53 protein-coding genes, 3 tRNA genes and 1 pseudogene (1 of these 57 cut by a window edge) are annotated in these 57,286 nt (G+C 71.8%); 21 read left to right on the forward strand and 36 right to left on the reverse strand.

Annotated features, from left to right (window positions below; translation table 11 throughout):
* Positions 1–216, reverse strand: a 216-nt coding sequence (locus O145_RS09165) for a DegT/DnrJ/EryC1/StrS family aminotransferase (protein WP_043562389.1), incomplete at its 3' end; no start/stop codon positions are given.
* On the reverse strand, positions 216–824 hold the full coding sequence (locus tag O145_RS09170) for an acyltransferase (protein ID WP_043562390.1): 609 nt from the start codon (positions 822–824) through the stop codon (positions 216–218). The genes O145_RS09170 and O145_RS09165, both read right to left, overlap by 1 nt.
* Positions 825–949: 125 nt before the next feature.
* Between O145_RS09170 and O145_RS09175 the strand changes: the two genes are divergently transcribed.
* The 4 genes from O145_RS09175 (at position 950) to O145_RS09190 (ending at position 4,898) form a co-directional block, all read left to right on the forward strand.
* Positions 950–1,669 carry a glycosyltransferase family 2 protein gene (locus O145_RS09175; RefSeq protein WP_084682501.1) on the forward strand — a complete coding sequence of 240 codons (720 nt, stop codon included), beginning with the start codon at positions 950–952 and terminating at the stop codon, positions 1,667–1,669.
* A 24-nt stretch (positions 1,670–1,693) separates the two neighbouring features.
* A complete protein-coding gene (locus tag O145_RS09180; protein ID WP_043562391.1) occupies positions 1,694–2,083 on the forward strand; it encodes a DUF2304 domain-containing protein in 390 nt (129 codons plus the stop codon).
* A gap of 41 nt (positions 2,084–2,124) precedes the next feature.
* The gene (locus O145_RS09185) at positions 2,125–3,381 is read left to right on the forward strand and encodes an LCP family protein (RefSeq protein ID WP_043562392.1); all 1,257 of its coding nucleotides are present in this window, start codon (positions 2,125–2,127) and stop codon (positions 3,379–3,381) included.
* Between the two features lie 611 nt (positions 3,382–3,992).
* Positions 3,993–4,898, forward strand: a complete 906-nt coding sequence (locus O145_RS09190) for an LCP family protein (RefSeq protein WP_229118475.1) — start codon at positions 3,993–3,995, stop codon at positions 4,896–4,898.
* A gap of 145 nt (positions 4,899–5,043) precedes the next feature.
* On the opposite strand, the gene galE is transcribed toward O145_RS09190, so the two are convergent.
* Positions 5,044–6,033 carry a UDP-glucose 4-epimerase GalE gene (gene galE / locus O145_RS09195; RefSeq protein ID WP_043562393.1) on the reverse strand — a complete coding sequence of 330 codons (990 nt, stop codon included), beginning with the start codon at positions 6,031–6,033 and terminating at the stop codon, positions 5,044–5,046.
* 186 nt (positions 6,034–6,219) lie between these two features.
* Here galE and O145_RS09200 point away from each other — a divergent pair, with 186 nt between their 5' ends.
* Complete coding sequence (locus tag O145_RS09200; protein WP_043562394.1) at positions 6,220–6,771, forward strand: CPBP family intramembrane glutamic endopeptidase; 552 nt, start codon at positions 6,220–6,222, stop codon at positions 6,769–6,771.
* Positions 6,772–6,880: 109 nt separating this feature from the next.
* On the opposite strand, the gene purE is transcribed toward O145_RS09200, so the two are convergent.
* Positions 6,881–7,405, reverse strand: a complete 525-nt coding sequence (purE, locus tag O145_RS09205; RefSeq protein WP_043562395.1) for a 5-(carboxyamino)imidazole ribonucleotide mutase — start codon at positions 7,403–7,405, stop codon at positions 6,881–6,883.
* Positions 7,406–7,555: 150 nt separating this feature from the next.
* On the reverse strand, positions 7,556–8,911 hold the full coding sequence (locus O145_RS09210; RefSeq protein WP_043562396.1) for a 5-(carboxyamino)imidazole ribonucleotide synthase: 1,356 nt from the start codon (positions 8,909–8,911) through the stop codon (positions 7,556–7,558).
* Positions 8,912–9,029: 118 nt separating this feature from the next.
* Between O145_RS09210 and O145_RS09215 the strand changes: the two genes are divergently transcribed.
* The 3 genes from O145_RS09215 (at position 9,030) to O145_RS09225 (ending at position 11,701) form a co-directional block, all read left to right on the forward strand.
* Positions 9,030–10,235, forward strand: coding sequence for a hypothetical protein (locus O145_RS09215; protein ID WP_411265954.1), 1,206 nt, complete (start codon positions 9,030–9,032; stop codon positions 10,233–10,235).
* 58 nt (positions 10,236–10,293) lie between these two features.
* Positions 10,294–10,848 (forward strand): GtrA family protein, encoded by a 555-nt coding sequence (locus tag O145_RS09220; RefSeq protein WP_043562398.1) that lies wholly within the window; start codon positions 10,294–10,296, stop codon positions 10,846–10,848.
* 67 nt (positions 10,849–10,915) lie between these two features.
* The gene (locus tag O145_RS09225; RefSeq protein ID WP_229118483.1) at positions 10,916–11,701 is read left to right on the forward strand and encodes a VTT domain-containing protein; all 786 of its coding nucleotides are present in this window, start codon (positions 10,916–10,918) and stop codon (positions 11,699–11,701) included.
* 55 nt (positions 11,702–11,756) lie between these two features.
* Here the strand turns inward: O145_RS09225 and O145_RS09230 are convergent, their stop codons facing one another.
* From O145_RS09230 to O145_RS09245, 4 genes are all read right to left on the reverse strand, one after another.
* Entirely contained in the window at positions 11,757–12,836 is a 1,080-nt protein-coding gene (locus O145_RS09230; protein ID WP_043562399.1) for a sensor histidine kinase, read from the reverse strand.
* A 108-nt stretch (positions 12,837–12,944) separates the two neighbouring features.
* Positions 12,945–13,613, reverse strand: coding sequence for a response regulator transcription factor (locus tag O145_RS09235; protein WP_043562400.1), 669 nt, complete (start codon positions 13,611–13,613; stop codon positions 12,945–12,947).
* 76 nt (positions 13,614–13,689) lie between these two features.
* A complete protein-coding gene (locus O145_RS09240; protein WP_043562401.1) occupies positions 13,690–14,847 on the reverse strand; it encodes an adenylate/guanylate cyclase domain-containing protein in 1,158 nt (385 codons plus the stop codon).
* A 78-nt stretch (positions 14,848–14,925) separates the two neighbouring features.
* Complete coding sequence (locus O145_RS09245) at positions 14,926–15,942, reverse strand: biotin--[acetyl-CoA-carboxylase] ligase (protein WP_043562402.1); 1,017 nt, start codon at positions 15,940–15,942, stop codon at positions 14,926–14,928.
* Between the two features lie 424 nt (positions 15,943–16,366).
* On the opposite strand from O145_RS09245, the gene O145_RS09250 reads away from it, so the two are divergent.
* Positions 16,367–17,005 (forward strand): Maf family protein, encoded by a 639-nt coding sequence (locus tag O145_RS09250; RefSeq protein ID WP_043562403.1) that lies wholly within the window; start codon positions 16,367–16,369, stop codon positions 17,003–17,005.
* The gene (locus tag O145_RS09255; protein ID WP_229118476.1) at positions 17,002–17,550 is read left to right on the forward strand and encodes an NUDIX domain-containing protein; all 549 of its coding nucleotides are present in this window, start codon (positions 17,002–17,004) and stop codon (positions 17,548–17,550) included. Before O145_RS09250 ends, O145_RS09255 begins: the two co-directional genes overlap by 4 nt.
* A 13-nt stretch (positions 17,551–17,563) precedes the next feature.
* On the opposite strand, the gene O145_RS09260 is transcribed toward O145_RS09255, so the two are convergent.
* The 6 genes from O145_RS09260 to O145_RS09285 all read right to left on the reverse strand — a co-directional run bounded on the left by O145_RS09260 (position 17,564) and on the right by O145_RS09285 (position 19,712).
* Positions 17,564–17,986 (reverse strand): MarR family winged helix-turn-helix transcriptional regulator, encoded by a 423-nt coding sequence (locus tag O145_RS09260; RefSeq protein WP_052374923.1) that lies wholly within the window; start codon positions 17,984–17,986, stop codon positions 17,564–17,566.
* Between the two features lie 259 nt (positions 17,987–18,245).
* Complete coding sequence (locus O145_RS09265; RefSeq protein ID WP_043562404.1) at positions 18,246–19,064, reverse strand: hypothetical protein; 819 nt, start codon at positions 19,062–19,064, stop codon at positions 18,246–18,248.
* Between the two features lie 31 nt (positions 19,065–19,095).
* Positions 19,096–19,266 (reverse strand): 50S ribosomal protein L33, encoded by a 171-nt coding sequence (gene rpmG, locus O145_RS09270; RefSeq protein ID WP_043562405.1) that lies wholly within the window; start codon positions 19,264–19,266, stop codon positions 19,096–19,098.
* Between the two features lie 56 nt (positions 19,267–19,322).
* Positions 19,323–19,396 (reverse strand) — tRNA-Met (locus tag O145_RS09275).
* 40 nt (positions 19,397–19,436) lie between these two features.
* Positions 19,437–19,509: transfer RNA gene (locus tag O145_RS09280), tRNA-Thr, on the reverse strand.
* A 119-nt stretch (positions 19,510–19,628) separates the two neighbouring features.
* A tRNA-Tyr gene (locus O145_RS09285) sits at positions 19,629–19,712 on the reverse strand.
* Between the two features lie 1,016 nt (positions 19,713–20,728).
* Here O145_RS09285 and O145_RS09290 point away from each other — a divergent pair.
* The 3 genes from O145_RS09290 (at position 20,729) to O145_RS09300 (ending at position 24,275) form a co-directional block, all read left to right on the forward strand.
* Positions 20,729–21,775 (forward strand): FecCD family ABC transporter permease, encoded by a 1,047-nt coding sequence (locus O145_RS09290; RefSeq protein WP_052374916.1) that lies wholly within the window; start codon positions 20,729–20,731, stop codon positions 21,773–21,775.
* The gene (locus O145_RS09295; RefSeq protein WP_084682504.1) at positions 21,772–22,677 is read left to right on the forward strand and encodes an ABC transporter ATP-binding protein; all 906 of its coding nucleotides are present in this window, start codon (positions 21,772–21,774) and stop codon (positions 22,675–22,677) included. Before O145_RS09290 ends, O145_RS09295 begins: the two co-directional genes overlap by 4 nt.
* 521 nt (positions 22,678–23,198) lie before the next feature.
* Positions 23,199–24,275, forward strand: coding sequence for an ABC transporter substrate-binding protein (locus O145_RS09300; protein ID WP_043562406.1), 1,077 nt, complete (start codon positions 23,199–23,201; stop codon positions 24,273–24,275).
* Between the two features lie 304 nt (positions 24,276–24,579).
* On the opposite strand, the gene O145_RS09305 is transcribed toward O145_RS09300, so the two are convergent.
* On the reverse strand, positions 24,580–25,722 hold the full coding sequence (locus O145_RS09305; protein ID WP_084682506.1) for a phosphotransferase family protein: 1,143 nt from the start codon (positions 25,720–25,722) through the stop codon (positions 24,580–24,582).
* Positions 25,723–25,963: 241 nt separating this feature from the next.
* Between O145_RS09305 and O145_RS09310 the strand changes: the two genes are divergently transcribed.
* Positions 25,964–26,593 carry an LppU/SCO3897 family protein gene (locus O145_RS09310; protein ID WP_043562407.1) on the forward strand — a complete coding sequence of 210 codons (630 nt, stop codon included), beginning with the start codon at positions 25,964–25,966 and terminating at the stop codon, positions 26,591–26,593.
* A gap of 52 nt (positions 26,594–26,645) precedes the next feature.
* Here the strand turns inward: O145_RS09310 and O145_RS09315 are convergent, their stop codons facing one another.
* From O145_RS09315 to O145_RS09340, 7 genes are all read right to left on the reverse strand, one after another.
* Entirely contained in the window at positions 26,646–27,230 is a 585-nt protein-coding gene (locus O145_RS09315) for a P-loop nucleotide/nucleoside kinase family protein (protein ID WP_229118477.1), read from the reverse strand.
* Entirely contained in the window at positions 27,230–28,105 is an 876-nt protein-coding gene (htpX, locus tag O145_RS09320; protein ID WP_043562408.1) for a zinc metalloprotease HtpX, read from the reverse strand. Before htpX ends, O145_RS09315 begins: the two co-directional genes overlap by 1 nt.
* 331 nt (positions 28,106–28,436) lie before the next feature.
* Positions 28,437–28,757, reverse strand: coding sequence for a HigA family addiction module antitoxin (locus O145_RS09325; RefSeq protein ID WP_229118478.1), 321 nt, complete (start codon positions 28,755–28,757; stop codon positions 28,437–28,439).
* Entirely contained in the window at positions 28,735–29,016 is a 282-nt protein-coding gene (locus tag O145_RS17335; protein ID WP_084682507.1) for a type II toxin-antitoxin system RelE/ParE family toxin, read from the reverse strand. The genes O145_RS09325 and O145_RS17335 overlap by 23 nt, the downstream gene beginning before the upstream one ends.
* A gap of 47 nt (positions 29,017–29,063) precedes the next feature.
* Complete coding sequence (gene ald, locus O145_RS09330) at positions 29,064–30,179, reverse strand: alanine dehydrogenase (protein ID WP_043562410.1); 1,116 nt, start codon at positions 30,177–30,179, stop codon at positions 29,064–29,066.
* Between the two features lie 80 nt (positions 30,180–30,259).
* Entirely contained in the window at positions 30,260–31,747 is a 1,488-nt protein-coding gene (locus O145_RS09335; RefSeq protein ID WP_043562411.1) for an FAD-dependent oxidoreductase, read from the reverse strand.
* Between the two features lie 240 nt (positions 31,748–31,987).
* Complete coding sequence (locus O145_RS09340; protein ID WP_052374918.1) at positions 31,988–33,208, reverse strand: glycoside hydrolase family 32 protein; 1,221 nt, start codon at positions 33,206–33,208, stop codon at positions 31,988–31,990.
* Between the two features lie 168 nt (positions 33,209–33,376).
* Here O145_RS09340 and O145_RS09345 point away from each other — a divergent pair, with 168 nt between their 5' ends.
* From O145_RS09345 to O145_RS09370, 7 genes are all read left to right on the forward strand, one after another.
* Positions 33,377–34,708: an ABC transporter substrate-binding protein gene (locus O145_RS09345; RefSeq protein WP_084682513.1), complete on the forward strand. Its 1,332-nt coding sequence runs from the start codon at positions 33,377–33,379 to the stop codon at positions 34,706–34,708.
* Positions 34,698–35,654, forward strand: coding sequence for a carbohydrate ABC transporter permease (locus O145_RS09350; protein WP_229118479.1), 957 nt, complete (start codon positions 34,698–34,700; stop codon positions 35,652–35,654). The genes O145_RS09345 and O145_RS09350 overlap by 11 nt, the downstream gene beginning before the upstream one ends.
* Positions 35,654–36,493: a carbohydrate ABC transporter permease gene (locus O145_RS09355; protein ID WP_043562412.1), complete on the forward strand. Its 840-nt coding sequence runs from the start codon at positions 35,654–35,656 to the stop codon at positions 36,491–36,493. Before O145_RS09350 ends, O145_RS09355 begins: the two co-directional genes overlap by 1 nt.
* Before the next feature lie 44 nt (positions 36,494–36,537).
* The gene (locus O145_RS09360; RefSeq protein WP_043562413.1) at positions 36,538–37,890 is read left to right on the forward strand and encodes a NosD domain-containing protein; all 1,353 of its coding nucleotides are present in this window, start codon (positions 36,538–36,540) and stop codon (positions 37,888–37,890) included.
* A gap of 151 nt (positions 37,891–38,041) precedes the next feature.
* Entirely contained in the window at positions 38,042–39,091 is a 1,050-nt protein-coding gene (locus tag O145_RS09365; protein ID WP_043562414.1) for a LacI family DNA-binding transcriptional regulator, read from the forward strand.
* A gap of 409 nt (positions 39,092–39,500) precedes the next feature.
* The gene (locus O145_RS19180; RefSeq protein ID WP_229118480.1) at positions 39,501–39,833 is read left to right on the forward strand and encodes a hypothetical protein; all 333 of its coding nucleotides are present in this window, start codon (positions 39,501–39,503) and stop codon (positions 39,831–39,833) included.
* Positions 39,833–40,684, forward strand: a complete 852-nt coding sequence (locus tag O145_RS09370) for a NosD domain-containing protein (RefSeq protein ID WP_229118484.1) — start codon at positions 39,833–39,835, stop codon at positions 40,682–40,684. The genes O145_RS19180 and O145_RS09370 overlap by 1 nt, the downstream gene beginning before the upstream one ends.
* A 424-nt stretch (positions 40,685–41,108) precedes the next feature.
* Here O145_RS09370 and O145_RS09375 read toward each other — a convergent pair whose 3' ends face one another.
* The 13 genes and pseudogenes from O145_RS09375 to O145_RS09435 form a co-directional block, all read right to left on the reverse strand.
* On the reverse strand, positions 41,109–41,768 hold the full coding sequence (locus O145_RS09375; protein WP_043562415.1) for an RloB domain-containing protein: 660 nt from the start codon (positions 41,766–41,768) through the stop codon (positions 41,109–41,111).
* A 9-nt stretch (positions 41,769–41,777) separates the two neighbouring features.
* A complete protein-coding gene (locus O145_RS09380) occupies positions 41,778–43,106 on the reverse strand; it encodes an AAA family ATPase (RefSeq protein ID WP_043562416.1) in 1,329 nt (442 codons plus the stop codon).
* Between the two features lie 77 nt (positions 43,107–43,183).
* Positions 43,184–43,939, reverse strand: a complete 756-nt coding sequence (locus O145_RS09385) for an ABC transporter permease (RefSeq protein WP_043562417.1) — start codon at positions 43,937–43,939, stop codon at positions 43,184–43,186.
* Positions 43,932–44,795: pseudogene (locus O145_RS19185) on the reverse strand (ATP-binding cassette domain-containing protein). Before O145_RS19185 ends, O145_RS09385 begins: the two are co-directional and overlap by 8 nt.
* 115 nt (positions 44,796–44,910) lie before the next feature.
* Positions 44,911–46,017, reverse strand: a complete 1,107-nt coding sequence (locus O145_RS09395) for a polyprenyl synthetase family protein (RefSeq protein ID WP_043562418.1) — start codon at positions 46,015–46,017, stop codon at positions 44,911–44,913.
* Complete coding sequence (nuoN, locus tag O145_RS09400) at positions 46,014–47,603, reverse strand: NADH-quinone oxidoreductase subunit NuoN (RefSeq protein WP_043562419.1); 1,590 nt, start codon at positions 47,601–47,603, stop codon at positions 46,014–46,016. Before nuoN ends, O145_RS09395 begins: the two co-directional genes overlap by 4 nt.
* The gene (locus tag O145_RS09405; RefSeq protein ID WP_043562420.1) at positions 47,600–49,189 is read right to left on the reverse strand and encodes an NADH-quinone oxidoreductase subunit M; all 1,590 of its coding nucleotides are present in this window, start codon (positions 49,187–49,189) and stop codon (positions 47,600–47,602) included. Before O145_RS09405 ends, nuoN begins: the two co-directional genes overlap by 4 nt.
* Positions 49,190–49,203: 14 nt before the next feature.
* Positions 49,204–51,246 (reverse strand): NADH-quinone oxidoreductase subunit L, encoded by a 2,043-nt coding sequence (nuoL, locus tag O145_RS09410; protein WP_043562421.1) that lies wholly within the window; start codon positions 51,244–51,246, stop codon positions 49,204–49,206.
* 13 nt (positions 51,247–51,259) lie between these two features.
* Positions 51,260–51,565: an NADH-quinone oxidoreductase subunit NuoK gene (gene nuoK / locus O145_RS09415; protein WP_043562422.1), complete on the reverse strand. Its 306-nt coding sequence runs from the start codon at positions 51,563–51,565 to the stop codon at positions 51,260–51,262.
* Positions 51,562–52,635, reverse strand: coding sequence for an NADH-quinone oxidoreductase subunit J (locus O145_RS09420; RefSeq protein WP_084682510.1), 1,074 nt, complete (start codon positions 52,633–52,635; stop codon positions 51,562–51,564). The genes nuoK and O145_RS09420 overlap by 4 nt, the downstream gene beginning before the upstream one ends.
* Positions 52,632–53,408: an NADH-quinone oxidoreductase subunit NuoI gene (nuoI, locus tag O145_RS09425; protein WP_043562423.1), complete on the reverse strand. Its 777-nt coding sequence runs from the start codon at positions 53,406–53,408 to the stop codon at positions 52,632–52,634. The genes O145_RS09420 and nuoI overlap by 4 nt, the downstream gene beginning before the upstream one ends.
* Positions 53,401–54,909, reverse strand: a complete 1,509-nt coding sequence (nuoH, locus tag O145_RS09430) for an NADH-quinone oxidoreductase subunit NuoH (protein ID WP_052374926.1) — start codon at positions 54,907–54,909, stop codon at positions 53,401–53,403. The genes nuoI and nuoH overlap by 8 nt, the downstream gene beginning before the upstream one ends.
* Positions 54,910–54,923: 14 nt before the next feature.
* Positions 54,924–57,286, reverse strand: partial view of an NADH-quinone oxidoreductase subunit G gene (locus tag O145_RS09435; protein ID WP_043562424.1) — the 3' portion only. The gene runs 442 nt beyond the window's last position; only the last 2,363 of its 2,805 coding nucleotides appear in the window; its start codon lies beyond the right edge, outside the window; the stop codon is at positions 54,924–54,926.

A 57,286-nucleotide genomic window follows, 5' to 3' on the forward strand; every position in this document is an offset into this window, starting at 1 on the left:
CAGGCCGCTGGCCAGGGTCGCCAGGTGCTGGGCCGAGGTGCCCGAGTTGACGGCCACCGCGTGGGCCCCGTCGACGACCTGCCGGGAGAACTCCTCCTCGAAGGCGGCGACCTGCGGACCCTGGACCACCATGCCCGAGGCCATGACGGCATCGACGGCGGCCCGCTCCTGGGCCCCGATAATCGGCTTGGCAGCCGGAATGAACTCACGTGACATCAGGCACGCACCTCTCGGATCGTGTTTTCGGACTCTTCGTACAGCGCGCCTGTGGCGGCCCACCGCCACCGCCGCGCCCCGCCGTCGTTGCCGACGGCGACCAGCGGCCGGCCCGCACGCCCGACCCAGCCCACGCGACGGGCGGGGACGCCGGCGACCAGCGCGTGCGCCGGCACGTCCCTGGTGACCACGGCGCCGGCGGCCACGGTGGCCCACGCCCCGATGCGCACCGGAGCGACGCACACGGCCCGCGCGCCGATGGAGGCGCCCTCGTCAATGGTCACGCCCACCGGCTCCCAGTCAGAGGCCGCCTTCAGCGTCCCGTCCGGGTTGACGGCGCGGGGGAAGTGGTCGTTGGTCAGCGTCACCGCCGGGCCGATGAAGACGCCGTCGGCCAGCGCCGCCGGCTCGTAGACCAGGGCGTAGTTCTGCACCTTGCAGTGGCGTCCCATCCGCACGCCCTCGCCGATGTAGGCGCCGCGCCCGACGACGCAGCCCTCGCCGAGCACGGCGTGCTCGCGCACCTGAGCCAAATGCCACACCGCCGAGCCGTCGCCGATCACGGCTGCTTCGGATATGTCGGCGGACGGCGCAATACGGGTGGCCACGGCAGCTCCTTACGTAGGTGGTCGTAGGTGGTGTAGTGGTGAGGCGAGTCGGACTCCGCGGGACAGGGACGATGTCCGCATCCTAGCCCGCCCCGAAGGAAGGAGCCGCGTGTAAGAATGCGGCAGTGACGTCTTCCCCGGACTCCCCGCCCCCCGCACAGCCCGAGCATCCCGAGGACCTGGACGATGCCTGCCTCGTTGTCCCCCTGTACAACGAGGCACAGGTCGTCCGCGAGGTCATTGAGGACGCCCGACGAACCTTCCGCCACATCGTCGTCGTCGATGACGGCTCGCGGGACGACTCCGCGGCCAAGGCCGAGGCGGCGGGCGCCGTCGTCGTGCGCCACCCCATCAACCTGGGGCAGGGCGCCGCCCTGCAAACCGGCATCTGCTACGTGCTGGAGCGCACGGACGCGCGCTACCTCATCACCTTCGACGCCGACGGCCAGCACTCGGCCGCCGACGCCGCCGCCATGGTGGCGGCCGCCCGCGAGGAGGACCTGGCGATCGTGCTCGGCTCCCGGTTCCTCGAGGGGCCCTCGCCGGTCGGCCGGCTCAAGCGCCTCGTGCTCGCCACGGCCGCCCTGGTCGCCTCCCGCACCACCGGCATGCATCTAACCGACGCGCACAACGGGCTGCGGCTGCTGCGGCGGGACGCCGCCAAGCACCTCAACCTCAGGCAGAACCGCATGGCTCACGCCAGCGAGATCATCCGCCAGCTCGGGGCCACCGGCCTGCCCTGGCGGGAGTTCCCGGTGCACATCGCCTACACCGCCTACTCCAAGGCGAAGGGGCAGTCGCTGCTCAACTCCGTCAATATCCTCGTCGATCTGATCTTCTCCTGACCCGGCCCGAGCAAGGAGCCCGCCATGACCTCCCAGCTGATCATCAAGTCCGTCCTGCTCGTCTGCGTCGCGGGGATCGGGTGGATGATGCTGCGCTCCCCCGGAGGCGCGCGCCACCAGGCCGGGCGCAGGCTGGTGACGCTGGCCTTCGTGCTCTTCGCCATCGTCGCCATTGTCGTGCCCTCGCTCACGGCCCACCTGGCCCGCTTCGTCGGCGTGGGGCGCGGCGCCGACCTGCTCCTCTACACCCTGGTGATCGCCTTCCTGGCTCAGGTCCTCTCCTCGTTCCGCCGCGACGCCAGGCGCGAGAGACAGATCACACATCTGGCGCGACGCATCGCCCTGGACACGGCGCCCGATCCCAAGCGGGGCGGGGCAGGACGGAAGTCGGCACCACACTCCACACGAGACTAGAATCATAGGAAGGTGCGAGTTCTCGGCGTATTGTAAGTTGTGTGACTACCCCACCCGTCCGCCACGCAGCACGCGAGCTGCGCCACCGGCTGCTGCGCAACGTCTTGCTGAGCCTGCTGGCGGTCATGCTCTTCGTGACCACGGGCGGCTGGGCCATCTATCAGGATCTTCAGTCGCGCCTCAAGATCCAGGACATTGACAAGCTCTTGGGCAACGACCGGCCCGACGGGCCCACGGACCACTCCTTCGAGGGGCGCGCGGTCAACATCCTCGTCATGGGTTCGGACTCGCGAAACGGCCAGGTGGTCAACGACGGCACGGAGGGCATGCGCTCGGACACGGCCATGATCGTGCACCTGTCCGAGGACCGCAGCCGCATGGACGTCGTCTCGATCCCCCGCGACACCCTGGTGACAATACCCGCGTGCACGCTGCCCGACGGCTCTGAGAGCAGTCCCTCCTCCGAGACCATCTTCAACTCGGCCTTCTCCACGGGCGCCGACAACTCAACCGATCCCGAGGACGTCAAGTACGCCGCCGCATGCACCATCAAGACTGTCGAACGGCTCACCAATCTCCGCATCGACGAGTTCATGGTGGTCGACTTCACCGGCTTCGAGAAGATGGTCGACTCCCTGGGCGGCGTGCCGATGTACGTCGATGAGGACGTCGCCGACGACAGGGCCGACCTCTACCTCGACAAGGGCTGCAACACGCTCAACGGCGCCCAGGCCCTGGGCTATGCGCGCGCCCGTTACTCGCTGGGGGACGGCTCCGACATCTCCCGCATCGGGCGGCAGCAGCAGCTGGTCGCCGCGATGATGCGCACTGCCAAGTCGAAGAACCTCCTGACCGATATGACGTCCCTCTACGCCTTCGCGACCTCGGCGCTGGAGACGCTCACCGTCAGCACCGGGCTGGGAGGCGTGGACAAGCTCGCGGGCCTGGCCAACAGTGCCGCCAATATCGGCATGGACAACATCAACTTCATCACCATGCCCGTCGAGCAGGACGCCTACGACGCCAACCGCGTGGTCCCCATCAGGAGCAAGGCGAACGAGGTCTGGGACGCCCTGCGCGCCGATCAGCCGGTCCCCGAGGACGCCGTCTCCCTGTCCGCAGACGGGACCTCCCCCAGCAAGGAGGCGGCTCCCACCGCGAGCGACTCCGCCGAGGCGAGCGATCCGTCCAGCGACACCGAGGTCAAGCCCAGCCCCCTCCAGCCCCAGGTCCCGACCGGCGGCGGGCAGGACCAGCAGGACCCGGCGACCGTGGACCCCGCCACCCAGTGCCAGTGACATGACCAGGTCGGCCTTCTGTGACTCCTTCACCGGATCTGCCCCCGTCCTTTGACCCCGACTCCCCCTCGGACCGCCGTCGCGAGGATGGGGCGAGGCCGGCCTCCGCCCGCTCGGCGTCGGGCACGGGCTCCCGCCCCGGAGTCAGGCGGCCGCCGGCGCCGGCCGGCCGCCCCGCCGACGCCCGAGGACGCGCCCCCCGCTCTGCCGCCCCGTCCCGCCAGGGCGCTGCACCTTCAGGAGCCTCAGGCACGCGACAGGGGGCCGTGCCGCCGCGCCGTTCCCTGCGGTCCGGATCGCCGCCGCGCACGGCTCAGCCCCTGGACCGCCGCAGCAGGAGCGGTGCGAGCCATGCGCGTCGGGGCTCCTCCGCCGTCCCGATCGGGAGCCGGTCCGCCTCGAGCCCCGAACCCACCCGCGCCCTGCCCGGCGGGGGCGCTGTCAGGGCTGCCGGCGGCGCCGCTCCCGGCCCCCGTGGACGGGCCACGTTCCCGGTCGGCGCCACGGGTTCCCGGCCCGACGGCCCCGCCCACCTGCCGGTGCGGCCCGACGCGCCGGAGAGCGCCGGTCGGCGCCGGCCACTGCGATGGCTGGCGGCGTTCCTGGTCCTGATGCTCGTCCTCACCGTGGGGCGCGTGGCCTGGCTGTGGTACGAGATCGACTCCAGGCTCCAGCGCGTGGATGCGCTGTCCGCGGCCAAGGACACTTCCGGGGAGACCTGGCTCATTGTCGGCTCGGACTCCCGCGCCGACGGCGGCGTGCCCCAGGACGGCACCGAGGGCTCGCGCGCCGACTCGATCATGGTGCTCCACAAGGCGCCCAACGGGCAGGCCTCACTGATCTCGCTGCCGCGCGACACCTACGTCGAGATCCCCGGCTACGACGATGACAAGATCAACGCGGCCTACTCCTACGGGCAGGCCCCGCTCCTGGTGCAGACCGCCGAGAAGCTCACGGGCCTGACCATGGACCACTACGTCGAGGTCGGCATGGGCGGGGTCACGCGGATGGTCGACGCGGTCGGCGGCATCAGGGTGTGCCTCGACTACGACGTCGATGATCCCGACTCCTCCCTGGTGTGGGACACCTCGAAGGGCACCTGTCAGACCGTCGACGGAGACAAGGCCCTGGCCTACTCCCGCATGCGCAAGTCGGACCCGACCGGCGACATCGGCCGCGCCCAGCGCCAGCGGACGGTCGTCTCGGCGGTGGTCTCGAAGGCCATGTCTCCAACGACCCTGATCAACCCCTTCCGGCAGGGCCGGCTCGTCGACTCCGGGACGAGCGCCCTGGCCGTGGACGAGGACGCCTCCACGCTCAGCCTGGCGCGGATGGCGCTGGCCTTCCGCTCGGCCTCGAGCGACGGGCTCACCGGCGCGCCGCCGATCGAGAGCCTCGACTACGAGCCCGGCGGGATCGGCGCCGCGGTGCTCCTGCAGGACACCACCGCACCCGACTTCTTCTCCAAGGTGCGGGCGGGCCGGCTGACGGCCAAGGACTTCGACCAGCAGCCCTGACCCCACTCCCCCATTCGCCGAGATCGGTTCACTTCCGGCTCGAGATCGGTTCACTTCCGCACCGAGATCGGTCGCGAACCGGCCCCGCCCGCCGGCCCCGGCACGAGGCGGGCGGGCGGGGCCGGAACAGTCCGCGCCGTCTGGGTCAGGCGAAGCTCGTGCGCTTGGGATCGGCCTGCCAGGAGGTGAAGGAGGAGGCCACGATGTCGTCCAGGTCGTGCTCGGCCTTCCAGCCCAGGACCTCCCCGATGCGCTCGGCGTCGCCGATGAGCTGGGGCGGGTCGCCGGCGCGGCGGTCCAGCTCCTCCGGCTCGACGTCCAGGCCGGTGGCCGCAATGACCTTGGAGACGACCTCGCGCACGCTCGACCCCTTGCCAGTGCCGACGTTGAAGACGTGCTCGGCCATGTCCCGGCCCCCGGCGAGGTAGTCCAGCGCCGCAATATGGGCGACGGCCAGGTCGCGCACGTGGATGTAGTCGCGGATGCAGGTGCCGTCCGGCGTGGGGTAGTCGGTGCCGAAGATCTTGGGGGTCTCGCCGCGCGAGAGGCGGTCGAGCACCATGGGGATGAGGTTGAGGGTGGCCATATCGCCCAGGTCGTCCCAGCCGGCGCCGGCGACGTTGAAGTAGCGCAGCCCCGCCCAGCGCAGGCCCCAGGCGCGCTCGCAGTCGGCCATCATCCACTCGCCGATGAGCTTGGTCTCGCCGTAGGGGTTGATGGGGCGGCAGTCGGTGTCCTCGGGCACGACCTCGATGGGCGACATGCCGTAGACGGCGGCCGAGGAGGAGAAGATCATCTGCCTCACGCCGGCCCCCTCCATCGCCAGCAGCATGTTCGCCAGCCCGCCGACGTTCTGCTGGTAGTACCAGGCGGGGCGGGCCACCGACTCCCCGACCTGCTTGCGCGCGGCGAAGTGGATGACCGCGCTCACCCCTCGCTGCCCCATGACGTCGGTCAGGGCGTCGACGGCGCCCCCGGAGGCGACGTCGAGTTCAACGAGGGCGGCGCCGACCACGCGCTCGGGCGTGCCGTAGGACAGGTCGTCGACGACGATCACCTCATCCCCGCGCTGCAGGAGGAGACGGACGACGTGGGCGCCGATGTAGCCGGCGCCACCGACAACGAGGATGCTCATACCACTAAGCGTAGACGAAATACCGCTGGTGCCGCCTGGTCTCAATCGGCCGCGTCGCCCCGTGAGCTCATCGAGCCCCGCGAACCGCCGTCGCCTTGCCCGTCCGGGCCCGAGGGGCGTCCGGACGGGTTCCGGCGCGCGCCGGGTGACGGGCTCCCGCCCGGTGGGCACATGTAGGCTGACCGCGTGGCTGAGTTCGTCCTGTTGAGTCTGCCCACCATCGTGTACCTGATCGTGCAATCTCGCGGACAGGATCGCGCCTCGCGCTTCAAGGCCGCGCTGGCTCGCGCAGGGGCGTCCTGGGGCTCTCCCGCGGCCTACGGCTGGGCGCTGCTTCTCCTGCCCCCGATGATGTTGACGGGTTGGCTCGCCATCGCCCTCGTGCCCGCCGACCTGCTGTCGACGTCCGGCGTTTCCGTCGCTCGACTCACCTCGGTGGGGGCGGCGATCGGGGTCGTGCTCCGGCCCGTCGGCGAGGAGATCTTCTTCCGCGGGCTGCTCGGCGGCGTGCTCATGAGGCGACTCGGTCCTGGGTGGGGCAACCTCCTCCAAGCCGTCATGTTCATCGTGCCGCACCTGGCTCTGCTGCTGGTCGATGTGCGGCTGTGGCCGATCGTCCCCGTGCAGTTCGCCGCCGGGTGGCTGCTGGGATGGCTGCGCCACAAGACCGGCACCCTCGTGCCCGGTGCGGCGGTGCATGCCGCCGTGAATATCGGGACAGGGCTCATCGTCGCCTGACCGCCCCACCGGGCGGACGCGGACGCACCGGCCCAGCCCCGTCCCCGCGGATCGGCACCCGTCGGCTCCGCGCTGACGGGACCGGCAGGACCGGCGGGAACGTCCCGGCTCAGCTCTGGGCGCGCCGGTCGCGCAGGGCCCGGCCCTTGGCGTGGGCGATTCGACCCAGCTCGGCCTGGAAGGAGCGCATGGCGGCGCGGATGCGCTGCGCCTCCTCGCCCTGCCCGGCGCCGAGGATGCGCGCGGCCAGCAGCCCGGCGTTGCGGGCCCCGCCGATGGACACGGTGGCGACGGGCACGCCGGCCGGCATCTGCACGATGGACAGCAGGGAGTCCATGCCCTCCAGATGCTTGAGCGGCACCGGCACGCCGATGACGGGCAGTTCGGTGACGGCGGCGAGCATGCCGGGCAGGTGGGCGGCCCCGCCCGCGCCAGCGATAATGACGCGCAGGCCGCGGGAGCAGGCCCGGCGGCCGTAGTCGATCATCTCGGTGGGCATGCGGTGGGCGGAGACGACGTCGGCCTCGTAGGGGATGGCGAGCTCGTCCAGGGCGCCGGCGGCGGCCTCCATGGTGGGCCAGTCGGAGTCCGAGCCCATGACAATGCCGACCCTCGGCTGCGAGGTGTGATTCATGACAAGCCTTTCCTACTCGTCTGCAGGCGGGGCGGGGCGCGCGGCCCCGTCCCACCCAGTCTCGACCGATCTCGAGCCGGAAGTGAACCGATCTCGGCGCGGAACTCGACCGATCTCGGCGGAGGAGAGGCGGGGAACGGGGCAAGCGCCTCAGGCGTCCCCGCGCAGGACGGCGGCGACGGCACGGGCGCGCTCCAGCGCCGCGGCGACGGCCTGCGCGTCGGCGGGCGCGGCGGGGTCGCCGGCCACGGCGAGGTTGACGTGGCCGAGCTTGCGGCCCGGACGCCGGCCCTTGCCGTAGATGTGGACGCGCGCCTGCGGATCCAGCGCCATGGCGCGCCCCAGGGCGTCGGCCCCGGGCTCGCCCCGCCCGCCCAGGACGTTGACCATGACCGTGGCCGGGGCCGTGGGTTCCGGGGAGCCCAGCGGCAGGTCGAGGACCGCGCGCACATGCTGGGCGAACTGGCTCGTCACGGCGCCGTCCTGGGTCCAGTGGCCCGAGTTGTGGGGCCGCATGGCCAGCTCGTTGACGTACAGGGCGGTGGGGCGCCCCGCCTCCTCCACGGCGAACAGCTCGACGGCGAGCACCCCGGTGACGCCGAAGCGCTCGGCGATCGCGCGCCCGATCCGCTGCGCCCGCGCCACGGCCGCCTCCTCGAGCCCGGGCGCCGGGGCGATCACCGCTGAGCAGATGCCCCCGTCCTGGACGGTCTGCGCCACGGGCCAGGCCCGCACCTCCCCGCTGGGGCTGCGGGCGAGCAGAACAGCGAGCTCGCGGGTGAAGGGGACCGCCTGCTCGACCAGCAGGCTCGTGACCGCGCCGCCGCCCAGGCTCCCCCCGCCCCCGGCGCCGGCGGAGACCCGGCCCGCACGGGCCGCGGCGACCCCGGCGATCCAGGCGGCGGCCCCACCGTCGCTTTCAGCACCGCCGGCCCGGCCGCCGTCGGCCAGCTCCCCCGGCCCCTCCACCAGCAGCACGCCGTGCCCGTCGTAGCCGCCGCGCGGGGTCTTGAGCACCACCGGCCAGCCGTGACGCTCCCCGAAGACGCGGATCCGCTCCGCCATGACGCGCGCCTCACCGCCGACCTCGGCCCAGGCAGGCTGCGGCAGCCCGGCCCCGTCCATGGCGCGGCGCATGGCGAGCTTGTCGCGCGCCAGCCGCAGGGCCTGCGCCGTGGGCTGGACGGAGACGCCCTCGGCCTGGAGCCGCTCCAGCAGCGCGGAGTCCTGGTGCTCGTGCTCGAAGGTGAGGGCGTCGGCGCGCCCAGCGGCCTGGAGGCGGGCCGCGCCGGCCCCGGGGCCCGGGGCACCGGCACCGTTCACCAGGGCGCGCACCGCATCGGCGTCGTCGGCCCTGCCGACAGGGGCGTCCACGACGACCTGCGCCGTCGAGCCGTCCGGGGCCTCGACCAGGGCCCGCAGGTGGACGCCGAGGGCGGAGGCCTCCTCCTGCATCATGCGGGCCAGCTGCCCGCCTCCGATAACGGCAAGGATCGGTGCGCTCACACCCTCAGGCTACCGGCAGGTCGGCGGCTCCTCCCGACGACGCCGTACGCTGGGCGTCGTGCTCAGCCCTCCGCCCCTCTTCCAGCGCCCCGCCTCCGAGCGGCCGCGCAATGACCGCATGCCCCTCCACTGGCTGAGGGTCCTGGCCGTCTGGGCCGCCGCGAGCGCCCTGACCCTGCTCATCCTGCGGCTGGGCGCCTCCGACACCCCGGCCACCCCGTGGGCGCCGGCCCGCCCGCCCTGGGAGGGGCACCTCGCCTTCTGGGACGCGGGCTGGTACAACCGGATCGCTCAGGAGGGCTACCCGGCCGAGCTCCCCCGGGACGCGAGCGGGAACGTGACCCAGAGTGCCTGGGCGTTCATGCCGCTGCTGCCCGCGCTCGCCGGAGCACTGGGGTGGACCGGCTGGTCCTTCTACGTGCGCGCCGCCCTGGTGGCGACGATCGCCTCCGCGGGCGCCGCCGTCGTCATGGACCGGTGGCTGGCGCCGGTGGTGGGCCAGCGGGCGTCGCTGTGGGCGGTCGCCCTGATGTGGAGCTCGCCGTGCGCCCTCGTGCTGCAGGTCCCCTATGCCGAGTCCCTGGGCCTGCTGTTCACCGCGGGGGCACTGGCCCTGGCCGGCGGAGGCGGCCGAGCCGGGCGAGGCGGATGGGGCAGGGGCCTCCTCGCCGCCGCGTGCGTCGCGCTCGCGGCCTTCGCCCGCCCCATCGGAGTGCCGCTGACCCTGGCCCTGGGCGCCTGGTGGGTGTGGGAGGTCGCCGGCGCCCGCCTGCCCGGACCCTGGAGGCAGCGGGTGCTGCCCGGGGCCCGACCGCTGGAGCGAGGGCAGCGGCTGGGCCTGGCGGCGCTGACGGCCCTCTCGGCGATGTGCGCCCTGGCCTGGCCGGCGCTCGCCTGGCTGGTCACGGGGCGGGCGGACGCCTACACGGCGACCGAGACGGCGTGGCGCAGCGGCTCGCTCGTGCCCTTCGCGCCGTGGCCGGCCCGCAGCGGCTGGTGGGTCGGGGAGCACCTGGGCGCGCTGCTGCTGGTGGGCGTCCTGACGACGGCGGTGCTGGTGCTCGGCGCGCCGTCGCTGCGCCGCCTGGGGCCGGGGCCCTGGTTCTGGTGCATCGGCTACGTGGTGTACCTGCTGGCGTTCTTCGATCCGACGACGTCGGTCTTCCGCATCCTGCTGCCGCTGGCGCCGGTTGCCTGGGCGCTGGCGTCCTGCCTGTCGACCCGGCGTCGGGCCCTTCTGCTGACGGCCTGCGCGGTGGGACAGCTGTTCTGGATCAGCTGGGTGTGGGACCTCTCGGTCAGGGTGACCCAGTGGGTGCCGTGAGCGCGCCCACCGCCGCGGTGCACCGGCCCGCGCACCCCGGTGCCCTACGATCGAGCGTGTGACCCGATCCAGCTCGCGTGGCCCTGCGGCCCTCAAGGAGCGCATTGTCGCCTGGGTGAAGGAGTTCCTGCAGTTCGGGCTGGTGGGGGCACTGGCCTACGTCGTCGACTCCGGCCTGTTCGTCGTCTTCCAGCACGGGCCGCTGGACTTCCTGGCCGGGCACCCGAACACGGCCAATGCGGCCAGCGCGACGATCGCGACGATCTTCTCCTGGGTGGCCAACCGGCTGTGGACCTACCGGGGCCGCACGCAGGAGAACGTGGCGCGCGAGGCCCTCCTGTTCGCCCTGGCCAATGTGGGCGGCCTGTGCATCACCCAGTTCTGCCTGCTGTTCACCCACCACGTCCTGGGGCTGAGCTCGGCGATCGCGGACATGGTCGCGGCCTACGTCGTTGGCTTCGGCCTGGGGACCGCCTTCCGGTTCACCTTCTACCACTACATCGTCTTCAGTGGCGGGCGGAACGGCTCGCAGGACCGTGCGGCGGGCGGGATGGGGGGCGGCTCGGCCGACGGCGGGAGCGAGCGCCGGGCCCGCAGCACCCGGCGTGCCTGACGCCACACACCCGGTGAGGGCGGCCTCACGGTGCGCTCCCCGCCCGCTTCCCTAACCTGGCCCTGTGATGCCTCTTGCCACGGCCGCGACGGCCGGACTCTCCGCAGCCCTGCCCCAGGCCCTCCCCGGGGCCCCCGCACCGGCCCTCGGCCCCGAGTGGCTGGACGCCGCCAGCATTATCACCAAGATCGTCGAGTGGTTCGGCCCCTGGGCGATCGTGGGCGTCATGCTCGTCATCTTCGCCGAGACCGGCCTGCTCGTCGGGTTCTTCCTGCCGGGGGACTCCCTGCTGTTCACCCTGGGCATGTTCGTTGGAACGGGCGCCGTCGGCGTACACATCTGGGTGGCCGCCCCCCTGGTGTGGCTGGCTGCGATCATCGGCAACCAGACGGGCTACGCGATCGGCCGCAAGGCGGGCCCGGCCATCTTCAACCGGCCGGACTCGCGCCTGTTCAAGAAGGAGTACGTGGACCGCACGGCGGCCTTCTTCGAGCGCCACGGCGGCAAGGCCGTGACCCTGGCCCAGTTCGTCCCGATCGTGCGCACCTTCACCCCCGTCATGGCGGGCGTCGGCAAGATGCACTACCGCCACTTCTTCATCTTCAACGCGATCGGCGCGACCTTCTGGGCCTTCGCCATCACCTGGCTCGGCTACTTCCTGGGCAGCATCGAGTGGATCCAGAAGAACATCGACGCCATGATCCTGGGAATCGTCTTCGTCTCCGTGCTGCCCATGCTCATCTCGGCGCTGCGCAGCTGGCTGTCCTCCCGCAGGGCCGGCCCCCAGCCCGCCCAGGAGCCCTCCCCTGAGACCCGCGAGAAGGCGGGCGTCGCCGCCCGGCCGGAGGTCTGAGCGCGCCCCGGCCCCCGGCCCGAGCCGGCTGGGAGGCCGCCCGGCACTTCTACTCTCAGAAGCGCCGACGGCGCCCTACGCTCACCAGCGCCCCCTGCGGCAGGACGTTGTTCGGGTCCAGGGACCGCGGCACGGCGTTGAGCAGCACGGAGAAGATCGCCGGGCTGCGCTGCGACAGCTCGATCTTCCCTCCGTCGGCCTCGACCAGGTCCTTGGCGAGCGCCAGGCCCACACCGGTGGAGCCGTGGCCGGAGACGTGGCGCTCGAACACGTGGGGGGCGATGTCCTCCTCGACGCCGTCGCCCTCGTCGGCGACATCGATGAAGACCCCGTGCCCGCCCTTGGCGCTGCGCACCCTCACGCTCGTCGTCCCCGCCCCGTAGCGCAGCGAGTTCTCGATCATGGTGGCCAGGACCTGCGCCAGGGACCCGGGGCTGGCCAGCACCGGCAGCTCGACGTCGTCGGTGAAGGTGATCTCCCGGTCCGCCTCCGCGAAGGCGGGCTCCCACTCCTCGCGCTGCTGGGCGAAGACCTCCTTGAGGTGGAGGGCCTCGGTGGTGCCGCCGCCGGTGCGCCGGGAGACCTTGAGCAGGTCCTCCACCACCCCGGTGAGCCGGTCGACCTGCTCGATGCACGCGCGCGCCTCCGCACGCACCTCCTCCTCGCTCGACATGAGCTCGATCTCCTCCAGGCGCAGGCTCAGACCCGTCAGTGGCGTGCGCAGCTGGTGGGAGGCGTCGGAGGCGAACTGCCGCTCGGCGGCGAGCCTGCCGGCGACGCGCTCCGCGGTGCGCACCAGCTCGGCCTGGACCAGATCGATCTCCTCGATGCCGGAGCGGCGCAGGCGCGGGCGCACCTGCCCCGAGCCGAGCTGCTCGGCCTCGGCCGCCAGGAAGATCAACGGGGCGCTGATCCGCCGCGACGCCTTGGCCGCCACCACGTAGGCGGCCAGGAGCGCCACGGCCGCCAGCACGACCGCGGTCAGGGCCACGGTGATCACCACCTGGGCGCGGTCCTCGGCGTTCGGCGTGGTGCGGAACGCCAGGGCGATCCAGGCGCCGCCCAGGGGGATTCCCAGCAGCACGACGGCGACGGAGACCGCCACCATCGTCATCGTCATCGTTCGGCGGCGCATGCCCGCTCCCTTCGTGAACCCGGTACCACGGTAGACGCCCCGGCCCGCGCAGGGCGGGACCGGGGCGTGCCCGTCGTGGCGGCGCCCGCGGGCGCGCGCGCCGGAGCGCTACACGGCCAGACGGTAACCGGCCCCGTCGCGCAGAAGGAGCGTCGGGGCGTCGGCGTCGTCGCCCAGCTTGCGACGCAGCCACGTGACGTGCATCTCAAGAGTCTGCTCGGTGCCCGTCGGGTCCTCGCCCCAGACCTCCTTGAGGACGTCGTCGATCGACACGACCTGACCGCCCCCGCGCACCAGCACCCGCAGCAGCTCGAACTCGCGGGTGGTCAGCTGCAGCTCGCGGGAGGCCACGAAGGCGCGGTGGGCGGCGACGTCCACACGGATCTCACCGGCGGTGAGCTCGTCCTCGATGGCCTCGCCCGAGGCGCGGCGGACCTGGGCGCGCACGCGCGCCAACAGCTCGGCCAGGCGGAAGGGCTTGGTGACGTAGTCGTCGGCGCCCGCGTCCAGGCCGACGACGAGGTCGGTGTCCTCGCTGCGGGCGGTGAGCATCAGGATGGGGATGGTCAGGCCCTGGGCGCGCACTTGACGGGCGACATCAAGGCCGTCGATGTCGGGCAGACCGAGGTCCAGCACAATGATGTCGGCGCCGGCGACCTCCTCGAGGGCACCCTTGCCGGTGCCGTGGGCGCGCACCTCGTAGCCCTCGCGTCCGAAGGCGCGAGCGAGGGGCTCGGAGATGGCGGGGTCGTCCTCAACGAGAAGCACTGTCGTCATAAGTCGGATCGTAGGCGACCGGAAGCCCCGCCGCCATCATCCGCAAGGCGGAGAACCGGAGATCAGATCTTCCCGCTCACACCCGTGACAGCTCCCAGGGCGTGATGTTGCCCAGCCCCTTGGCCACCACCTCGTGACAGGGACGAACCTGGTAGTGGTCGGCACCCGGGCCGGAGGCGATCGCCATGGCGGTCGCCTCGTCCATGCGGATCCCGCCGGGCTCGGCCGTGTCCACCAGCCGGGAGGCGAGATTGACCGGGGGGCCGAAGACGTCGCCCGAGCGGGAGACGACCCGGCCCCGGACCAGGCTGGCGCGCACCAGCAGCATCTCCGGGCCGGACTGGAGCTCCTCGACCAGGGCGGTGACGACGTCGGCGGCGATGAGAAGGTCATCGGCGATGTACATGACGGCGTCCCCGATGGTCTTGACCACGCGCGCCCCGCGGGAGGTGACGACGTCCCGGGCGGTGGACTCGAAGTCCTCCAGCATGGCGGACAGCTCCTTGCGCCCCATGGTCTGGGCGCGCTGGGTGAAGGAGACGATGTCGACGAAGCCGAGCGAGCGGGACAGCGGGTACAGGTCGGGGCCGGCGTCCTCGCGCCCGCGGTGGGCGACCTCGGCATCGGTGCGGCCGATGAGTGCCGCGAGGTGGCGCCGCCAGACGTAGCCGAGCTGGGCGGACAGGGAGCCGACCAGCTCGTCGATGTGGTCGAGCGCCACGAGCCGGGCGGAGGTGTCGTCCAGGTCGAAGCGCTGCCCGATGTCGGTCACGAGCGTCTCCAGCTGCCACAGCACGAGGCGGTCCATGGTGAAGGACTGGGCCCGCAGCAGCTCCAGGGCGCTGCTGGCCGCCAGCCCGCCTCCGGGGGCCGCCGGCGAGGGGCGCCCGTCGTCGGTGTCGTCAATGAGGTCCGCCATCATGCGCAGCGCATCGACGTCGTTCTCGGTGAAGCGCACCTCGTCCGGCTCGACGTCCGCGAAGCCCATCGCCCGCCAGAAGCACCTGGCGAGCCCGAGGCTGGTGCCGGCGCGCTCGGCCATCTCGCGCATGCTCAGGGCGGGGACTCCTCCGAGGAGCATGCGCTCGTGCGCGGCGAGGGTGGCCCACTGGTCGTCGCCGCGCACAGCGGTGCCGTCGGGCGCCACACCACTGGTGACGCCGCTGGATTGGGTGGCGGGCGCGCGGATCTCCCCCTCCTGGGTCCGGGCCGCGGGGCTGGTCTGGTCAGTCACGCCCGCAACAGTAGCGCACGTCACACAACGGCGCTCACCGTAGAGGCTGTGTCGACCTTTTCGACATAATTCGCCAGGTCACGATCGGCTTGCCCACCCGTCCCGCAGACGCGCGGAGACCACGTCCCCGGCGGAGACGACGAGCTCGTCGGCACTGCCGGCACTGCCGGCACCGTCTTCCGCCGGGCCCCCGGCGGCGTCGCGCAGCACCAGGCCCGGCCGCAGGTCGACAGCCCTGCCCCGCACCCGCCCCGAGGGCACGGCGACGACCACGTCCTGGCCCAGCGTGGAGCAGGCCTCGCGCAGGTGCCGCCCGAGCGCGCCGTCGCCGGCGTCGGGGTCGCCGCCCCGGCCCTCCCAGCGGGCGACCAGGTCCGCCAGGTGCCGCCCGAGGTCCTCCAGGACGCCCTCCGGGGCGGCGAGAGCGGGGGCGACGCCCAGACCGGTGAGCGAGGCCGCCCAGGGCACGGGAAGATCGTCGGCGCCCTGAGCCAGGTTGACGCCGACACCGACGATGACCGCCGGCACCGCGTCCCGGGCCGCCCTCCGGTCCTCCCGGCACCCTCGCGCGCCTCCCCGGCCCGCGCCGTCGTCGTCCCCGGGACCGTCCTCGGTGCAGCCGGGCACCAGCCCGCACAGGACGCCGGCGACCTTGCGGCTGCGCCCCCACCCGGGCGGCTCCGCCGGCTGCGGGTCCGCGGGCGGGCCGGCCGGCTGGTCCTGCGGCAGGGCGACGACGTCGTTGGGCCATTTCGTGCGCGCCCGCCAGCCGGCGGCCTCCAGGCGGGGCGCGAGAGCGCGCTGCACCGCCAGTCCCGCCAGCAGCGGCAGCCAGTCCAGGCGCCCGGCGGGCACGAGCGGCCGCAGGACCACGGAGGCCGTCAGGGCGCCGTCGGGCGGGGTCGCCCACGTGCGCCCTGCGCGCCCGTGGCCCGCGGTCTGCGTCTGGGCGCGCAGGACGGACAGGTGGGGCCAGGTGCTGGCCGCCGCCGGGTCCACGCGCCCGTCGGGGCCGCTCAGCGCCGCACGCAGGTCGTCGTTGGTCGAGCCGGTGGTCCGGACCGTCACAAGACGGGTGAAGGAGGAGCTGCTCATCGCCGCAGCCTATCGGCCCCACGCCCGGCGCCCGCGGCCCCAGGGGCGCCGTCAGCGCCCACAGCGCCCACAGCGCCCACAGCGCCCACAGCACCCACAGCACCGACAGCACCGACAGCGCCCGATACCCTCTCGCCGAGATCGGTCGTACTCCGCGCCGAGATCGGTTCACCTCCGGCTCGAGATCGGTTCGGGGCGCCCGCCCGCCACGCGCTGCGGCCCTCCAAAAAGGCGACTCCCGACCGAACCCCCTCGCCGGCGCCCCGTAATGAGCCCCGGCCCGGATGACCGGCCCCGGGGAGCGTCGGACGACGCGGTCGGGCGGTACGCCCAGGCGACGCGACCCGCTGCCCCCGTGGTCGCGTCATTCTCCGCGCGGACCGAGCAGATCCAGCCTGTCGGACCGATCGTCTAGGGTGGGGCCGTGATTCTTCTGGCCTCGCAGTCCTCCGGCCGGCTGGCCACCCTGCGCGCCGCCGGTGTCGAGCCGCTCGTGCGGGTTTCCGACGTCGATGAGCCCGCCGTGCTGCGGGCGCTGGCCGCCGCCCACCCCGCCGAGCCGACCCCCGCCGAGCAGGTGCGGGCCCTCGCGCGCGCCAAGGCCGAGGACGTGGCCGCGGCCGTCACCCGGGTCGAGCGCGAGACGGATCCCGACCTGGTGGTCGTGGGTTGCGACTCCATGCTGGAGATCGACGGGCGGGTCGTCGGCAAGCCCGGCACGCCGGAGGCCGCCCGCGAGCGCTGGCGCTCGATGCGCGGGCGCACGGGGGTGCTCCACTCGGGCCACGCCCTGGTGCGGGTGCGCGACGGCGCCCGCTCTCACGGCGTCTCCTCGACGGCGGTGCGCTTCGGCTCCCCCACGGACGCCGAGATCGACGCCTATGTGGCCACCGGCGAGCCCCTGGGCTGCGCGGGGGCCTTCACCATCGACGGGCTCGGCGGCGCCTTCATAGAGGGGATCGACGGCGATCCGCACGGCGTGGTGGGCATCTCCCTGCCGCTGCTGCGGCGCCTGCTGGCCGAGCTGGGCGTCGGGTGGACGGATCTGTGGGCCGGCCGGTGAGGCGCCCCGGGGACGGGTGGGTCCGCTGCGGCTGCGGCAGCCTGCACTGGGGGCTCAACGGCGCGGCGGGGCTGCTCGTGTGGCGCCGGACCCGGGACGCCGATGCCGGCGTCGAGGTGCTCATGCAGCTGCGCGCCGAGTGGACCCATGGGGGCGGGACCTGGGGCCTGCCCGGCGGCGCGGTGCGCGACGGGGAGAGGCCTGCGCAGGCGGCGCTGCGCGAGTGCGAGGAGGAGACCGGGCTGCCGGCGAAGGCACTCGCCCTGGGGGCCGAGCACACCCAGGTCCACCCGGACTGGTCGTACACGACCTTCACGGCGCAAGCACCGCCCGACCCGGCGTGGGACTCGCCCGTGCCGCTGGACCGCGAGTCCGACGACCTGCGGTGGGTCAGGCTCGCGCCGACGGATGACGCGAGGAGCTGGGAGCGGCCCGCCCCGGACGCCGACCGCGTCCACGGCGAGGCGCCGCTGCTCGCCGCCCTCGACACCGTGTGGGCAGAGCTGGCGGTCCTGCTTCCCGAGCCCCCTGAGCGCTCGCCCTGAGAGCCCTGAGAGCTCAGGCGTCCTCGTCCTCGACGAGCGCGGCCATGAAGCCGGTCAGAGTGACGAGCTGCTCGCGGGTGAAGCGGTCGAGGACGTGGCGGCGCACGCCGCCCAGGTGGATGGGAGCGGCCGCGCGCAGGAAGCTCAGGCCCGCCTCGGTCAGCCGGCAGTACACGCCGCGCTTGTCCGCCGCGCACGAGGTGCGCTCGACGTAGCCCGCCTTCTCCAGGCGGCCCACCGTGTGCGTCAGGCGCGAGCGGGAGTGGGAGACGTGGTCGGCCAGTGTGGACATGCGCAGCCGACGATCGGCCGCCTCCGACAGGCGCACGAGGATCTCGTACTCGTGCATGGAGATACCGGCACCGGCCTCGAGCTCGCGATTGAGGACGGCGGCCACCGATGTCGACGCGGCGAGAAAGGCCCTCCACGCCTGCATCTCCACGGCATCAAGGGGGCGGGCGCACTCAGCGGATTCAGCAGGCTCGGCAGCAGCGGCCCCCTGGCCGCATGCCGGCGACGGTTCCTGGCCGCAGACTCCCGCGATCGCACCGCTCGCCCCGGCCGTTGTCATCCTCTGTCATCCTCCAGCTGCTCCACGGGTGGTGCCCGCTCGACCCGGTCATTCAGGATTGAACAACCTAATTGTATCTCTTTCTGTATATCATTCGGATGTCGGGAGGGGGACGTGCTCCTCGTCACCGGCGGCGCAGAACGCACCGCCCGCCGGCGGTGAGCTCGCCGGTGCGCCCGTCGACGAGCACGCACACGCTTGGTGCCGCATCCGGTCGTCGGACCGCTGCGGCGCCGGCAGCCGGCACGGGCAGAGGGGCCGGCATACGCGCATCAACGGCGCCGCTCCCGGCCGGGACCAGGGCGAGGCTCACGGCGGCCAGGAGCAGCCCGTGGGCGACGACGTCGTCCGCTCCGGCGTGCAGCCCCGCCGCCCGGGCGGCCCCCGGAAGGGTGTGCACGCGGCCGCGGTCGCCGCCGGCCTCAGCCCACGCGGCGACGTCCAGGGCGCCTATGCGCACCGCACGACCAGCCCCGGGCGGCCGCGCGCCACGATCCGGGGTGCGACCTGCGGACGGGGCCGGCACCGGGGTGCGAAGCGGGGCGGCGCCAGTGGGCTCGTCGTCGTCGAGGCGTCGGGCGAGGTCGTGCACAACGACGGCGCCACCGGGCCATCGTCGTCCCGCACGGCTCGGCCCCACCTCAATGCGAGCCCGCACGAGCTGCCAGCCGGCGCGCTCCGTGACTCTGACGGTCGCTGCACCGGTCGCCGTGTCGGCGCCGACGGCCGGCAGGACTCGGCAGCGCCGGTGGAGCAGGTCGTGCCGGCCCCGGGTCTGCGGTGCCCGCTGCACAGCCCGCAGAGCGACGACGGCGGGAAGAATCGCGTCGACCCCCAGGCGGGCGGCCGCCGCCGGGTCGCGGATGAGAGCCGTGGCGAGGACGGGCCTCAGGGCACGACAAAGCCCCGCCGACTGCTCGTCGACGGGGTCGATGACGTTCATGAGCCGCTTGCGCCGGCCGCCGAGGGAGGACTCAGCGGGTCTCGCGGTGCTCGGTGTGCCTGCCGCAGCGCGCGCAGAACTTCTTGATCGTGAGCCGGTCGGGGGTGTTCCGACGGTTCTTCTTCGTGATGTAGTTGCGCTCCTTGCACTCCGAGCAAGCCAGAGTGATCTTGGGGCGAACGTCGGTGGACTTGCTGGCCACGCGTCTCTCCTCTGATTTGACCCTCGAGCCGGTGGGCGCCTTGCTCGAACCTTGCGTAGCGGGGGAGGGACTCGAACCCTCGACCTCACGATTATGAGTCGTGCGCTCTAACCAGCTGAGCTACCTCGCCATACCGACACAGGAGGGGCTGGGAGCCCCACAAGCGTCAGAGCCCCGAAAGGGAATCGAACCCTTGACCTTCTCCTTACCATGGAGACGCTCTGCCGACTGAGCTATCGGGGCAACGAACGAGATCCTATGCGGACTGGATTTACCGTGGCAATCCGGGCCCGCGTGTCCTCGCTCACTGCGGCACCGCCCCGCGGGGCGGCTCTGGCCGCCCTGCCGCAGCAGGGCGGTCATGGTGGCGGGTGAGGGATTCGAACCCCCGTAGCTTACGCGGCTGATTTACAGTCAGCTCCCATTGGCCGCTCGGGCAACCCGCCGTGCTCCGCACCGCCCTGAGGCCAGGCGCCGCGCGATGCCGTCGAAGAGTAGCAAGCCGACGGCGGCCCGCGCCATCGTTCTCCGTAGGGGCCTGGTCACATGCCGCGCCCCCTGTACCGCCCCTCGCGCCGACCCTTTCACCGAGATCGGTCGTACTCCGCATCGAGATCGGTTCACTTCCGCACCGAGATCGGTTCGGGGCGCCCGCGCCAGGCGCCCGCCGGATGCCGCTGCGACCCGGAAAGTGATCTCCGCTGCGACCACGACACCGCCCCCACGTGCGCAGACCTCCCTCAACGCGCACGGGAGCCCGCCAACCAATCTTGACCACCCTCGAGTATCTGCATAGTTCCAACGAGAAACCGCATTGGCTCCGCGAAGGCCCCGCTCTGCCGTGTGCAGCCCGGTCTCATACCACCCCGAACAGCCCCAGCCCCGAGCGCAGCGCAGGGCCACGGCCACGAGCCGAGACGCGAGTCCGGTCGCGACGCCGGGAGGCGCGCGCCGGAGGATGTGCGCGCCGGGGCCGCAGCAGAGCGCGCGCCGAAAATCGGCAGGGCGCGACAACGGTGCGTCGACGTTGGGAAGACGCGTTCGCATTCCGCCCGGAGTGCCGCGGGCCCGGACGGGGTGGGCGCGACCGCGCCGCCGTCCGAGCCCAGCCACGACCGGGACCGACTTGGCGGACGCACGAGCCGAGCAGCAGGGGGACGCCCGTCCCCTTGGGGCCGTCATCTGGGCGCTCGGCCCCGAGGCCGAGCGGGGCTGCACGGCAAAAAGGTGGTTCCCACGCACTTTTAAGGCGGTCGGCGACACCGGGTCCGAGAGAAATCGGCGTGATTCCGCGGCTCCACGACGAGGTCGGGGTGGGGTCGGTGTTTAAAAGTGCGTGGGAGCCACCTTTTTCCAGGTTTCGGACGCCCGCAACGCTGTGGAACCGCCGCTGCCACCATGACGCTAGCCTGCCTCAAGTCCTCACGCGACCGCTCACCGACCCAGAACCCCGGGACTCACTATGACCGCTTACAGCCTGCCCTCGACCCGCCGTCGGCCGCCCCCAGTCCTGCTTCTGACGCTCGGCCTCGTCCTCCTTGCCGCGACTGCCATCGCCGCACTGGCGATAGGACGGGCCATGCTCTCCCCCGGCGAGGTCATCGCCGTCCTGGCCCGCTCCCTGAGAGGGGACGGCGGGGTCCAGCTGGCGAGCAGGACGATCGTCATGGGGGTGCGCCTGCCCCGGGTCGCGGCCGCCGCCATGATCGGGGCGGCGCTCGCCGTCTCGGGCGCCGCCTACCAGGGGCTGTTCCGCAACCCCATGGTCTCCCCCGACATCCTCGGAGCGAGCACCGGCGCCTCCTTCGGCGCGGCGCTCGCGCTGCTCGTCTCGGTGAGCCGCTCGGGGGTGCAGGCCGCAGCCTTCGTCGGCGGGGTCATCGCGGTCCTGCTCACCTACGCCTCGGCGCGCAGCATCGGCCGGGGGACCAGCCAGGTCCTGCTGCTGGTTCTGTGCGGCATGATCGTCTCCTCCCTCTTCCAGGCCTTCGTCTCCGCCGTCAAGTACACCGCCGATCCCGACTCGAAGCTGCCGGAGATCACCTACTGGCTCATGGGGTCGATCGCCAAGGTGACCTGGTCCGACCTGACGCTGTACGCCGTCCCGTTCGTCGTCGGGCTCATTCCGATCATCGCGCTGCGGTGGCGGCTGAACACGCTCGCCTTCGGCGAGGAGGAGGCCGAGTCCCTGGGCGTCAACGTCGCCGCGCTGCGTGCGACCTGCATTGTGTGCGCCACCCTGCTGACCGCCTCCAGCGTGGCCATCTCGGGCGTCATCGGCTGGGTCGGGCTCATCATGCCGCACCTTGTGCGCTTCATCGCGGGGCCCGACAACCGGATCGTCGTGCCCCTGTCGGTCGTCCTGGGCGGCGCCTTCCTCATGCTGGTCGATACCGCCTGCCGCACGGTCATGCCCTCCGAGATCCCACTGGGCATCCTCACCAGCGTGATCGGTGCGCCGCTGTTCTTCGTCATCCTCCTGCGCAGCCAGCGAGGGGCGCGCTCATGAGTCCCCGGCCCGAGGGCCCCGCCGGCGACGAGCAGACGCCGGCCACGCCCGGGGCGACCGGGAGTCCCGGCGCGGTTGAGGACCCCAGCGCACCCGCAGAGCCCCTTGCGCCCGTCACCATCTCCGCGCGCGGCCTGGCCTGCGGCTACCGCGGCCGACCGGTCCTGGAGGGCATCGACCTCGACGTGCGCCGCGGCCAGGTGCTCTGCCTCCTGGGTCCCAACGGGGTGGGCAAGACCACGCTCTTCCGCACCCTGCTCGGCCACCTGGCACCGGTGGCCGGCACCGTCAGGATCGCGGGCCGGCTGCGCTCGGCGCTGTCGCGCCGTGAGATGGCCCGCGCCATCGCCTATGTGCCCCAGCTTCACGAGCCGCCCTTCGCCTTCACGGCGCTCGACGTCGCCCTGACCGGCTGTGCCTCGCGTCTGGGCCTGCTCAGCTCGCCGCCTGCGGCCGAGCGCGCACGCGCGGCTGCGGCCCTGGAGCGCCTGGGCATCCCCCACCTGGCCGAGCGGCCCTTCACCGAGCTCTCCGGCGGCGAGCAGCAGATGACCCTTATTGCGCGGGCCCTCGTCCAGGACGGCGCGATCTTCGTCATGGACGAGCCGGCCGCGGCCCTGGACCTGCGCAACCAGGCGACCGTGCTGGCCACCGTGCGCGGTCTCGCCGACGAGCTCCACGGCGTGGTCATGACCTCGCACAACCCGGACCACGCCTTCATGGTCGCCTCCCGCGCCGTGCTCCTGACCCGCGAGCGGCGCATCCTGACCGGGCCGGTGGACGAGGTGCTCACCGAGGAGAACCTGCGGGAGGCATACGGCACGCGCGTGCGGGTCATCGACACAGTCGACGACGACGGTCTCCCCACGCGCACCTGCGTGCCCTCGCTGCGCCCCCTGTAGCTGGTGCGGGGCGGGCGACGCAGGCACGCTGACGTGGATGCGGGAGAGCCTTCGCCGAGATCGGTTCATTTCCGTATCGAGATCGGTTCTGGCGCGACGTCGCGTGCGCAGACGGTCGGGGCCGGCGCCACCCGGCAGTGAGTGGGGTGCCGCGTCCCCGGCCCCACTCGCGCCATCTGGGCTGCCGGGGTTGTCGCGCGCGTGCGGGCCGCCGGCCCTGCCACCACCGGCCAGCGGCCCTCAGGCCTTCACCTGGCACCCGCCGGCCCGGTGAGCGACCGCTCGCGGCCGCAACGCCGGCCCAGATGCACCCGCCGGCCCGGAGCGCGAAAAGCGGCGAGCCGCCAGACAGACGAGCACGGCGGCGCACCGCACTCTCCGGTGAGCCCGCCCAGAACTCAACGCAGATAAGAAAACCCGTGCCACATTTTTCGTGCCCACGAAAACATTTTCTGGAAACGTGAGGCATTTGCGACTAGGGTCACAATGAGTCTCTTGCACCGCCACCAATCGGAGCTCCTATGACCGCGCACATCCCCACGGCCCTCTCCCGCCGCGATATTCTCAGGCTCGCCGGCCTCGGCGTCGGCAGCGCCGCTGGACTGGGCCTGCTGGCCGCCTGCGGATCCAAGTCCCCCTCCACGGACTCGGCCACCCAGACCGTCACCGACATGACCGGCACCGAGGTGGAGGTCCCCCTCAACCCGACCGCCTACGCCGACGGCTGGTACGCCCACAACGAGGTCACCATCATGCTCACCGGCGCCGAGGGCCTCGTCGCCACGCACTGCGACCCCAAGAAGTTCCCCTGGATGTACAAGGTCTGCCCGAACATGTCCAAGGCGACCTCGACATTCGGCGACGACTTCAACTTCGAGGACCTGGTGGCCCTGGGCCCGCAGGTCATCTTCGACTCCAAGGATACGCTGCGCGACAAGGCCACCGAGGTCGGCATCCCGCTGGTCAGCTGCGCCTTCTCCACCTACGAGGAGATGAAGCAGTCGATCGCCCTGACCGCCCAGGTCTTCGGCGGGGACGCCCCTGGCATTGCCGAGAAGTACAACACCGAGCTGGACGACGTCGTCAACGCCGTCAAGGCGAAGACGGACAGCCTGGCCGACGCCGACCGCCCCACCGTCATGCACGGGAACAGCGTCTACACGACCAACCTCGACGGCACCGGCACCATTATCGACACCTGGATCGAGGCCGCGGGCGGAAGGAACGCCGTCGACTCGCCCACCAGCGACGCCAACGCCCAGTTCACCACGGAGCAGATCCTCTCCTGGAACCCCGACGTCATTATCACCGGCAAGGCGGGCGAGGTCGAGCAGATCCTGTCCGACTCGACATGGGCGAGCATCAAGGCCGTCCAGAACAAGAAGGTCTACGTCAACCCCAAGGGCGTCTTCGGCTGGGACCGCTACGGGGTCGAGGAGCTCCTCCAGGTGCAGTGGGCCTCTCACCTTCTTCACCCGGACCTCTTCGCCGACCTCGCAATCGAGCAGAAGGTCAAGGACTTCTACAGCACCTACCTCGGCTACGCGCTGACCGACGACGAGGTCTCCCTCATCCTGGCCGGCAAGGACCCCCAGTAGAAGGCGCCCGGCGCAAGCAGGCGGGGAATGGCGAGGGCGCGCACGGGATCACCGCCTCCGCCCGGGTCGGGCCGCCGGCCGGCGAGGTGACCGTCAGCCTCCCGTCCACGCCGTCGAGCCGCTCCGCCAGACCGGCCAGGCCGTGGCGTGCCTTGGCAGGGGCCGCTCCCCCGACGCGTCGGTGACCGGGCGGCAACCACCCTGGTGCTGGGAGGCGCCGGCCCGCCGGCGGTCGGGCTCGTCGCACGCCTCCTGCGACATCTCCGAGCGCTCCGCGCCGCGAAGCCGGGCACCCGGTCACCCATCAACGACCGGCCGCGAGGACCGCGCCCAGGCCCGCCGCCAGGTCGTCGGCCCAGTGCGCGTAGCGGGGGCTCTGCCCGGCGAGGCTGAGGCAGTACAGGAGGTTGGGCAGGCGGTCGAGCAGCTCCCAGGCGTCGCGCCGAGCCAGAAGCCGCTGCGGGTCGGCGGTGCGGGCGTCGGCCTCCCAGGTCGGCCGGTTCCCGGAGCGCGGGCGCGCTTGTGGAACCGCACCTCTGTGAGCCCTCTCCGCGCCGAGGCGCCGGAGGCACCCGGCGTACTCAGACACGAAGGCGGCGATCTCGGGCCGTCCCATGGGCGTGTACCAGGGGCCGCCGACCACCCGCCCGCCGATGAGGGCGAGGTCCTTGGCCGGGTCGCCGGGACCCGCCCACTCGAAGTCGATGAACCGGGGCGTTCCGTCGGGGGCGAGGATGATGTTGGTCAGGACCGCGTCCCCGTGGATGAGCGGGTGGGTCGGGACGCCCTCGAAGGCAGGATCGAGGCGCTCGAGCGCCCGGCGCCAGGGATCCAGAAGGGGGACGACCCGCGGATCGCGGAGGGTGCGCGGGTGGTGCTCGCGCCACCAGGACAGGAGGGTCCGCCCCTCCCGGGAGGCGGTCGGGACAGGAGCGGGCCCCGAGGCGCTGGCGTCCGGGAGCGCGGGGGCGGCGTCGGGAGCCGCCAGGGCGAGGTGGAGCCTGGCGATCTGGGCCGCGAGCGCGCGAGCCGGACCCGGCCCCCAGTCCCGGGCCCGCAGGACACGGCCGGGCACGTGGGTGACCACCATGTAGGGGACGCCCAGGATGTTGTCGGTGCCGGTCTCCGCGGCGACGGCGCTCGTGCCCAGCCGGGCCGGGACGCGCTGGAGGACGGCGAGCTCCGCGGCCATGGGCCGGGGCATCTGGTGGGGCTCGCGCCGCGGAACGCGCACCACTCTCGCCGTCGAGCCCGAGCGGACCAGCCAGGCCGTGTAGCTCTCGCCGCTCCCGAGCGGCTCGACCTGGGCGGGGCCGGCCGGAACGCCCCGCAGACCACCGGCCTCGGCGGCGGCCCGGATGCGGCGGCCGAGGTCGACGCCGGGCGGGGCGAGGCCGCCCGCCCGTTCGGGGCCCGGGAGCGCGGACGACGTCGAAGAGCTGCTCACGCCCTCATCTCACCATGCTCCCCGGCTGATCCCGCCTCACCGGCACGACCCGATCGCACGCGTCGCCCCGCCGCCGGTTAGTATTCACGAGTCGGTCCCACCCCGATCGGCCTGCCGTCAGCGCTGGAGGTCCTCGTATGAATCCGTCCTCCCCAAAGCCGTCGTCGCAGGCGTACCCGGCATTGCAGCAGCCACACCCGTCTGCGCGCCCGCGGCGGGCCCGCCGCGGGCGCGCAGACGGGTGTGGCTGATCGTCCTCGCAGTCCTGGTGACAGTCATCGGCCTCATGGCGGCGTTCTGCGAGTTTATGATCTGGGCCACGTCCACGTACTCGGCCAAGCGCTCCATCGAGAACGCGAGAGCCGGCAGCTGCGTCACCAACGTCCTGATATCCGACCCCGAGTCCTCTATCACCGACTGCAGCTCCGCCGACGCCGCCCACCGGGTGACGGGCCGTGCGGAAACCGCGACGGCGTGCGCGCTCTTCCCCGGGACCGACACCGTCTACGACACGGGCAAGGACTTCGTCTGCCTGGCCGAGACCGACACGGCCCCGGACACCGCCGTCAACAGCGTGAAGACCGGCGACTGCGTGACGCTGGAGGCGGTCACGGCCGTCTCGCAGAAGGCCGTCAAGACCGACTGCGCCGACGGGGGCGTCCACCCCGTGCTCGCCGTGCTCAACGACGTTGAGAAAGGGCCTTCCTCCGGTGAGGACCGGTTCGACTACTACTCCGGGCTCTGCGCCCGGGCCGGGGCGGCCGACGTCGGCCTCTTCTACTCCTGGCACATGCGCCGCCTGCCCTACAGCGGCAGGTACAGCGGCAGCCCGGCCTCCGACATCGTCCTGTGCCTGGGGCCGCAGCACTGAGCAGCACCGGGCCCCGTTCCCGACCACGCGACGAGAGCCCCCGCCCGCCCCGTCAGGCCCTGCCGCGAGCCGCGTCGCAGAGCTCGACGACGGTGCGCGCGAGGCGGGCCGGGGCCTCCCGGGCCGTGTCCGCCCGGAGGTCGGCCTGGGGCCAGGGCTCGTAGTCGCGCCGGAGCACGGCCCGCCAGTCGGGCAGGACCAGGCCGTCGATGTCGCTCACCCGCTGCTCGACACGACGGCGGTGCTCGGCCGCATCGGAGCAGACGAGCTCCACCCCGAGGAGGGCGGCGCCGGCGCCGGCCGCCGTCCGCGCCCACAGGCGCCGGGTGACTGGCAGGGGGTTGACGCACTCGACCAGGACGTCTCCCCCGGTGGGCAGGACATCGGCGGCCACAGCCGCGGCCGCCCAGTAGCCGGCTCCGCCGGGAGCCCCGGGCAGCATCTCCCCGCTGTCGCGCAGGGCCTGCTCGATGGAGTCCACGCGCAGCCAGGTCATGCGCCGCTCCCTCAGCAGGGCGCGGCACACGGCGGTCTTGCCGACGGCGGGCAGACCGCCGACCACCGCCAGCAGCGGCCGCAGTCCGCCTCCGCGGGCACCGGCGTCGGGAACCGTGCGCCCCGTGCTCGCAGCCGCCATCAGTACCCGGCCATCCGCTCCAGGCGGGCGATGCGCTGCTCCATGGGCGGGTGGGTGGAGAAGAGGTTGCGGACCCGCCCGAACGGGTTGGCGATCATCATGGAGGACACGGGCTCCACCCGCGGGTCCCTGCCCATGGGCACGCGCGAGACGCCCGACTCCAGCTTGCTCAGGGCGCTGGCCAGGGCCAGCGGGTCCTGGGTGAGAACGGCCCCGTCGTGATCGGCGTCGTACTCCCGGGTGCGCGAGACGGCGAACTGGGTGACGCTGGCGGCCAGCGGGGCGAGCAGCACCATGAGGAGCAGGGCGAGGCCCGAGGCCCCGTCACGGTCCCGGTCGCGCCCCCCGCCGCCACCGAACCAGAGGAACATGGTGGCCGCCGAGGAGATGATCCCGGCGATGCCCGCGGCGATGGAGCCGGTGAGGATGTCTCGGTTGTAGACGTGGGAGAGCTCGTGGCCCAGGACCCCGCGCAGCTCGCGCTCGTTGAGGAGCTGGAGGATGCCCTGGGTGCAGCACACGGCGGCGTGGGCCGGGTCGCGCCCGGTGGCGAAGGCGTTGGGGCTGATGGTCGGGGCCACGAACAGGCGCGGCATGGGCTGGCCGGCGGCCTCGGACAGCTCGTGCACGATCCGGTACATGGCCGGGGCCTGGGCCTCGGTGACCTCGATGGCGCCCATGGAGCGCACGGCGAGCCTGTCGGAGTTCCAGTAGGTGTAGGCGGTCTGGCTGACGCCGATCAGCGGCATGATGAACAGCCAGATCGACGACCCCGTGCCCTTGGCGAGCACCCAGCCGAACAGGAGGAGCAGGCTCCACAGGCCGCCCATGAGAACGGCGGTCTTGAGCCCGTTGTGGTGGTTGGCACCGGTCATGGCCGTAGTCTATGGACGCCGGCTGTGTGCGGGCTGAGTCGATGCCGTCTTCCTGCTGCACGGCGGACGCGGCCGGACCGCCCGCGAGACGAGTGGCACCGAGTGCGGGGCGGAGCCGCGGTTCCCCTTCGTCGAGATCGGTTCACTTCCGGCTCGAAATCGGTTCGGGGCGCTCGCCGGGCACCTGTGATGTCTCAGAAGATCGGTCGCCGGGTGCCACGACTCCTCAAAAGTCGGCCTCCGGGAGCTCTCGGAGCGTCGATGGGGACAGCCGCCCGCACCCTGTTGGAATCGATCGGCTCAGGACGGGGCGAGCCCGCCGCCCCGCCGTTCACGCGGCCTGGATCGGCGTGATCGCCTCGATCTGCTCCGCAAGGCCGTCCTGTGCGACGTCAAGGTCGTACTGGCTCTGCAGATTGAGCCAGAACTGCGCCGATGTGCCGAAGTACCGGCCGAGCCGCAGAGCGGTATCCGCCGAGACGCCCCTGCTCCCGTGAACGATCTCATTGATGCGGCGCGGCGGGACCCCGATGGCGACGGCGACCCTGTGCTGCGTGACGCCGAACCCCTTGATGAAGTCCTCCATGAGGACCTCGCCCGGGTGAATCGGCTCGATTCTGTCGACGCTCTCAGTGGTAGTCAACGATCTCAACCTCCTCAGGGCCGGCGTCGGTCCACACGAAGCAGATCCTCCACCGATCATTGATACGGATACTGTGCTGTCCTGTCCGATCCCCTTTGAGTGCCTCCAGCCGGTTTCCCGGAGGCCGCCTCAAGTCGTTAAGAGACACGGCGGCCGCAAGCTGACGGAGCTTGCGGAGCGCCGTGCGCTCGATCCGCGGATCGAGCGCATGAGAGTGCAATCGGCTCCATAGACGTTCGGTGTCATAGCTCGCGAACGACCTAATCACACTGACAGGATAACCGACTTAACGCGTCCCGTCAATAACGCTCAGCGTTAGGCGAGCAGGTCGGCGACGTCTGCCGTGGGCAGGCCGAGGGCCTCGCCGACGCCGGCGGTGTACAGCGCGCCGGCGTGGGTGCTCAGGCCCCGGGCCAGGTCGGCCCGCGCCCGGCAGGCGCCGCGCCAGCCGTCGTCGGCCAGGGCGAGGGCGTAGGGCAGGGTGGCGTTGGTCAGCGCGTAGGTCGAGGTGTGCGGCACGGCGCCGGGCATATTGGCCACGCAGTAGAAGACGGTGCCGTCCACCTCGAAGGTCGGCGCGGAGTGGGTGGTGGGCCGGGAGTCCTCGAAGCAGCCGCCCTGGTCGATGGCGATGTCGACCAGCACGCTGCCCGGCCGCATGGACCGGACCGTCTCGCGCGTCACCAGGCGCGGGGTGCGGGCCCCGGGCACGAGGACGGCGCCGATGACCAGGTCGGCCCCGGCGCAGGCGCGGGCGACGTCGAGCTCGGTGGAGAAGCGGGTGCGGATGGCCCCGCTCGATACCTCCTCGATGCGGCGCATGGCCGCCGTGTCGATGTCGAGGACGGTGACGTCGGCCCCCATGCCCGCCGCGACCCGCGCGGCGGCCAGGCCGGCGGTGCCGCCGCCCAGGACGACGACGGCGCCGCGCCGCACGCCGGCCGCGCCTCCCAGCAGGACCCCGGCCCCGCCGCGGGGGCGCAGCAGGGCGTCCGCGCCCACCTGGGCGGCCAGGCGTCCGGCGATCTCGGACATGGGGGCCAGCAGGGGCAGGGCGCCGGAGGCGGTCGCCACGGTCTCGTAGGCGATGGAGGTGACCCGGCGGGCGAGGAGCGCCTCGGTCAGGGGCCGGTCGGCGGCCAGGTGCAGGTAGGTGAACAGGAGCAGGTCGGGGCGCAGCAGAGGGTACTCCTCGGCGATCGGCTCCTTAACCTTGAGGATCATCTCGGAGTCGGCCCACAGCGCCGACGCGTCGCCGGTGATGGCGGCGCCGGCGGCGGCGTACTCGTCATCGGGGATGGCGGCGCCCTCCCCCGCCCCCGCCTGGACGGTCACGGCGTGCCCGCGCCGGGTGAGCGCGTGGACGCCGGCCGGGGTGATGGCGACGCGGAACTCGTTGTCCTTGATCTCGGTGGGAACACCGATTCGCATGATTCCTCCTCCGTGGTGGACGTGGCATGGGCCGAGAACGGACCTGGTGCGCCCCGACCAGAACCGGCGCGAGGGCCCGATCAGCCCTTCAGGCGGCCGGCGACGCGCTCGGGGACGCGGTCGTCCTCGGGCTGGCCGATGAGGTCCTCGGGGACCTCGGTGGAGCGGGAGATGGCGGTCATGGCGTCGCGGGAGACGACCTTGACGCGCTCGCGCGGCTTGGACGCGCCGCCGGTGACGACGACCTCGCCGTAGCTCTCGCCGAGCTCGCGCTCGTAGGCGTCCAGCAGCTCCCAGCCCTCCCAGCTGGTGAAGGGCACGCCACGGGACTCCAGGAGGGAGATGAGGGCGTCGTGGCCGACCTGCTCCTCATCCTGGGTCTCGGCGTGCAGGAGGCCGGCCTTCGCGTCGGCCACGAGGTTGGCAATGGTCTCCTGGGCGTCGGACTTGGTCGATCCGATCAGCCCCACCGGGCCGCGCCGGATCCAGCCCGTGGCGTACAGGCCGGTCAGGGGCTCGCCGTCCGCGCCGAGCACGCGCCCGCCCTCGTTGGGCACGACGTGGCGCTCGGCGTCGAAGGGCAGGCCCTCGATGCTGCTGGAGGCGTAGCCGACGGCCCGGTAGACGGCCTGGACCGGCCAGTCGTGGAACTCGCCGGTGCCGGTGACGCTGCCGTCCCCGGTCAGGCGCGTGCGCTCGGTGCGCAGGGCCCGCACGTGCCCGTCGTCGTCGGTGAGGACGGCCGCGGGCGCCTGGAAGAGGTGGATGTGGATGCGGTGGGAGGCGGTGAGGTCCTCGGGGTCCTGCATGGCGTAGCCCTCCAGGGCCTTGACCACCTGGCGCTGCTGGTTGGAGGCCTTGAGCGCCGCCTCGCTGCCGGCGTCGTACTCGAAGTCCTCCTCGTCGACGAGGACGTCGACGTCGGCCTGCTTGCCGAGCTCGCGCAGCTCCAGAGGGGTGAACTTGACCTGGGCGGGGCCGCGGCGGCCGAAGACGTGCACGTCGGTGACCGGGGACTGCTGGAGGGTGGCGGCCACGTTCGCGGGGATCTCGGTGGTCATGAGGTCGTCGGCGTGCTTGGCCAGGACGCGGGAGATGTCCAGGGCGACATTGCCGACGCCGATGACGGCGACCTCCTTGGCGCTCAGGTCCCAGGTGCGCGGGTGGTCGGGGTGGCCGTCGTACCAGGAGACGAAGTCGGCGCCGCCGTAGCACTCGGGGGCGTCGACGCCGGGGATGTCGAGGGGGGCGTCGGTGTCGGCGCCGGTGGAGAAGATGAGGGCGTCGTAGTGCTCGTGGAGCTCGGCCACCGAGATGTCGCGGCCGACCTCGACGTTGCCGATGAGCCGGATGTCCCCGCGCTGGAGGATCTTGTAGAGGGCCACGATGATCTGCTTGATGCGCGGGTGGTCAGGGGCGACGCCGTAGCGCACGAGGCCGTAGGGGGCGGGGAGCCGTTCGAGCAGGTCGATGCTCACGTCGAGTCCGGACTTCGACAGGATGTCGGAGGCGTAGATGCCGGCGGGGCCGGCGCCGACGACGGCGACTGACAGGGGGTGGGTGGGCACGGGACACCTTCTCGCTGCGGATGGGCCAGCCGGTCGGCGGGCCGCGGACAGTCTACGGAAACCCGGCGCCGGCGCCGACGACGATTGTGTCACTTCCTGTCGCACCGCCCTCGTCCCTCCGCCCCAGACGACTGTCCCGCCCGACTCCCCCGCCCGCGTCGCGTGCACCTCCCGTCGGGCGCAGCGAGCCCGCCCCGCCAGCCCGGCCCGCCAGGAGGCCGGCGGAGTCCGCGGGCGGTCTCAGGGCGTGGCGGAGGGTGCCGGGTCCAGCACCCGGACGTCGAGGTCCGTGCCAGCGGCGACGGCGAATCCGCAGGTCCCGCAGCACACTTCGACGATGGGGCCGTCGACGACGAGTGCGATGGTCGTCGTGGGGGCCACGGGCAGGGTGATGGACGCGCCGTCCTTCTGCTGGACCCGGATGCCCGTGGAGGTGCGGTGGAGGACCGTCGTCGCGCCGGATCCGTCACCGATACGCAGGTCGCCGTCGGTGGGGCGCCACTGCGTGAGCAGCGGTGCGTCCGGCTCCCAGGCCCTGACCGCCGCCTCGACCTCGGGATGGACGCGCATGACCAGCTCGCCGTCGACCATCGACAGACAGTAGGCGACGCTGTGCGCCCCGGCCCAGCCGGCCTGCTCGTCGAGGGCGCCGCGCATCCAGAAGACGAGGCACGGCCGGCCCTGGCGGTCGCGGAAGAAGGAGGGGGCGTAGTAGCTCTCGCCGTAGGTCAGCCGGCGCCACGTGTCGGGGCGGAAGCGGCCGTCCTCCCAGCGCCCAGTGGCGTAGACCACGTAGTGAAGGACGTCGTCGTCCCATACCGAGGTCACCAGGACGTCCCGACCGTCGACCGTGAACATCTGCGGGCACTCCCACAGGGTCCCGGTCCAGACCGGATCCGTCTGCGCGCCCGACCGGGACGCGGCGATGCCGTCGTAGGCCCACGTGCGGCCGTCGGGCGAGGAGAACGAGGCCGCGGCCGCGGTCCCGTCGCTCAGGGCCGTGCCGACGAGCATGCGCCAGCAGCCGGCGTCCCGGAAGACGAAGGGGTCGCGGAAGGCGATGGCGTCGAGCTCGGGGGGCAGGTCGACGACGACTGCCTCCTTGACCCAGTGCGTCCAGTCGGGGTCCGTGGGACGTGCGACGCGAACGCGGCCGATACCGAAGTCGGGCACGTGGACGGAGGTGTAGTAGGCGCGTGGGCCCAGGTCGTCGTCGCGGGCGATCGAGCCCGACCACACGCCGTCGTCGCCGTCGCCGGGCTCGAGGGCGACCGGCTGCTCGCGCCAGCAGACGAGGTCGTCGCTGACGGCGTGGCCCCACCGGCACGCCGGGCTCCAGACCGTGCTGGCCGGCACGTGCTGGAAGAAGAGGTGGTAGCGGTCGTCGACGACGCTCAGTCCGTGGGGATCGTTGATCCAGCCGGACGTGGCGGTGAAGTGGATGCGCGGGCGTGAGGTCATGGTCATCCTCCTTGATGCGGCAGGGCTCGTGCCCCCGGTGGCGTTGGTTCCAGTATGGGGGTTTGACACGACGTTTTGGCAAAACGTATTGTCATGCGTACGGGGTCACACTCGGGTGGCCCTGCTCCCCATCTGCACAGTCGCAAGAAGATCGGAGGCGAAGTGACGATGCTTCGCAACAGTCCCCCACAGCCCCGGGGAGGAGGATCCTCACCGGGCGCGCACCTCGCCAGGCGGACCGTCCTGGCGGGAGGCCTCGGCCTCGCCACGGCGGCCACGCTGGCCGCATGCGGAGTCGGCGGAGGCGGGTCGTCCGCCAGCAGCAACTCCCTCACCGTCCTGGTCGAGGCGGGAGGGCACGGACAGCTCCAGCCCATCGCCGACCAGTTCCAGACGGACACGGGCACCGCCGTCTCCTTCGTCGAGCTGCCCTACGACGGCCTCTACAACCGTCTGAGCAGCGAGCTCAACGGCAACGCCGTGTCCTTCGACGTCGCCGCTCTCGACGCCATCTGGCTGTCCGCGTTCCGTGGCGCTCTCGTCCCGCTGGACGACCTGTTCACCGACGAGGTCAAGAGCGACCTCTTCCCGTCTCTCGTCGAGGAGGCGGCACCCGACGGGACGTTCATCGGCATGCCCGCGTGGACCAACGCGGAGATCCTCTACTACCGCACTGACCTGCTGGAGGATCCCGCGCACCAGGCCTCCTTCGCGCAGGCCTACGGCTACGACCTCGTCCCCCCGACGACGTGGCAGCAGTACCGCGACGTCGCCGAGTACTTCAGTGAGACGGCGGACGGCGGCCTGTACGGCACGGACGTCAAGGGAGCCGTCGAGACCGAGTGGCTCGCCACGCTGGCCCAGACCGGTGAGAGGACCCTCGTCGTCGACACGGACGGCACCGTGTCCCTGGGTAACGAGAACAGCCTCGCCGCCCTGGACTTCTACACGAGCCTCCTGCCGTACGCGCCCTCCGGGGCAGCCCAGCTGGACTGGGCCGGCGCACAGAACCTGTTCAACCAGGGCCAGCTCGCCCTCATGCGCTTCTGGGCGCACGGCTACCGGCAGGTCCCCGAGGACTCTCCCGTCGCCGGACACGTCGGTGTCGCGCCGATGATCGGCGGAGCAGCGGGCCCGGCGGGCGTGCCCGGAGCGTGGTACCTCTCGATCGCCAAGGGCAGTCGCAAGCAGGACAAGGCCCGCGCGTTCATCCAGTACGCCTACGACCACAACGGGCTGAGCATCGACACCAGCCTGGGCCTGGCCGCGCGCATCTCCGCCCTGGAGGCGCGCCAGGACGAGGCCGGCTTCGAGCACTTCGGCCCCCTGCTGGAGACGCTCAACGCGCCGGCCACCCTGCCCCGCCCGGCGCTGCCGCAGTGGCAGGAGATCGTTGACACGGTGCTCATCCCCATGATCCAGAAGGCGATGGAGCCCGACGCCGACAACGCCGAGCTCCTGAACGAGGCGCGCAAGGGGGTCGAGAACATTGTCGGCTGACACCTCCGCCCCCGCCCGTCCCACGCGGACCCGGCCCTCGCGGTCGCGCCGTCAGGGTCTCCAGGTCACTGACCGGCAGTTCGCCACGCTCCTCATGGTGCCGGCGACCGTCTTCCTCATCATCTTCGTCGGCTGGCCGCTCCTGTCCTTCGTGAAGGACTCCTTCTTCGACATCGACCCGGTCACCGGGCAGCGCGCCTTCGTCGCCCTGGACAACTACGCCAAGGCGATCGGCGGCTCGGCATTCCGCAACGCCGCGTGGCGGACGGCCGTCTACACCGTCATCGTCGTCTTCTTCGAGTTCTGCCTCGGTCTGGCGGTCGCGCTGCTGTTCTCCCTCATCGGCAACTCCTCGCGGGTGTTCCGGACCGTCTTCCTGTACCCGCTCATGATCGCCCCGGTGGTAGCGGGCCTGCTGTGGCGGTTCCTGCTCATCGACAACTTCGGGATCGTCAATGAGCTTCTCACCCGCGTCGGGGTCCTGGACTCAGCCAGCGACATCGCCTGGCTCAGCAACCCGGACATCGCCCTGTTCTCGGTGGCGATCCCCGACATCTGGCTGACGACGTCCTTCATGACCCTCGTCCTGTTCGCCGGGTTGCAGAACATTCCCGGCGACGTCATCGAGGCGGCGCGGATCGACGGCGCACGCGCCCCGACGATCCTGTTCCGGATCATCATCCCGCTCCTGCGCCCAGTTATCGCCGTCGCGCTCATCATCCGCGGTATCGACGCCGCCCGCGCCTTCGACGTCATCCTCATCCAGACCAACGGTGGCCCCCAGAACAGCACGGAGGTCATGTCCATGCTCATCTACCGCACGATGGTGAGATTCGGCGATCCCGGACTCGCGAGCGCAATGAGCACCCTCTACCTCATTGTCATGATGGTGGTCGCCTCGATCGCGGTGCTCGCCATCTGGAAGCCCGGAAGCGAGGAGAACTGATGGAAGGCCTCCAGGTTAAGCGCACACCGACCAGGATCATCCTGTGGGTCGTGCTGGTCGTGACGGTCCTGCTCTATGCGTTCCCGTTCCTCTACATGCTTCTGACGTCGTTCAAGGCGCCGTTGGAGACGATCGCGGTCCCGCCCAGGATCCTGCCGAGCCACTGGACGATCGAGAACTACACGACCGCACTGTCGCGAGAGGGAGTGCTCGCCTCCTTCGTCAACGGCGCCATGACCGCCGTGCTGAGCACGGCCGTGTCCCTCGTGCTCGCGGTCCCGGCGGCGTACGCCGTGACCAGGTTCCGCACCCGCTACGGCCGGATCTTCATCGTCCTCGCGCTGGTCATGAGGATGGTGCCGCCGATCGCCGTCGGCGTGCCGATGGTCCAGATCTTCCAGTCCATCGGCCTGTACGACACGACCTTCGCCCTGGCGCTGGCGCACGTGACCATCTCCCTGCCGCTGTCGGTATGGCTCATGTCCAGCTTCTTCGAGTCCGTCCCGGTCGAGCTGGAGGAGGCGGCGAAGATCGACGGGGCGAGCCGGCTGGGCGCCCTGTGGCGCGTCGTGCTGCCGGTGACCTCGGGAGGCATCGCGGTGACCGCGATCTTCGCGTTCCTCGCGTCGTGGAACGAGTTCCTCTTCTCGCTCCTCCTGACCGCCTTCCGCTCCCAGACCACGCCCATCGTCATTGCGAACTTCCAGACGCAGTTCGGACTGGACTGGGGCGCCATGACCGCGCTCGCCGTCCTGTACTCGCTGCCCGTCATCGTGCTGACGATGCTCATGCAGCGGCACATCGTCGCCGGTATGACGCTCGGCGCCGTCAAGGGCTGACCGGCACGTGAACCGCCAGTCCCTATGAGAGGAGTGAGGAAGCCATGACCGCACCCAACAGGTACGACGTGACCGAGTGGCCCGGGGGCGACCCCTACGACGACATCGGCGCCGTCATCAACAGCATCATCGCTGACGTCAAGCGCCGTCAGAGCACCAAGGACGAGGACGACGGCGGACGGCCGGGAGCCGTCATCATCATCCCGCCCGGTGACTACCACCTGCGCACGCAGGCGGTCATCGACATCAGCTATCTGCGGATCGAGGGCTCCGGGCACGGCTTCACCTCCTCGAGCATCCGCTACAACGTCCCGCCGCAGCAGTGGGACGCGCTGCACGAGCTGTGGCCGGGAGGCAGCCGGGTCCTCGTGGACCTGCCTCCCGACGACGATGGGGACCAGGCCGCGGGCGCCGCCTTCCTGGTTGCGCGCGAGGGCAGTCCCCGGATCAGCTCGGTCGAGTTCTCCGGCTTCTGCATCGACGGGCTCCACTTCAGTCCCGACGGTGTCAGCGAGAACCCGGAGAACTCGTACCGGAACGGCAGGACCGGCATCTACGTCAGGGATCCGAATGACTCGTTCAGGATCTCCCAGATGGGGCTGGTCTACCTTGAGCACGCCATCACGATGAGAAAGGCCGACGCCCTGTCGATCCACGACAACTTCATCGCGGAGTGCGGCAGCTGCATCGAGCTGCTCGACTGGGGGCAGGCCTCCAAGGTGACGGACAACCTCATCGGCGCCGGGCCGCACGGACACTCGATCTACGCGGAGAACCACGGCGGGCTGCTCATCGCCACGAACAACGTCTTCCCCCGGGGTGACAGCAGTGTTCACCTCTCGGGCGTGACGCGTTCCCTGGTGAGCGCCAACCGGCTCCACTCCTTCTACCCCGGGGTCATCATCGTCGCCGGCAACAGCGCTGAGAACCTCGTCGAGGGCAACCATCTGCTGCGGGACCACGAGCCCTGGGCGCCCTTCCTGGAGGTGACCAACGGCCGCGACGACTCCTACGGAGTCATCCATGTGGAGGGCAACGACAACACGATCGTGGGCAACCACGTGTCGATCTCCGTGGACTCAACCACCCTGGAGGCAGGGCCCGAGGCGATCGTCGGCGTGCGACTCGCCTCGGGGAGGGGGAACTACGTCTCGACGACGCACGTCGTCGCTCACGACGTCGCCCGCAGCAGCGGGGAGTCGGCCTTCGAGGCGCAGGTCAGCGCGCTGCTGTCGAGTGCGGACCTGCGGGCCCTGGACGTCGTCACGGTGCACGTCGACTCCGCCTCGACCGCGAACACGGTCATGGACTCGGGCACCGAGGCGGAGGTGGTGATGGACCGCGGCGCCAACGCGTTCCGCCCCACCCCGCGCCTCGGGACGGTCCGGGACAGGTGAGGGGCGTGCGGTGCAGCGGTGGTGGCGGCTCCGGGCGGCCGGCTGCCGGGGGCCCGGAGCCGCCACCACCGCGGACCGTGACCGCATGAGCAGCGGGGGAGGGTACAAATGGTGTTGTCACCGTCCCGGACACGCAGGGAAGGCAGGTCGCATGGCAGCGCGCAGGGGTGTGGGAATCCGCGATGTCGCGCGTGAGGCCGGAGTCTCGGTGACGACGGTGTCGCATATCCTCAATCGGGTCCCCTACGCGCGCGCCAGTGACGCGACACGTGAGCGGGTACGCGCGGTTGCGGCTCGACTCGGCTACGAGCCCAACCGCATGGCCCGCAGCCTTCGCACTCAGAGGTCGGACATGATCGGCCTGCTCAGTGAGGACATCGCGACGACGCCCCACGCCGGCCAGATCATCCTGGGCGCCCAGGAGGCGGCGCGTGAGGCAGGGCTGACGATCGTCCTGGTCAACACGGAGCAGGATCCTGAGGCTGTCGACAGGGATGCCGACGTCCTGCTGCGCCAGTCCGTCGACGGTGTTCTCTACGCGACGATGTACCACCGCGTTGTCAGGGTTCCGGGAGTGCTCTCCGGCATCCCGACCGTCCTCATCGACGCGCAGGATGCGCAGTCACGTGCGCCCTGGACGGTTCCCGACGAGGCGTCCGGGGCGCGTGCGGCTGTCGAGGAGCTCATCGAGCATGGACACCGCCGCATCGGGTTCCTCACGAACACGGATGACGTGCCCGCCACCCACGGTCGGCTCGCGGGGTACCGGACCGGCCTGGAGGCCGCGGGTCTCGCCGTCGACGACTCACTCGTCGTCGCACGCCCGTCCGAGACGCCCGGCGGGTACGAGGCGGCCCTCGAGCTCCTGAGCCGGGATCGGACGGCGACCGCGCTGTTCTGCTACAACGACCGCATGGCGATGGGAGCCTATCGCGCAGCGGCGGAGATGGGACTGCGCATCCCCGACGACCTGTCGATCGTCGGCTTCGACAATCAGGAGATCATCGCCGAGGGCCTGTTCCCCGCGCTCACGACGGTGGCACTGCCGCATTACGACATGGGCCGGTGGGCGACCCAGCAACTCATCGCGATACTCGCCCGCGACGAGGAGGACGGTCAGATGGACGGTCCCGACTCGGCCGTGCTGCCGTGCCCTCTCGTACGCCGCTCCTCCGTCGCGTCGCCCCGCGCCCGCGCATAGGGACGTCGGACGCCGCTACGGGCTCCGGGGACCTCTTTCACCGGGAGGCCGAACAGCCGAACCGGTTGAGTACCGACTCATCACCGGGACGATCCCAACGATCGATCCTCGAGGTGGCAGAGGCTCATTCATGCTCACTCACGAAAGGAGGCAGCACATGAACACCCACGTCCCGCTGACACGACGCGCCGCCCTTCGCGCCGGCACCGCAACCATGACAGCGCTGGCGGTCCACGGCATGGCAGGAGCGCCGACGAGCTCGGCCTCGCCGGCCAGGGGAGCGGATCGAGCGTCCGCTCCGGCCCCATGAGGGTCGTCGCCGGCCGCGCGCGGCGGTCGCAACCGCATGTGGGTCTCCTGTGAGACCCGCGACCACACCTCACACGAATCGACACAGAAGGATCATGACATGGCAACCGTGTATGACGTGACGGACTGGAAGCCCCGAGGCAAGCCGCTCAACGTCTACGAGGACATCGGCGCGGTCATCAACGCGATGATCGCGGACATCAAGTCCGCTCAGACCGACCAGGCGGCCAAGCCCGGCGCCGTCATCTACATTCCGCCGGGTGACTACTCGCTGAAGACACGCGTCGTCGTCGACATCAGTAACCTGACGATCCGGGGATCCGGCCACTCCGGTACAACACGGATGACACGTCATCGTGGCACGAGATCAACCCGGGATCCAGCCACGTACGGGTCGAGAACACCGACGGAAACGGCGAGGCCTTCGTCGTGATGCGCGAAGGATCTCCCAGAGTCGGCGCAGTCGTCTTCGAGAACTTCTGCCTGGACGGCACGTCCTTCGGGTCCGATGAGAACTCCTACGTCAACGGCAAGACAGGAATTCTGATTGAGACGGACAATGACGCCTGCCGGGTTCGAGACATGGGGATGGTGTACCTCGAGCACGCACTCATCGTCCGCGGCGCTGACGCCCTCGATGTCTCGGGCAACTTCCTCACCGAGTGCGGCAGCTGCGTCGAGCTTCTCGGCGCAGGGCAGGCGACGAGGGTGTGCGACAACCACTTCGGCGCCGGCCCGTACGGTTACTCGCTGTTCGCGGAGAACCACAACGGTCTGCTCATCAGTGGAAACAACATCTTCCCGCGTGGGATCGACTCAGTCCACCTGCGCGACTGCTTCCGGACGAACGTGTCCTCCAACCGGATGCACTCCTTCTACCCTGGCATGATTACCCTTGAGGGAACCTGCAAGGAGAACCTCATCTCGTCCAACATGTTCGAGCGTCAGGTCGAGGGATTCCCACCGTTCATCGACGTGAGCAACGGGCTTGACGACGACTTCGGAGTTGTGCAGGTCAACGGCGATGGAAACACCGTCGTGGCGAACCACGTGACGCTGATCATCCCTCCGGAGAGGCTCCATCCGGCGGGGGTCGTCCCGACGGTGTTCCGTATCAGGCGCGGAGACCAGAACGTCGTGGGGGCGAACCATGTCGTCTCGAACCTGGAGCTCATGACTGTCTACCTGGACGCGGAGACGACGAACTCGCACGTCTTCGACTCGGGAGCGGAGAGCCAGTTCCACAGCGACTCCGAGAGCTTCGGGTTCCGTCCGACGCCGTAGGACTCGCCGGGCGTGGCGAGACCGACCAACGATCCGCGCGATCCGAGCCGTATGAGCACGGCACGCACGATCAAGGTCGGTCTCGCCGCCCCGACCTGCCCGCACGACCACTGGACCGAAGACATCGTCACAAGCCGGGACGAGCGGATCAGCGTACGGAACAGCCACGGCAGCGGTCCCGACGGCGCCTCGCTCTTCCCGCGAGTCCCGGGGCGCCCAGCCGCATCAGCGCACGAGCGAGCGCACCGGGTGCCGCATGCGGCACCGACCCGGGCGCATGGACTCGTCTGACGCGTATGAGCGGTGCGGGACTGCCACCACCTGAGACGGACACAGTCCCGCGCTGCTCTCCTGCGCCCACCAGCATCCAGCACCCGACTGGAGAAACCCCGCACCGGGCGACGTGACCGGATCCTCACCCGCCTCACTCTTCCTCCGAGTCGCGGGGTACCCACCCCCGAGCCCGCGCCCGCTCATCCAGGTAGGCAATGAGAAGCGGCAGCTGCGAGGAGCGCTCCACGGGCCAAACGTCGTCATTGCGCTCATCACCGAGGAACTGGAGTTCCTGTCGGCAAGCATCCTCGGTCCGTCTAATCAGCCACTTTGGGATCTCTTCTCCTTTCTTGTAAGCACTCCACTGCTCCTTGACGAGCCGGAGAGCCTCCCCGCGGCTCGTCGGCCGCGACGGCTTGTCGAGGTGCTGCAGAAGCCACCCCTCGATCGACACCGCCTGAAGCGCGCTCCTATGGTGATCCGCTTCCCGCCACTTCTCAAGCAACTTGCGATGCACCTCATTCTCATCGACATCGCACACCACCCAGATCGTTATCTTAGGACGACCCTCGGGCTCCGCACGCCTAGCCTTATCCAACAGGTCCTTGAGAGAGGTCCGGGAACCCGAACCGGAATGGTGCCACCGCGGAGCGAACACACGAGGGTACCGGTAGTCCAGCAGCGCCTGCAGGTAGGACTTCTCCGTCGCGCCCTCGACGATAAGGTCGATGACTTCACGAGGCTGTCTGACGCCCGTTGCCCGTGCGCCTCGCCGCTGGTCCTTCGGCGACGTCCTGCGCCTCTTCCCCACAACTCCTCCTCACACCCGGGGGACGCCGCCGATGCGGCCAGACATGTAGAAGCCCAGGAGATCAGCGTCCTTCCTCACCCCGGCGTCCGCGAAGTCCGAGACCCGCGTCAGCTCGGACTGCCCGTCCACCTTGTCGGCCAGCCAGATCTCGTCACGGCGCAGCAGATCGGCGCGCATGAGCTGGATCTCATGCGTCGTGAAGATGAGCTGGCGGCGATCCCCTGGCCCCAGCCCGTCGAGGAAGGAGGCGATGAGCTCCTCCGTGAGCCTGGGGTGCATGGAGTTCTCCAGCTCGTCCACCACGAAGACGCTCCGCTCGTCCACCTCCCGCAGTTGGAAGAGGATCGGCAGGAGGTTCATGAAGCGCCGCGTCCCGTCAGACTCCTCCCGCAGAGGCAGGCTGAAGGAGCGCCGGTCGTCCGCTCCCGGCCCTGTCTCCGTCTCATGGTGGGCCACGAGCCGCCGCACCACCGGCTCCCCGTCATCGTCAACAGTCAGGAGTGCATGGTCGCCGTCGCTCGTCGCGAGCATGACCGTGCCACCCGTGTCCCGCAAGGATTCGATGAGCCTGTCCACCTCACCGCCGGGAATCGACAGGGCTCCGACGCGCATGTCCTCAAAATCCAGTCTGGAGATACCCGTGTCCGCTCGCGTCAGACCGGCGTTCATCGCGTCGGCGAAGACGGCGTCGACATCCAGCCGGCTCGGCAGGTGCACGTACTCGGCCCCCGGGTGGATGACCGTGAGATGTCGGGCGAACCAGTTGTAGGCGAGACCCACGGCGCCCTGAGACTCCGCCCCGAGCACGCCCAGGAAGGTCTCGTTGCCCGCAATGACCGTCTTGTGCGCGTTCGCCTTCGGGTCCTCGTCAAGGTCCCCGTACAGCTCGATCCCGTTCTCGTCACGCTCGAAGAGGACCTCCTCGGTACGGGAGCGCACCTCGATGAGGGACTCGCGGTGGATGCGGCGCCGGTCGGCGACGACGTCGTACAGGAACACGCGGTCCTCGACCGCCCCGCCCGGCCCGGGGGCGCCGGCGACGAACTCGACGGTGAACGCCGTAGGCTCACCCACGCCCTTGAGGAGGTGGGGCGTCAGCCGCAGCATCGCCCCGACGGGCCTCGCCTCGAGGACGAGGCCCCGCAGCGCCTCCAGCGCGTCGACGAGCGTGGACTTCCCGGAGGCGTTCGCCCCGTAGATCGCGGCGACCGGCAGGATCCGGGAGCGGCCGACCCTCGCCAGACGCTCGCCGTGGCGGCGCTCACGCGTCGCCACCATCGTGAACTCGACGGGCTCGTAGTAGGACTTCCAGTTCCGGACTCGCAGGTACCGCAGCATCGCCAGCCTCCTGTCCAAATGACGCAGACTTTCTGCATCAAATGTACCTCATGGAGGGTGCCGGGCCTACCCTGCGCTCAGCCCTCGAAGGACAGGATGCGCATGCGCCGCGTGGAGGACAGGCAGGCACCGAGCACCGCGGCGAGGCAGACGACCACCACGCCCGCCGTCGTCGGCTCGACCCGCCCGGCCAGACCGTCCCGGGCCAGCTCCACGAGGTAGGTCATCGGGTTGACCGTCCCCAGGGCCCGCAGGGCGGTGGGTGCCGCGGCCAGGTCGTAGAACACCGGAGCGGCGAAGGAGACGGGCAGGACGATAACCGACAGGACGAGATCGCGTGTCTGATAGCTCTTGATGACCGCGGTGAGGCAGTAGCCGAAGCCCGTCCAGAACAGCGCGGCGGGCAGGCTGAGCAGGACGAGGAGGGGGATCTCGACCAGGCGCGCCGCCCCGAGGGCCGCGGCCACCAGGCCCAGGACGCCGGCCTGGGCGGCGACGATGAGCAGGTGCGGGGCGAAGGAGCCGAGCAGGTAGGCGCTGCCGGGCACCCCGGAGTGGAGCTTGAGGGCGGCCAGGCCCCAGCGGCGCTCGGCGACGAGCCGGGCCACCACCCGGTTGAGGCCGGAGGAGGCCTGCATGGCGGCCACTCCCGGCAGGACGAAGCGCAGGTACTCCGCGCCTCCCCCGACGGCGGAGGCCATGCCCACGGCCAGGAGCAGGAAGTAGCACAGCGGCGAGACCATGAGGGCGATCCAGCGCCTCCAGGAGCCGAGCTCCGCGGCGCCGGCCTCGATGCGGAACATGGTCGCCAGCGAGGAGATCCAGTCAGCCAAGGTCCACCTCCTTGAGAGCGACGGCGCGCAGCAGGTCGGCCATGCGCGGCGCGCTGCGCGTCACGGAGACGACGACGCCGCCCGCCCGGGCCAGGGAGTCCAGGAGCGGCGCGAGGCCGCCGTCGGAGACGTCGGCGAGGACGACGTCGCCCTCCAGGCGGGCGCCTGCGGGCGGCTGGAAGGCGGCCGGGAGGCTCCCCGGGGCGAGCTCGACCTCCCACTGGTCGGTGGCGGCCGCCGCCCGGGACAGGCCCTCGGCGGTGCCGGTGTAGAGGACGTGCCCGTGGTCGAGGACGACGACGTCGTCGATGAGTGGCTCCAGGGCGACGAAGTCGTGGGAGGAGATGAGCACGGCGGCGCCCTGGGCCGCGGCGGCGCGCAGGCGCTCGGTGAGGCGGTCCACGGAGGAGGCGTCCAGGCCCACGGTGGGCTCGTCGAGGAGCATGAGGTCGGCGCGCATGGCCAGGACGCGGGCGATCATGAGCCGCTGCTGCTGGCCGCCGGAGAGCACCTCGGGGGTCGAGTCCAGATCCACGCCGTCCAGGCCGACAGCGGAGATGGCCTCGTCCGCGGCCCTCCAGGCCTCGGCGCCGCGCAGGCCGGCCAGCCGGGCGCCGAGCCAGACATTGAGCCGGGTGGAGATGAACTAGTCGATCATGAGCCGCTGGGAGCACCAGCCCAGGCGCCCATAGCTGCGCTCCACGGCCCCTGCGGTGGGCTCCAGGACGTCGGCGAGCAGGTGGATGAGGGTGGACTTCCCGGCGCCGTTGTCACCCACGAGGCCGGCGACGCGGCCGGGCGCCAGCGTGATGCTCACGTCCTCCAGCGCCGGCCCCTCCGCCCCCGGATAGGTCATGCCCAGGCCGACGGCCCTGATCCGTGCGTCAGTGGTCACTCTGTTCCCTTCCCTCGATCTCCATCGACGTCGTGTCGTCGCCTCGACGCCGCCGGGCGCAGGCGCGTCCCGCGCCTCAGCTGGCGCGGTCCACGAGCAGTCGCGCGAACTGCTCCATGCCCTCGCGCACAAGGGCCACGCGCCGAGCCGCGTCGGCCAGGGCCGCCTCCCGCTCGGCCCCGCCCGCTCCTGCGGCGTCCAGGCGCTCGCGCGTCCCGGCCAGCACGGCGTCCTCCAGGCCCGCGAGCGCGCCCACCGCCTCACGGGCCCAGGTCATGGCCATCTCCCGCGTACGGGCCAGCACCGGGTGCAGGCGCAGCCGGGCGACGACGTCGGCGAGCACGGCGTCGTCGGCAAGGTTCCCGGTCGACAGCCGCGAGAGGATCGCCTGCCCGGCGGCGTCGAGCTCGCCCGCGGCCAGGGCCTTGCGCAGCAGGAGCACCGGCATGGTGTCCACGCCCTCGCGCAGGTCCGTCCCCGGGGTCTTGCCGGTGGTCTCGGAGTCGCCGGCGAGGTCGATGACGTCGTCGGCCAGCTGGAAGGCGACGCCGATCTTCTCGCCGAACTCCTCCACGACGCCCTCGGTGGCGGCGCCGGCGCGGGTCAGCATGGCGCCGTAGCGGGCCGACACGGCGATCAGGGAGCCGGTCTTGTCGGCCAGGACCTGGATGTAGTGGTCGACGGGGTCGGTGCCGGCCGGGCGGGGCAGGGTCTCGTGGAGCTGGCCCATGCACAGGCGCTCGAAGGTCTTGGCGTGGGCGAGCACCGCCCGCGGCCCGAGCGCCGCGACGAGCTGGGAGGCGCGCGCCACCAGCACGTCGCCGGTGAGGATCGCGGCCGAGTTGCCCCACACGGTCTGGGCGCTGGGGGCTCCGCGGCGCAGGGGCGCCTCGTCCATGACGTCGTCGTGGTAGAGCGTGGCGATGTGGGTGAGCTCGACGGCGACGCCGGCGTCGAGCACCTGCTCCCCCGCCGCCAGGGCGGTGTCGCCGAGCTGGGCGGTCAGGAGGGTCAGGACCGGCCGCAGCCGCTTGCCCCCGGCCTCGGCCAGGTGGGAGGTGGGCGGGTTGATGGTCTCGTCAGCGTTGGAGACGACCTCCAGCAGACGCGCCTCGACGGCGTCGAGGGCCGGGGTGATCCGGCCCTCGAGCTGCGGGGCGTTCAAGGGCAGCGATCCGATCACGGCAGGAGCATAGCGGCGCGGCCCAGGAGCGTGAGCACGACCTGCGGCAGCACGCCGAGCGCCACCGTGACGAAGACCGCCACGGTGATGGCGGCGCCCGACGGGCCCATCGACCCCACGACGACCACCCGGCCCTGCTCGGGCTCGCGGAAGAACATGAGGACCACCAGGCGCATGTAGAAGAACGCGGTGATGGCCGAGGAGACGACCGCGGCGATCACCAGCCACAGGGCGCCGCCGCTGATACCGGCGACGAACAGCTCGAACTTGGCGATGAAGCCCGCCGTCAGCGGGACGCCCGCGAAGGACAGCAGGAACACCGTCATGGCGCCAGCGAGCCACGGGCTGCGCCGCCCCAGGCCCGCGAAGGCCTCGAGGTCGGTGGCCTCGGCGCCCGCCGCGCCGTCGCGGCCCGCGCGCACCAGGGTGACGACGCCGAATGCGCCCACGGTGGCCGCGCCGTAGGCGAGGGCGTAGAGCAGCAGAGCGCTGATGGCGACCCCGTTGAGGGCGATGATGCCGATGAGCATGTAGCCGGCGTGCGCGATCGCCGAGTAGGCGAGCATGCGCTTGACGTCGCTCTGGACGACGCCGACGACGGTGCCCACCGCCATGGTCAGGATGGCGACGGTCCACAGGAACGGGGCCATGTCCCACCCGAAGGCGCCACCGACCAGGTAGTAGAAGCGCACGAGGGCCAGGAAGGCGGTGGCCTTGACCCCGGCGGCCATGAAGCCGGTGACCGGGGTGGGCGCGCCCTGGTAGACGTCGGGGCTCCAGGCGTGGAAGGGCGCGGCGGCGGTCTTGAACAGCAGGCCCACGGTCACCAGGGCCACGCCCGCCAGGCCGAGCCAGTCCATGTCGAGCACGCCGCCGGCCGCGAGCGCGCCGGCCACCGAGGTGTAGGACACCGAGCCGGACAGCCCGTACAGGAAGGCCGAGCCCAGCAGGAGGAAGGCCGAGGCGAAGGCTCCCAGCACGAAGTACTTCAGCGCCGCCTCCTGGCTCAGCAGCCGGCGGTGGCGGGCGGCGGCCGCCATGATGTACAGCGGCAGCGAGACCAGCTCGAGCACCACGAACAGGGCGATGAAGTTGTTGACCATGGGGAAGAGCATCATGCCGGCCAGGGAGAACAGCATGAGCGGGAAGACCTCGGTGGCCGTCCAGCCGTGGTGGAGGGACTCGGTCTCCTCCGCGCTGCCGGGGCGGTCGGCGGCCTGGGCGGCGAAGGCCCCGTCGCCGGCGGTGGTGCGGTCGGCCATGACCAGCACGGACAGCAGCCCAATGACGAGCATAATGCCCTGCGCGGCCACCGCGAAGGGGTCCTCGCTGATCCCCGAGGCCAGCACGCGCCCCGACGGCGAGACCTGGCCCGTGCCGGGGTCCTGCGGGAGGACCTGCTCCCAGCGCAGCACGAAGGCGACGCCGGAGCCGAGGATGGCCAGCACGGACAGGCCCGCCTGCACCGGCAGCCGCCCCCTGCGCGGCACGAAGGCCTCGATGAGGACGCCGAGCACGCCGGCCCCCAGGATGATGAGAACCGGGGCGAGGCCCGCCCACTCAATAGTCGGAACGGTGAAGCTCACTTGCTGGTCCCTTCCGTGACGGTGGGGGCGGGGTGCGCGCTCGCGTCGGCCGGGGCCGGCAGGGCGGCCGGCCGATCGGGGCCCGTGCTCGTGGCGGCCGCCGTCTGCTCGGCGACGCCGTCGAGAATGTCGGTGAGCACGCCCGGGACCAGGCCCAGGGCGAGCATCGCGGCGATGACGGGCACCAGGACGAGCCTCTCGCGCGCGTCCAGGTCGGCGCTGCCGACGCGCTCGGGCGCGGGCGCCCCGGTGAAGACGCGCTGGTAGGGCAGGAGCACGTAGACGGCGGCGATGACCACGCCGGCCACGGCGACGACGCCGAGGGGGACGGACCGGGAGAAGGCGCCGGTGAGCACCATCCACTCCGGGACGAATCCGCTCAGGCCCGGCAGGGCGATGGAGGCCAGGCCGGAGACCAGGAAGGTGCCGGCCACCAGCGGCATCACCCGGGCCATGCCGCCGAGCTCGCTGATGGCGACCGTGCCGGTGCGCCGGGCGAGGAAGCCGGTGGTGAGGTAGAGGCCGGCGATGGACAGCCCGTGGGCGACCATGTAGACCATGGCGCCGGTGGCGGCGACCCGGCTGCCGATGAAGATGCCCAGCACCATGAAGCCGAAGTGGCTGATCGAGGTGTAGGAGATGAGCCGGTAGAGGTTGTCCTGGCCGATGGCGGCCAGTCCCCCGTAGATGATCCCGACGACGGCCGCCACGAGCAGGACCGGGGCGGCCCAGGCGGACGCCTCGGGGAAGAGCGGCAGGACCAGGGCGATCATGCCGTAGGTGCCGATCTTGTCCAGGACGCCGATCAGGAGGACCGAGGTGCCCGGGGTGGCCTGCTCGGCGGTGTCGGGCAGCCAGGTGTGCAACGGCACCATCGGGGCCTTGATGGCGAAGGCGACCATGAAGGACGCGAAGATCCAGCGGGCCGCCGCCGGCGGGGCGGTGACGGCCCCGGCCATGGACTCGATGAGGTAGCCGGTCGGGGTGTGCGGGCCGTAGAAGTACAGGGCGACCACGCCGATGAGCATGACCAGCCCGCCGGCCAGCGAGTACAGGAGGAACTTCAGGGCGGCGCGCCGGCGGTCCGGCCCGCCGAAGCGGCCGATGAGGAAGTACACCGGGATGAGCATGGCCTCGAAGCACACGTAGAACAGGAAGACGTCGCGGGCGCTGAAGATGACGACCATGAAGGCCTCCAGCACCAGCACCAGCGCCGTGAAGGCGCCCTGGCGGTCGGCGGCCACCTCGCCCCAGCTGGCGAGCAGGACCACCGGCATGAGGAAGGCGGCCAGCAGCAGCATGGCCAGGCCGAGGCCGTTGACGCCCAGGGCCCAGGAGACGCCCAGGACGGGGATCCACGGGCGGGTCTCGGCGAGCTGGACGGTGGCGGCGCGGCCCGTGTCGAACAGGGTCAGCGCCCAGACGCCGACGCCGAGCGCGCCCAGGGAGAAGACGAGGCCGACGGCGCGCGCCAGGGCGCGCAGCGGGGGCAGGAGCCACAGGAGCAGCGCCCCGGCGAGCGGGACGAGCACCATGACGGTCAGCACGGGGGCCGGACCGGGGACGGATGCGGTAATGGGCGGCATGTGGTCGTGTCCTCTCAGAACCTGCTGGCCAGGACGGCGATGAGGGCGAGCACGGTCCCGGCGAGCATGTAGCCGGCGTAGGAGCGCACGTACCCGTTCTCGGTGCGGCGCACGAGCCGCCCGGCCCCGGCGGCGCCCTTGGCGAGGCCCTCGACGGCGCCGTCCACGACGTAGCGGTCCGAGACGGTGGCGGCGGTGACCAGGCCCTGCCCCGGGCGCATGGCCAGGCCCTCGTTGATGGCGTCCTGGTACATGTCGCGGCGCGCGGCCCGCACCAGGGCGCTGCCGGTCTGCACGACGGTGGGCACGGGGCGGCGGGCGTACACGAGCCAGGCGACGAGGACTCCTGTGAGGACCAGGGCGAGGGTGGCGCCCATAATGACCGTGGCCGGCAGCACGGGCTCGCCGTGCTCGACGTGCCCGGTGACGGGCTCCAGCCAGGTGACGAAGGCGTCGTTCATGGACAGCAGGCCGCCCAGGCCGAGCGAGAAGACCGACAGGATGATCAGCGGGGCCGTCATGAGCCACCCCGACTCGTGGGGGTGGACGGCGCCCTCGATGTCCTTGTCGGTGGTCCAGCGGGCGCGCCCGTGGAAGATCATGAAGAACAGGCGGGACATGTAGAAGGCGGTCAGGCCCGCCCCCAGCAGCGCGACCGTGCCGAGGACCCAGGGCCGGGCGCCCTCGCCGGTGAAGGCGGCCTCGATGATCCTGTCCTTGGACCAGAAGCCGGACAGGGGCGGGATCCCGAGGATGGCGAGCCAGCCGACGCCCATGGTGACCCAGGTGACCCTCATGACCCGCGCCAGGGCGCCGAAGCGGCGCATGTCGACCTGGTCTCCCATGGCGTGCATGACGCTCCCGGCGCCCAGGAAGAGCTGGGCCTTGAAGAAGCCGTGGGTCAGCAGGTGGAAGATGGCGAAGGCGTAGCCGATGGGGCCCAGGCCGGCCCCCAGCATCATGTAGCCGATCTGGCTCATGGTGGAGGCGGCCAGGACCTTCTTCATGTCGTCCTTGGCGGACCCGATGACGGCCCCCAGCACCAGGGTGATGGCGCCGACGACGGCGACGGCCAGCTGGGCTCCCGGGGCGCCCTGGAAGATGGCGCCGGAGCGCACCATGAGGTAGACGCCGGCGGTCACCATGGTGGCGGCGTGGATGAGGGCGGACACCGGCGTGGGGCCGGCCATGGCGTCGCCCAGCCATGCCTGGAGGGGGAACTGGGCGGACTTGCCGCAGGCGGCCAGCAGGAGGAAGAAGCCGATGGCGGTCAGCCAGCCGGTGGACAGCGCGCCGTACTGGGCGGCGGGCAGCACGGAGATGAAGGAGACCGAGCCGACCTGGGAGATCATGGCCATCATGGCCAGCAGGAGGCCGACGTCGCCGACGCGGTTCATGATGAAGGCCTTCTTGGCGGCCGTCGCGTTCTGCCGGCTGGTGAAGCGCACCGCCTGCGGGGCGTCGGCGTCGGCGGTGTTCCAGAAGCCGATGAGCAGGTAGGAGGCCAGCCCCACGCCCTCCCAGCCGACGAACAGGACGATGTAGGAGTCGCCCAGCACGAGGGTGAGCATGGCGGCGATGAACAGGTTCAGGTAGGCGAAGAAGCGGCGGCGGTCCCGGTCGTGGGCCATGTAGGCCACCGAGTAGACGTGGATGAGGAAGCCGACGAAGGTCACCAGCGCCACGAAGGTCAGCGACAGCGGGTCGATGCGCAGGCCGATGCGCACCTCCAGGTCCCCGGCGCCGAACCAGCGCCACAGGCTGACGACCATGGTGCGCTCGGCGGGAGGCAGGCCGAGGACCTGGGCGAGGATGCCCAGGCCCAGGCAGGCGCTGGCCAGGGAGGCGAGCAGGCCCAGCAGGTGGCCCCAGCGGTCACAGGCGCGTCCGGCCAGCAGGAGGATGGCGGCGCCGGCGGCGGGCACGGCGATCAGCAGCCAGGCCAGGGAGGCCAGGCCCGTGGCGGGGCCGACCAGGGGGGCGGGGGGCACGGCGGAGGCCGCAGGCGCGGCAGCGGGGGCCAGGGCGCCGGCGAGCACGAGAGACGGTGCGGTCATGGCGGCGGCCCCCTCAGTTCTTGAGCAGGTTCTCGTCGTCGACCGACGTGGACCTGCGGGTGCGGAAGATGGACACGACAATGCTCAGGCCCACGACCACCTCGGCGGCCGCGACGACCATGACGAAGAAGGCGAAGACCTGTCCGTTGAGGTTGCCGTGGACGCGGGAGAAGGTCACCAGGACCAGGTTGACGGCGTTGAGCATGAGCTCGACCCCCATCAGCTCGATAATGGCGTTGCGCCGCAGGAGCACCGTGAGTGCCCCGAGGGTGAAGAGCACCCCGGCGAGCACGATGTAGGCGGTGACGGGAACACTCACTTCTTCTGCTCCTCCTTCTGCCTGGGGCCCGCCTCGGAGGGGCCGGGCAACTGCTGCCCTCCCGGCCCCCCGGCCGGCTTGTCGGCCGGCTCCGTGGCGGGCTCGGTCAGCGGGTCGACGGCGACGGGCTGGTCGACGGCCGGGGCGGCCGCACCGGGCATGGCGGGCATGCCGGAGAGCCCGACGGCGGCGTCCTCGCGGGCGGTGATGGTGCCGGCGCGCTGGGCGGCCCCCATCTCCGGGGAGACCTCGGACAGCTCCAGGGCCTGGTCGCGCACGCGCAGCACGCGCGGGACCGACTCCTCCAGGGCCTCGCCGTCGGCGGCCAGGGCCGGTGCGGCGGCGGCGTTGGTGGCGGCGTAGACGCCGGGCATGGGCTTCTGGCCGGGGTGGGCGCCCTTGTCGGCGAAGGCCCGCATCCTGGCCTCCATCCGGGCGCGCTGGGTCGGGCGGGGCCGGATGCGCTGGCGGTGCGTCAGCGTCAGGGCGCCGACGGCGGCGATAATGAGCAGGACGCCGGTCAGCTCCATGGTGACGACGTGGCCGCCGAACAGCACCAGTGCGAGCTCGGAGGGGGCCGAGGGGAGCGTCGCGGCCCCGCCGCCGTCGGTGGACACCGGCACGACGGAGCGCCACACGACGACCGCCAGGATGACGGCCAGGACGGCGCCCAGGGCGGCGACGCCCCACTTGCCGGCCGGCGAGCCGGCGGTGCCCACCGGCTCCTCGCCGCCGACGCCGACCATCATGATGACGAACAGGACGAGCGTCATGACGGCGCCGGTGTAGACGACGATCTGGGTGACGCCCAGGAAGGGCGCGTCGCCGGCGATGTAGAGGACCGCCAGGCAGATCATGATGCCGATCATGTTGACGGCGGCGGACACCGCGCGCCTGGCGGTCAGCAGGCCGAGGCCGCAGGTGACGGCGACCAGGGCGACCACGGCGAACAGGATCGTCTCCCCGGTCGAGATGGTGCCGTCCGCACCCAGGGAGGCGGGCACGAGCGCGGGCCGGACGGGCAGAGCGGGCAGCCCAGGCAGCACAGGCAGCACGGTCGGGGCGGTCATGGGTGCACCGCCTCCCTGGCGGGGCTCGGGGCGGGGGCCGGCCGCGCCGAGGCCAGGGTCGGCTCGTCGGGGCGGTGCTCGCGGACCCAGTCGACCTGCGCCTGGGTGACGCCGGTGACCTCGCCGCGGTAGTAGTCGGAGTCCTCGGTCCCCTCGACCATGGGGTGGGGGGCCGCCACCGCCCCGTCGGGCACGGGGGCGAGCAGGTCCTGCTTCTCGTAGATCAGGCCGGTGCGGGTCGGCCCGACCAGCTCGTCGATCTCGTGGGTCATGGTCAGGGCGCGCGTCGGGCAGGCCTCGATGCACATGCCGCAGAAGATGCAGCGCAGGTAGTTGATCTGGTAGACGCGGCCGTAGCGCTCGCCGGGCGAGTACTGGGCGCCGGGGGCGTTGGAGGCCGCCTCGACGTAGATGGCGTCGGCCGGGCAGGCCCAGGCGCACAGCTCGCAGCCGATGCACTTCTCCAGGCCGTCGTCGTAGCGGTTGAGCTGGTGGCGCCCGTGGTAGCGCGGCATGAGGACCGGCGCCTCGAAGGGGTAGAGCTCGGTGACGGTGGGCCGGAATATCGAGGAGATGGTCACGCCGTAGCCGGCCACCGGGGCGAAGAATCGGCCCACGGGGCCGGGAAGGTCGCGCAGCCACTGGTTGTGGTCAGCGGTGCTGCCGGCACCGCCGGCACCGCCGGCACTGCCAGCACTGCCGGCACCGCTGGGGCCGTCGGGGCTCGGCCGCCCTCCCGGGGCGCGGAAGGCGTCGGGGTTCTGGTCAGTCATCGGTTCCCTCCTGGACGGTGTCGCCGGAGTCGGGGGTGGACTGGAGGCCGAGGGCCGCGAGGCCACCGACGTCCGCGGAGCCCGCATCATCAGCACCGCCGACGGCGAGCATCACAGAGCTGACAGAGCTGACAGAACTGACAGAGCTGGCGGCATCGGTGCGGACGGGCGCCTGGGCCCGCTGGGCGCGGCGCACGCGCGGGGAGACGGGCAGCTGCTGTCCGGGCAGCGGCGGGACGGGGTAGCCGCCCGCGAAGGCGTCGAGCTCCTCCCCCGGGGCGGTCACGCCGCCGGCGCCGCGAGCCGGCCCGTCGTCCTCGGACTCGGGCAGGATGAGGAGCACGAGCATGGCGACCAGGAAGACGGCCGCCAGGGTGATGAGCAGCCCGGCGGGCGAGCCGGTGAAGAAGGCGCGGTACCCCTGGAGGGCGGCCACCAGGACGAACCATCCCAGCGAGACGGGGATGAGGAACTTCCACCCCAGCTTCATGAAGTGGTCGTAGCGGATGCGCACCAGGGTGCCGCGGGTCCAGATCATGAAGAACATGACGGCCCAGACCTTGCCGATGAACCACAGCATGGGCCACCACCCGGAGTTCGCGCCCGGCCAGAAGGAGGCGATCACGAAGGAGCGCCAGCCCCCCAGGAACAGGGTCACGCACATGGCCGAGACATTGAACATGTTGATGTACTCGCCCAGGAAGTACCAGGCGAACTTCATCGAGGAGTACTCGACCATGTGGCCGGCGACGAGCTCGCCCTCCGCCTCGGGCAGGTCGAAGGGCAGGCGGTTGACCTCGCCGATCATGGAGACCACGTAGATGAGGAAGCTCGGCACCATGGCCAGGCCCCACCACAGGCGCTGCTGGGAGGAGACGATGCCGGAGGTGGACATGGTCCCGGAGGCGAGGAAGACGGTGAGGATCGACAGGCTCATGCTCAGCTCGTAGGAGATGACCTGCGCGGCCGAGCGCACCGCCCCGAAGAGCGGGTAGGTGGAGTGGGTCGACCAGCCTCCCAGGATAATGCCGTAGACGCCGAAGGCGGTGATCGCCAGGACGTAGAGGACCGCGACGGGGAAGTCGGTCAGCTGCAGGGGCGTGGAGTGGCCGAGGATGCTCACCTGCGGCCCGAAGGGGATGACCGCGTAGATCATGAAGGCGCTGAACGCCGCGATGACCGGGGCGAGGAGGTAGACGAGCTTCTCCGCGCCCCCCAGCCAGAAGTCCTCCTTCATAATGAGCTTGGCGGCGTCGGCGACCAGCTGGGGGATGCCCAGGAAGCCGTTGACGTTCGGCCCGGGGCGCGTCTGCATGCGTCCCAGGACGCGCCTCTCCGCCCAGATCGCCAGGATGACGTTGACGATGAGGAAGGCGACGATGAAGACCGCCTTGATGAGGGTCAGCCACCAGGTCTCGGCGGAGAAGTCGGCGGTCACACCGCCCTCGGCGCCGGAGGCCGTCGCCGGAGCCGTCGTCGGGACGAGGTGCAGAAGAGCCATGGTGCTGGTGGTGCTCACCGGGCCACCTCCGTGCTGCTCGGGGTGCGGATCAGGGCGCTGGTCGGGGTGCTGGGCAGGGTGCCGGTCGGGACGAGGGACAGGCGGACCCGGGAGCCGTGGCCGGCGCGGAGCGTCTGGCGGACCGTGGAGCCGGGCGAGCACTCGGGCAGCCAGACGGTGCCCGGGGCGACCCGGCCCGCGACCACCGCGGGCAGCGTGACGGCGCCGGCCGCGGTGGCGACCTCGACGCTCTCCCCGCCGCTCAGGCCCAGCCGGGCGGCGAGGTCGGCGGCGACGCGGGCGACCGGGCGCATGGCGGTGGCGGCGAGGAACGCCTCGCCGTCCTGGAGCCGGCCGGCATCGAGCATGGGCTTGTGCGTGGCCAGGACGGCGTCCAGGCCGGTCACCGTCGAGCGGCCGGAGCGGCCCGCCCGGCCCTCGGCGGGCGCGGTACCGGCCGCACCGGCCCCGGCGTCGACCGGGGAGGCGGCGGAAGGCTCGATGAAGACGACCCCGCCGCGCGCCCCGCCCCACAGGCCGAGGCCGGCGATCTGGGCGTGGAGGGCCCCCAGGTCGTCCGCGCCCAGGTCCTCGCCCATCTCGGCGGCGAGCATCCCCAGGACCTGGCGGTCGGTGCGGGCGTGCGAGACGTGGGCCTGGCCGAAGGGGCGCACGCGCCCCTCCCAGTTGACGAAGGTGCCGTTCTTCTCCTCGGCGGGGGCGACCGGCAGGACGACGTCGGCGCGCTCGGTGACCTCGCTGCGGCGCACCTCGAGCTGGACGGTGAAGCGGGAGGCCGCCAGGGCCGTCCGGGCCAGGGCGGGGTCCGGGAAGTCGCGCGGGTCGATGCCGCCGGCCACCAGGCCGCCGAGGCCGCCGTCGGCCAGCGCCGCCAGGATCCGGGTCGCGTCGCGGCCGGGCGCGTCAGGCAGGGGGGCGTGGGCGTGGACCCCGGCGGGGTCGATGCCCCAGGCGTCCTGGACCTGGCGGCGGGCGCCGTCGTCGGCGACGGGGCGGCCGCCGGGCAGGAGGAAGGGCAGCAGGCCCGCCTCGATGCCGCCGCGCTCGCCGGCGCGGCGCGGCACCCAGGCCAGGCGGGCCCCGGTGGCGGTGGCCAGGGTGTCGACGGTGGTCAGCAGCCCCGGCACGGCGGCGGCGCGCTCGCCCACCAGGATGGTGGCGCCCTCGGCCTTGAGCGCCTCGACGACGTCGGGGTGGGTCTGGGAGAGCAGGGCGATGGCGCGCGCCTCCTGGCCGGGGACGGTCAGGACGGTGGTGGCGCCGAGCTTGCGCGAGCCGTTGGTGACCAGCGGGGCGATGGCGGCCACGCGCACGCCGCCGGCGCGCACGCCCTTGCGCAGACGCAGGAACAGGGAGCCGCACTCGTCCTCGGGCTCCAGGGCCACCAGGAGGACCTGACCGGCGCTCTCCAGGGAGGAGTAGGTCACGGCGCCCATCCCCGTGCCCGCGACCCGGGCGCCCAGGAAGAGGTCCTCCTCCTCGCTGTGGTCGCGCACGCGCTGGTCGATGTCGTTGGTGCCCAGCACCTGGCGGGCGAAGCGGGACCAGGCCCAGCCGTCCTCCAGGGTGGTGCGGGCCCCGGGCAGCAGGCCGACGCCGCCGGCCTCCCGCGCCGCGGCCAGGCCCCGGGCGGCGACGTCGAGGGCGTCGGACCAGCTGGTGGGCACCAGCTCGCCGTCCTCGTCGCGCACCAGCGGGACGCGCAGGCGGTCGGGCTGGGAGGACCAGGCGAAGCCGAAGCGGTCCTTGTCGGTGATCCACTCCTCGTTGACCTCGGGGTCGCTGCCGGCCAGGCGCCGCAGGACCACGCCGCGGCGCATGTCGACCCTGATGGCGGAGCCGGAGGCGTCGTGCTCGGTGACCGAGTCGGTGGACACCAGGTCCACGGGGCGGGCCCGGAAGCGGTAGCGGGCGGACGTGAGGGCCCCCACGGGGCAGATCTGGATGATGTTGCCCGAGAAGTAGGAGGCGAAGGGGCGGCCCGAGACGTCGAGGTCCTCGCGGCCCGCCAGGTCACCGGGTCCGTAGACGGAGCCGTCGACGGCGCCGGGCTGCCCGCCCGGCCCGGCCAGGTCGGCCTCGGGGGCGAGGTAGGCCCCGCCGCGGATGGTCTCGGTGGCCAGGCCCGCCACGCCCTCGGGGTCGAAGAAGTCCAGGACGGTGGAGTCGTAGCGGCCGATCTGCTCGGAGTACAGGCCCCCGGTGATCTCGCCGCCGACGTGCCCGGCGCCGCGCCCCTGCAGGGCGATGAAGGGGTCGCCGGCGACCTGGTCGGCGAAGCGCACGCAGCGCTGGCACAGGATGCAGCGGTCGCGGTCCAGCAGGATGTTGCCGGTCAGGCGCAGGGGCTTGGGGA

This window comes from Actinomyces israelii DSM 43320, assembly GCF_000711965.1.
In the GTDB taxonomy this organism is placed as follows: domain Bacteria; phylum Actinomycetota; class Actinomycetes; order Actinomycetales; family Actinomycetaceae; genus Actinomyces; species Actinomyces israelii.

Bases quoted from the DNA above. Each gene is read 5' to 3' on its own strand.
- O145_RS09300 (WP_043562406.1), top strand. From the start codon at position 23,199: ATGACCGCGCACATCCCCACGGCCCTCTCCCGCCGCGATATTCTCAGG.
- O145_RS09420 (WP_084682510.1), bottom strand. From the start codon at position 52,635: ATGACCGCCCCGACCGTGCTGCCTGTGCTGCCTGGGCTGCCCGCTCTG.
- O145_RS09370 (WP_229118484.1), top strand. From the start codon at position 39,833: ATGCGCGAAGGATCTCCCAGAGTCGGCGCAGTCGTCTTCGAGAACTTC.
- O145_RS09365 (WP_043562414.1), top strand. From the start codon at position 38,042: ATGGCAGCGCGCAGGGGTGTGGGAATCCGCGATGTCGCGCGTGAGGCC.
- O145_RS09230 (WP_043562399.1), bottom strand. From the start codon at position 12,836: ATGCGCCGCCGAACGATGACGATGACGATGGTGGCGGTCTCCGTCGCC.
- O145_RS09405 (WP_043562420.1), bottom strand. From the start codon at position 49,189: ATGCCGCCCATTACCGCATCCGTCCCCGGTCCGGCCCCCGTGCTGACC.
- O145_RS09315 (WP_229118477.1), bottom strand. From the start codon at position 27,230: ATGGCGGCTGCGAGCACGGGGCGCACGGTTCCCGACGCCGGTGCCCGC.
- O145_RS09355 (WP_043562412.1), top strand. From the start codon at position 35,654: ATGGAAGGCCTCCAGGTTAAGCGCACACCGACCAGGATCATCCTGTGG.
- O145_RS09215 (WP_411265954.1), top strand. From the start codon at position 9,030: ATGCCCCTCCACTGGCTGAGGGTCCTGGCCGTCTGGGCCGCCGCGAGC.
- O145_RS09260 (WP_052374923.1), bottom strand. From the start codon at position 17,986: ATGCAGGCGTGGAGGGCCTTTCTCGCCGCGTCGACATCGGTGGCCGCC.
- ald (WP_043562410.1), bottom strand. From the start codon at position 30,179: ATGCGAATCGGTGTTCCCACCGAGATCAAGGACAACGAGTTCCGCGTC.
- O145_RS09245 (WP_043562402.1), bottom strand. From the start codon at position 15,942: ATGAGCAGCTCCTCCTTCACCCGTCTTGTGACGGTCCGGACCACCGGC.
- nuoH (WP_052374926.1), bottom strand. From the start codon at position 54,909: ATGGCTCTTCTGCACCTCGTCCCGACGACGGCTCCGGCGACGGCCTCC.
- O145_RS09265 (WP_043562404.1), bottom strand. From the start codon at position 19,064: ATGAACGTCATCGACCCCGTCGACGAGCAGTCGGCGGGGCTTTGTCGT.
- O145_RS09380 (WP_043562416.1), bottom strand. From the start codon at position 43,106: ATGCTGCGGTACCTGCGAGTCCGGAACTGGAAGTCCTACTACGAGCCC.
- O145_RS09180 (WP_043562391.1), top strand. From the start codon at position 1,694: ATGACCTCCCAGCTGATCATCAAGTCCGTCCTGCTCGTCTGCGTCGCG.
- O145_RS09360 (WP_043562413.1), top strand. From the start codon at position 36,538: ATGACCGCACCCAACAGGTACGACGTGACCGAGTGGCCCGGGGGCGAC.
- purE (WP_043562395.1), bottom strand. From the start codon at position 7,405: ATGAATCACACCTCGCAGCCGAGGGTCGGCATTGTCATGGGCTCGGAC.
- O145_RS09225 (WP_229118483.1), top strand. From the start codon at position 10,916: ATGCCTCTTGCCACGGCCGCGACGGCCGGACTCTCCGCAGCCCTGCCC.
- nuoI (WP_043562423.1), bottom strand. From the start codon at position 53,408: ATGACTGACCAGAACCCCGACGCCTTCCGCGCCCCGGGAGGGCGGCCG.
- O145_RS09340 (WP_052374918.1), bottom strand. From the start codon at position 33,208: ATGACCTCACGCCCGCGCATCCACTTCACCGCCACGTCCGGCTGGATC.
- O145_RS09345 (WP_084682513.1), top strand. From the start codon at position 33,377: ATGCTTCGCAACAGTCCCCCACAGCCCCGGGGAGGAGGATCCTCACCG.
- O145_RS09235 (WP_043562400.1), bottom strand. From the start codon at position 13,613: ATGACGACAGTGCTTCTCGTTGAGGACGACCCCGCCATCTCCGAGCCC.
- O145_RS19180 (WP_229118480.1), top strand. From the start codon at position 39,501: ATGGCAACCGTGTATGACGTGACGGACTGGAAGCCCCGAGGCAAGCCG.
- O145_RS09190 (WP_229118475.1), top strand. From the start codon at position 3,993: ATGCTCGTCCTCACCGTGGGGCGCGTGGCCTGGCTGTGGTACGAGATC.
- htpX (WP_043562408.1), bottom strand. From the start codon at position 28,105: ATGACCGGTGCCAACCACCACAACGGGCTCAAGACCGCCGTTCTCATG.
- O145_RS09295 (WP_084682504.1), top strand. From the start codon at position 21,772: ATGAGTCCCCGGCCCGAGGGCCCCGCCGGCGACGAGCAGACGCCGGCC.
- O145_RS09290 (WP_052374916.1), top strand. From the start codon at position 20,729: ATGACCGCTTACAGCCTGCCCTCGACCCGCCGTCGGCCGCCCCCAGTC.
- galE (WP_043562393.1), bottom strand. From the start codon at position 6,033: ATGAGCATCCTCGTTGTCGGTGGCGCCGGCTACATCGGCGCCCACGTC.
- nuoL (WP_043562421.1), bottom strand. From the start codon at position 51,246: ATGACCGCACCGTCTCTCGTGCTCGCCGGCGCCCTGGCCCCCGCTGCC.